Raw genomic sequence first — 56,209 nt, 5'->3', positions numbered from 1 at the left:
TGGGCTACCGCAGCGAGAAGCTGATCTCCGGGCGCATGATCCCGGTATGCAGCCGGGAGTTTATCCGCCTGCATGGCTATATTGAGACCCCGGCGCAGCTGGCGCAGATGCCGCTACTGCACGACGAAGAGCGTGCCACATGGACGCAGTGGTTTGGCGAGCAGCAGGTGAAACGCGTGCGTCGGGATGGGGCGATGTTTGAGGATGGGCTGCTGACGCTGGCTGCCGTACAGGCTGGGCTGGGCTGTGCCCTGATGCGTGAGCCAATGATCCTGCCCTATCTGCAAACCGGCGAGCTGGTGAAGATCTTCGATCTGCCCATAGACGACGGGCGCGACTACTACCTCTGCGTGCGCCAGGATGTGGAGATGACCCACGAGGGCAAGCTGCTCCAGCAGTGGCTGCGTGAGGAAGCCGGGAGATAGTGTGACTGATTCTCACTATTAATAATCAATAAATGCTCTGCGTATAATAGGGCTAATAAAGTATAAATAGAACTAGTGGGAATATAATACTGTCTTCTTAGAAAAAATTATTATTCGGAGACTTTTAGCGATTAAATAATTGATCTTGACTGCTTAATAAATCGCCCTTACATTTAACCACACAGAATGCATGGTTAAATGGACAGTTTATGGCGTTAAATGGAAAGATGCTTTTGAATGATGCTGATTACGCACCTTTCAATCTGTATGGTGTGGGCGTGTTTATGGCCTTCTCTGGTAATGGTATCTATCGTAATCATGCTAGTTGTAGAGCCGTTCCAAACAATGGCCCCATCCCTCCAGGAAAGTACTGGATAGTAGAACGTGGAGAAGGTGGTTTTTTGTCAAGAAAAATTGCAGGTGCTAAGGACGCATTTAATAAGACTTTTCACCATGCTAAATTTAGTCATTCTGAATGGTTCGCGTTATATAAGGATGATTGGGGTATCGATGATGGCGCTTGGGTAGATAGTGTTCACCGTGGATTGTTCAGACTTCACCCTGGCACCTTATCAAAAGGATGTATAACGATTGCCCACAACTCTGATTTTGCAATCATCCGTAATGCCCTATTACGTACACAGCCTATACAGGTCCCTTGTATGCGTTCCCTTATGGCCCGTGGTTGGATTGAGGTCGTTGCGAATGGCAATACCAATACTTGCCCATAAGATGCTTAAAAAACTGATCGGATGGATATCAAAAACTATACTTTTCCTGATATTTTTCTGTTTTTCAGCAAAAATTTTCGATGCTTCTAAATTTATAAGTTATGAAACATCGTCAAAGTTTTCAAAGTGGTTATACGGTTTTTCAAGTCAAGATAACTTCGATGATCTCTGGTTTTACACCGATGTTCTCGTATCAATTTTGATCGCTTTTTTATTGTGCTACTTAAGCATTAGGCTAATTAACAGCATTAGGAAAAAATAGTATTCCCATTCCTCCATATATGTGGCTCAAAGATGACGGCGGTGCAGATATTAAAGGATCTGTAGATGTTCAAGACCGTGAAGGTAGTGTAGAGATAATAGGATTAAGTCACGGTATTAATTTACCAGTAGATAATGCCAATGGTAAGATTACAGGGACTCGTCAGCATTCGTCAATGATGATTGAAAAGGAAGTCGATAGTTCCACCCCTTATCTTTATAAAGCTGTTGCTACAGGTCAGACGCTGAAAAGTGCGGAAGTAAAATTTTATCACATAAACGATGCTGGACAAGAGGTTTGTTATTATACCGTGTTAATGGAAAACGTAAAAATTACGGGTATTAACTGTAGTGTGCCTAATGTTAAATTATCAGGAAATGATAAAATGAATCACAATGAAAGTGTCAGTTTACAGTATGAAAAAATAACCTGGCGAATTGTGGATGGTAATATCCAATATACTGATGCCTGGAATGAACGAGCAACAGCCTAAGAACCCATAGCTAACAGCAGCAGCAGGAGCCTTTCTCTCCTACTGCTATTTTTACATTTCCCGTTCAATCGTCGGACCAGTTGATATTAGCAACTCTTGAATTTCTGTTAGGTTAGATAATAAGAGCAATAGAATTAGCTGTCTCATCTGACGGCCTTAAATACCCTGCCGTCGTCTTTAAGCCAAAAAGTGCTAAAAGTATTCAGTTCAGCGTGAGTCCAGACCTCTTTGCTATAATTAAGTCATATACTTCACTAAGGAGAGCGCTATGGCTTCAGGTTGGGCAAACGACGGTGCGGTACAGGATCAGATCGACAGCACCATTGACGATGCGGTAGCCCGCGCGCGCCGTGAACTGCCGAAGGGAGAGAGCCTGCACGAATGTGATGAGTGTGGAGCAACGATTCCCGAAGCGCGCCGCAAAGCGATCCCGGGCGTTCGGCTGTGCGTGGATTGCCAGCAGAAGAAAGATTTGAAAAATGCCTCGTTTTCAGGATATAACCGTAGAGGTTCGAAAGACAGCCAGCTTCGTTAACTGAATAGCGGCGACGGAGGCAGCGCAAGCGGTTGCGATTTGCATCACAAAAAAGCGTTGCTGAAGTGGCATTTCGTGCCGCTAAAACGGCGGCACGACATAAATCAGCCACACCATGAATAATTCCTGTTAAAAATCATTCTATTTCAATATATTAACGATCGTTCAAAATTTTAGATGAAGGTCGTCAATTCTATTCGATTTAATCTCTCGCAAAAAAACGTGATACTCATCACATCGACGGAACATCGTCCCCCATACAGAACAAACTGCGAGAATTGAACCATGAAAACCATCAAATATGCTGTTGCTGCTCTTGCACTGACGACTCTCTCTTTTGGCGCGTTTGCCGCCCAGGCAGTTACCGCTGAACAGGCCCAGAGCATGCATAAAATCGGCGTTGTTTCCGCGCAGGGCGCGACCACGCTGGATGGTCTGGAAGCACAGCTGGCTGAGAAAGCTGCAGCTGCAGGCGCAAAAGGCTATAGCATTACCTCTGCCAACGCCTACAACAAAATGAGCGGTACTGCGGTTATCTATCAGTAATCGCCTTACCGTGTCTGTCCCGTCGGCTCATCACCGGCGGGTTGTATTACCCCTCATTATTACTGCATTGACCCTGTTTGTTGTTACCCTTGTTGCCCGTCCGGTTCTGGACGGGCTTTTTTTTGCCCGGTGTTTATCAAAAATGCTGCGCCACGCGTGCCAGGCCCTGCTCCAGGGTCTCCACTTCACCCGTGCCGACAAAACAGCAGGCAATTTGCCGCTTCAACGATTCCGGCACCGGCTCGCTTCCCACCAGACAACGTTCCGTCCAGCGGGCGGTCACCTCTGGATCTTTACTGGCGGGCAGCACAGCCTGTTCCGCCGTTTCGTCCTGCCGCTCGCTCAGGACGCGCGCGCCCCGGGCATCAATCAACGTTAGCTGCGGGCAGCGTTGAGGATTGGCATACACCTCCCCCTCCGTACCGTGCATCAGCAGCCCGCGCCCGCCGATGTCGCTGAAGAACTTCGCGACTCGCGTGACGTACTCGGGATGAGAGACGCTGGAGAGACGCAGGGCGGCATCTTCCGCAAAAGGGGTCGCCAGCTTGGCCAGGGTATGGGCGCTATTACGCACCCCCATGCGCCAGCGCATATCCAGCTGCTTCTCCAGCGGCGGACAAAGCGCGCTAACGGGTACGTATACCGGATTGCGCCCCTCCAGCTTCGCCTGCGCCTGACCAGCGGTCAGAGTCGGCTCAATGCCGAGCAGGTTAAAAATGGTTTCCGAGATGACACGATCGCGATCTTCGCTCACGCCGTGCACCAGCACCGGAAAACCAAGCCGCTGGAGCAGCATCGCCAGCAGCGGAGTCAGGTTCGCCTGCCTGCGCGCACCGTTATAGGTAGGAATGACGATGGGCATTGGCTTCGCTACCGGCGGCGTCAGGCGCATGGTCTGGGCCTGCATCGCCTCGTAGAAGCCCAACATCTCCGCCTCACCCTCGCCTTTGATGCGCAGAGCGATCAGGATCCCGCCCATCTCCAGATCCGCCACCTCGCCGTTGAGCATGTGGGTGTATAACGCCCGTGCGGTATCAAAATCCAAATCGCGGGCGTGATTTTTACCGCGCCCAACCTCTTTGATGATTTTGCGGAAATCCATAGCTAACTCCTTGCGTCATAGGTGATGATCAGCGTCGCCGACGACGATTCTGTTTTGGTTTACTTTTTACTATAACGTCAGGCACGTCCGGTTGGGAAATAGGAAAAACAGGCAGCGCATCAAGCAGCCGTTTCCCGTAGCCTTTGGAGAGCAGCCGCCGATCGTAGATCACCACTTCCCCCCGACAGCTGTGGCTACGGATCAGCCGTCCTACCTGCTGGATAAGGTTAAAAGAGGCGCTCGGCAGGCTCTGGACTTCAAAGGGATAGCGGTTGAGGCTCTTCAGCCACTCGCCTTCGGTGATCACTACCGGGCTGTCGATAGGCGGAAAGGCAATCTTATGGATATGCACCTGAGTCAGGTAGTCCCCTTTGAGATCCAACCCTTCGGCAAACGACTGAAGCCCCACCAGCACGCTGCGCTCGCCCTCGTCGATGCGTTTGCGGTGCAGCTCCACCAGCCGGTAGCGCGGCTGATCCCCCTGCACCAGCAGCATCAGGCGCAGATCGGTGACGTAGGTCAGGAACAGCTGCATGGCGCGATTGCTGGCAAACAGCACCAGCATGCCGGGGTGCGCTTTTTTCTCAACCTGCTCGCGGAAGTAGGCCGCCATCTCGGCGATATGCTTCTCTTCGTGCTCCATCAGCGGCTCGTAGCGCATCTGCGGGATCACAAGCCTGCCCTGCTCAATGTGGTTAAAGGGCGAGTCGAGGGTCACGAAGCGATCCCCGGCTTTCTCCTTCAGGCCGCTCATCTCCTGCAAGCGAGAAAAGCTATTGAGGGAGCGTAAGGTGGCCGACGTCACGACAATATGCGGCACGCTGCGCCACAGCAGCTTCTCTAGCTGATCGCTGACGCGGATGCCAACGCAGTGGAAGAAGAGGTGCATCTGGCCGTCAACCAGTTCCCGGGTGGCCCATTTGGTCACCGGCGCACCCGACGCCTGGGCCATTGAGGCCAGCCGCCACAGCTTGCTCTGGCTCTCGAACATACCCAGGGCGCGGTTCATCTGCAAAATCACCCGGTGCAGGCGGACAATATCGTGCTGACCGGTCTTTTCACTGAGATCGTTTAAGAACAGCTCCGCCAGGCCGCGCAGCATCTCGGTCAGCTTCGCCAGCCGCAGGCAGATCTCCATCACCTCGTCAGGCAGCTCGCCCATGGCAAAGCGGTGCTCCGCTTCCGTACCGGCGGGCATATAAAGCCCGAGGATCGCATTTAGCGAGGCGATAAGTTCATACAGCTCTTCACAGTGGGCGTTGAGCCGCTCCGGCAGCGCCAGCGGCGGCGTAGTCTTCGGGCGGAACTGCTCCATGCAGGTCGCTACCAGCTTGCTGAAGAGATCGAGCTGGAGCCGATACCAGGGGGCGGTGATCTCGGCGCTCATCTCCAGCGCGTCGCGGGCGACGTCCGGCAGATGGTGACCCTCATCCAGCACCAGCAGCAGGTTTTTCGGCTCCGGTAGCACCGCCTCGGACTCCATTGCCGCCATGACTAAGGCGTGGTTGGCCACCACCACCTCGGCCTCCTGCACCTCCCGGCGGGCGACAAAAAACGGGCACTCGCGGTAGTAGTGACAGTTGCGGTTGAGACAGCTGGCTTTGTCGGTGCTGAGCCGCCGCCAGAGTCCATCTTCAATATTCTGATCGGTATGATCGCGCAGACCGTCCCAGCGGTAGCTGTCGAGGTCGGCCTTGAGTTTAGCGCAGCGCTGCTGCTCCTCTTTGCTGTTGGGCGTTAGCTCGTCGTCAAGAAAGGCCAGCAGATCCTGCTGGGTGGCCTCGCTGCTCGCAAGGGCCGTCAGGTTACGTGGACAGACGTAGCGTCCGCGGCCAAAGGCAGCGGTAAAGCGCAGATCGGGGATGATCTTCTTCAGCAGCGGGAGATCCTTGCTGAAGATTTGATCCTGCAACGCGACGTTGGCAGTGCTGATCACAAGGGTCTTCTGCTCTTCGCGCGCGATGGCGATGCCGGGAATGAGATAGGAGAGCGTCTTACCGACGCCGGTCGGCGCCTCAATGGCCAGATGCCGTCCCTCTTCCCCAGCCAGAGTTTTGGCGACGTCAGCGATCATCTGCCGCTGCGGTGCGCGCGGAATGAAGTCGGGGATCTGTTGCTGTAGCGCCTTATACCAGGCGGCAATCTGCGCTTTCAGCGCGGCGGAAAGAGCCATCGGGAGACCTGAAGTACTGTATAAACAGCCACTATTGTCTCACGATAGCTGGCATGCCGCAAAAGAAAAGCCCGGCTTTGCGGCCGGGCTTCAGGATTACTGCGATGCCGACGGTTTACGCGGACGGCGACGGCGCGCCTGCTCCCCGGCGGGTTTCGCATCGCCGCTGCGGCGAGGCTGGCTTGATTTTGGCGCGCCGCCTTCGCTGCGACCTTCGCTACGGCGCGGCTGCTGCTGACCGCGGCCGCCGCCCTGCCCGCGTCCACCGCCGCCGCCACGCTGCTGGCGACCGTTCTGGATCGGCTCGGCTTTGATCGACGGGTCCGGCTCGTAGCCCGCCAGCGCAATGCGCGGGATCTCTTTTTTCAGCAGACGCTCAATGTCACGCAGCAGTTTGTGCTCGTCGACGCAGACCAGCGACAGCGCTTCGCCGGTAGCCGCGGCACGGCCGGTACGCCCGATGCGGTGCACATAGTCTTCCGGCACGTTCGGCAGCTCGTAGTTGACTACGTGCGGCAATTCTTCGATATCGAGGCCACGGGCGGCAATGTCGGTTGCCACCAGCACACGGATATCACCGGTTTTAAAATCGGCCAGCGCCCGGGTACGGGCACCCTGGCTCTTGTTACCGTGGATGGCAGCGCTGCGGATGCCGTCTTTATTCAGCTGCTCCGCCAGGTGGTTCGCACCGTGTTTGGTGCGGGTAAAGACCAGCACCTGCTGCCAGTTGCCCTCGCCAATCATCTGCGACAGCAGCTCGCGCTTGCGTTTCTTATCAACAAAGTGAACATGCTGAGTGACCTGCTCGGACGCGGTATTGCGGCGCGCCACTTCGATCTCCAGCGGGTTGTGCAGCAGCTTCTCCGCCAGCGTTTTGATCTCATCCGAGAAGGTGGCGGAGAAGAGCAGGTTCTGACGCTTAGCCGGCAGCTTCGCCAGCACGCGGCGAATGTCGTGGATAAAGCCCATGTCCAGCATGCGATCAGCTTCGTCCAGCACCAGGATCTCAATCCCGTCCAGCTTCACGGCGTTCTGGTGCTCCAGATCCAGCAGACGGCCCGGGGTGGCGACCAGTACGTCAACGCCGCCGCGAAGCTTCATCATCTGTGGGTTAATGCTCACGCCGCCGAAAACCACCAGCGAACGTACGTTGAGGTACTGGCTGTACTCACGCACGTTCTCGCCTACCTGAGCCGCCAGCTCGCGGGTGGGAGTAAGGATCAGCGCACGTACCGGGCGACGCCCTTTGGCATGGGGTTCGCTGGTAATAAGACGCTGTAACAGCGGCAAGGTAAAGCCCGCAGTTTTACCGGTACCGGTCTGGGCGCTGGCCATCAGGTCACGCCCCTGCAGCACGGCGGGAATTGCCTGCTGTTGGATAGGGGTAGGTTCGCGGTAGCCCTGCTCGGCAACGGCGCGCAGGATCTCAGGGTTTAAACCCAGTGCTTCAAAAGACATAACAACTCCGAACCGCCCCGACCGTTTCAGGTGTAGTTTTCAGGGAGATAGGTAACGAAACAGATGACAAAAACCACAGTGTCATGAAGGGGCGGAGTGTAGCAGCTTTTGTGATTCGGCGCATAAAATATCCCACGTCCATTCATTAACAAAATAATTCTCCAGCCGCATAGACATGCTCAAAAAACAAGCATAATATTAATCAATCGATTGATTAATTTTAGCGACGCTATGAATACGATCCCGACAACGACGAAAGGTGAGCACGCTAAACGTCAGCTAATCGCCGCCGCGCTGGCTCAGTTTGGTGAATACGGCCTGCATGCCACTACCCGTGACATCGCCGCGCAGGCCGGGCAAAACATCGCGGCGATCCCCTACTACTTCGGCTCAAAGGAGGATCTTTACCTCGCCTGCGCTGACTGGATCGCCGACTTTATTGGTAGCCAGTTTCAGCCACTGGTGGAGGCCGCCGCCGCGCTGCTTAGCGCCCCTACGCCGGATCGGGAGGCTATTCGCCAGCTGATCCTTACCGCCTGCGGCAATATGATCCAGCTTCTGACTCAGGATGACACGCTAAGCCTGAGCAAATTTATCTCACGGGAACAGCTCTCCCCCACCGCGGCCTATCAACGGGTTCACGATCGGGTTATCTCCCCCATGCACACCTACCTGACCCAGCTTATTGCCGCCTACACCGGCCGCGATCCTGCTGATACGCAGACCATTTTGCATACCCATGCCCTGCTGGGCGAGGTGCTCGCCTTTCGTCTGGGCCGGGAAACCATCCTATTACGCACTGGCTGGACGCAGTTTGATGAAAATAACGTCGCGCAGATTAATGACGTTATCGCCTGCCACCTTGATCTGATCCTGCATGGACTAACGCAAAGGAGCCTGAAGCCATGAAAAAACCCGTCGTCGCCCTGCTGGCGGTGGTTGTTGTGCTCGCTGCCGCCGTCGGCGGCTGGCTGTGGTATCAAAGCCAGCAGGATCGCGCTCTGACCCTCTACGGCAACGTCGATATTCGTACGGTTAATATGAGCTTTCGCGTGGGTGGGCGCCTGGCATCCCTTGCCGTTGATGAAGGGGACGAGATAAAAGCCGGGCAAATAGTAGGCACGCTGGACAAAGCACCCTATGAAAATGCGTTGATGCAGGCCAGAGCGAGCGTTGCCGTCGCCCAGGCGCAGTATGACTTAATGCAGGCGGGCTACCGTGATGAAGAGATAGCCCAGACCGAGGCGGCGGTAAGGCAAGCCAAAGCGGCTTACGACTACGCGCAGAACTTCTATACCCGCCAGCAGGGGCTGTGGAAAAGCCGCACCATTTCCGCCAACGATCTGGAGAATGCCCGCTCGTCCCGGGATCAGGCTCGGGCGACGCTGAAATCCGCCGAGGATAAGCTGAGCCAATACCGCACCGGCAACCGGCCGCAGGATATCGCCCAGGCCAAGGCCAGCCTCGAACAGGCTCAGGCCCAGCTGGCGCAGGCGGAACTGGATCTGCATGATACCACCCTGGTGGCCCCCGCCGACGGCACGCTGATGACCCGCGCCGTAGAGCCGGGCAGCATGCTCAGCGCAGGCAGCACCGTGCTGACCCTGTCGCTGACTCGCCCGGTATGGGTGCGTGCCTATATAGATGAACCCAATCTGGGCCGGGCCAAACCCGGCAGCGAGCTGCTGCTCTACACCGATGGCCGCCCGGACAGGCCCTACCGCGGTAAAGTGGGCTTCGTCTCGCCCACCGCCGAATTTACGCCAAAAACCGTCGAAACGCCGGATCTGCGCACCGATCTAGTCTACCGCCTGCGGATTATCGTGACCGACGCGGATGACGCCCTGCGCCAGGGGATGCCGGTAACCGTCCGGTTTAACGATGGACAAGGCAATGAGTGACACAGCGATCCGGCTTAATGGCCTGGTAAAACGCTTTCCGGGCATGGAGAAGCCCGCCGTCGCGCCGCTCACCTGCACCATCCAGAGCGGGTACGTTACCGGGCTGGTAGGGCCAGACGGTGCGGGAAAAACCACCCTGATGCGCATGCTTGCCGGGCTGCTAAAGCCTGACGCAGGCAGCGCCAGCGTGCTGGGTCTCGATCCCATTCACGACGACCGCGCCCTGCATGCCTCGCTGGGCTATATGCCGCAGAAGTTCGGCCTGTATGAAGATCTCACGGTGATGGAGAACCTGAACCTGTATGCCGATCTGCGCAGCGTTGTCGGTGAAACGCGGCACAACACCTTTGCCCGGCTGCTGGAATTTACCGCCCTCGGTCCCTTCACCGATCGGCTGGCAGGCAAGCTTTCCGGCGGGATGAAGCAGAAGCTGGGCCTGGCCTGCACCCTGGTAGGCGAACCCAACGTCCTGCTGCTGGATGAACCTGGCGTCGGCGTGGATCCCATTTCACGTCGCGAGCTGTGGCAGATGGTGCACGAGCTGGCGGGCGAAGGGATGCTGATCCTCTGGAGCACCTCCTATCTTGATGAAGCCGAGCAGTGCCGCGACGTGTTGCTGCTCAACGAAGGTGAGCTACTGTATCAAGGCCAGCCCAGGACGTTAACCCAGAGCATGGCGGGACGCAGCTTTCTGCTGCACAGCCCTCAGGAGTCTAACCGCAGGCTGCTACGGCGGGTGCTGAGGCTGCCGCAGGTGAGCGACGGGATGATCCAGGGCCGCTCGGTGCGCCTGATCCTCACCAAAGAGTCCAGCGCGGAAGATATTCGTCGCGCGGAGGGGATACCAGAGATTGAAATAGCCGAGACCACGCCGCGCTTCGAAGATGCCTTTATCGACCTGCTTGGCGGGGCGGGAACCCAGGAGTCACCTCTCGGGGCGATCCTGCACACCGTGGAGGGGACGCCGGGAGAGACGGTGATTGAGGCAAAATCGCTGACAAAAAAATTCGGTGACTTTGCGGCGACGGACAACGTCGATTTTGCCGTTAAGCGCGGAGAGATCTTCGGCCTGCTGGGGCCAAACGGCGCGGGGAAGTCCACTACCTTTAAGATGATGTGCGGCCTGCTGGTGCCTACCTCTGGCAAAGCGCTGGTACTGGGGATGGATCTGAAGATCAGCTCCGGCAAGGCGCGCCAGCGTTTAGGCTATATGGCGCAGAAGTTCTCTCTCTACGGCAACCTCACCGTGGAGCAGAACCTGCGCTTCTTCTCCGGGGTCTACGGCCTGCGTGGCCGGGCGCAGAACGAGAAGATCGCCCGTATGAGCGAGGCCTTCAGCCTGACCAGCATCGCCTCGCACGCCACCGACGCCCTGCCGCTGGGCTTCAAGCAGCGGCTGGCACTGGCCTGCTCGCTGATGCACGAGCCGGATATCCTGTTTCTCGACGAACCGACCTCCGGCGTCGATCCCCTTACCCGCCGCGAGTTCTGGCTGCATATCAACAGCATGGTTGAGAAAGGCGTTACCGTGATGGTCACTACCCACTTTATGGATGAGGCGGAGTATTGCGACCGTATCGGGCTGGTCTATCGCGGAAAGCTGATCGCCCACGGCACGCCGGACGATCTGAAAGCCCAGGCCGCGGATGCGGAACAGGCGGACCCGACAATGGAGCAGGCGTTTATTCGGCTGATCAACGACTGGGATAAGGAGCATGCCGATGAGCCATAGCGCAGTGTCATGGCGGCGGGTACGCGCCCTCTGCGTCAAAGAGACGCGACAGATCGTGCGCGATCCCAGCAGTTGGCTGATTGCGGTGCTGATCCCTCTCCTGCTGCTGTTTATCTTCGGCTACGGGATTAATCTCGACTCCAGTCGCCTGCGGGTGGGGATCCTGCTGGAGCAGCGCAGCGAAGAGGCGCTGGACTTCGCCCACGCCATGACCGGCTCGCCCTATATCGATGCCACCATCAGCGACAGTCGTCAGGAGCTGATTGAAAAGATGCAGGCCGGGCGCATTCGCGGCATGGTGGTGATCCCGGTGGATTTTGCCGCCAATATGGCGCGCCCTGGCGTCGATGCCCCTATTCAGGTGATCACCGACGGCAGCGAGCCGAATACCGCCAACTTTGTGCAGGGTTACGCGGAGGGGATCTGGCAGCTATGGCAGATGCAGCGTGCAGAGGATCGGGGCGAAACGTTTGAGCCGCTGATCGACGTTCAGACCCGCTACTGGTTTAACCCGGCCGCCATCAGCCAGCACTTTATTATCCCCGGCGCGGTGACCATCATCATGACGGTGATCGGGGCCATCCTCACCTCGCTGGTGATCGCCCGCGAGTGGGAGCGCGGCACCATGGAGGCGTTACTCTCCACGGAGGTGACCCGCGTCGAACTGCTGCTCTGCAAGCTGATCCCCTACTACTTCCTCGGCATGCTGGCGATGCTGCTCTGTATGCTGGTCTCGGTGTTTATTCTCGGCGTGCCCTACCGTGGCTCGCTGATCCTGCTGTTTTTTATCAGCAGCCTGTTTTTGCTCAGCACCCTCGGGATGGGGCTGCTTATTTCCACCGTGACCCGCAACCAGTTTAACGCCGCGCAGGTGGCGCTCAACGCCGCGTTTCTGCCATCGATTATGCTGTCGGGCTTTATTTTCCAGATTGACAGCATGCCAGCCATTATCCGCGCGGTGACATGGATCATTCCGGCGCGCTATTTTGTCAGCACCCTGCAAAGCCTGTTCCTGGCGGGAAATATCCCGGTGGTGCTGATCGTGAATACGCTGTTTTTACTGGCGTCGGCGGTGATGTTTATCGGCCTGACATGGATGAAAACCAAACGGCGACTGGATTAAGGAGCGCATATGTTTCACCGCTTATGGACGCTGATCCGCAAAGAGCTGCAATCCCTGCTGCGGGAGCCGCAGACCCGCGCGATCCTGATTGTACCGGTACTGATCCAGGTGCTGCTGTTCCCTTTTGCCGCCACCCTCGAGGTGACCAACGCCACCATCGCCATTTATAACGAAGACAGCGGCAGGCACTCGGTGGAGCTGACCCAGCGCTTTGCCCGCGCCAAAGCCTTTACCCACGTCCTGCTGCTGAGAAGCCCGCAAGAGATTCAGCCCACCCTCGATACGCAAAAGGCGCTGCTGCTGGTGCGCTTCCCGGCGGATTTCTCGCGCAACCTCGATACTTTCCAGACCGCCCCGATGCAGCTGATCCTTGACGGACGCAACTCGAACAGCGCCCAGATCGCCGCCAACTATCTTCAGCAGGTGGTAAAGGATTATCAGCAGGAGTTGATGACAGGAAAAGCGAAGCCTAACAACAGCGAGCTGGTGGTCAGGAACTGGTACAACCCCAACCTCGACTATAAATGGTTCGTGGTGCCGTCGCTGATCGCCATGATCACCACCATCGGCGTGATGATTGTCACCTCGCTGTCGGTAGCCCGCGAGCGGGAACAGGGTACGCTCGATCAGCTGCTGGTCTCGCCTCTCGCCACCTGGCAGATTTTCGTCGGCAAAGCGGTTCCAGCATTGATTGTCGCCACCTTCCAGGCCAGCATCGTGCTGGGGATCGGCATCTGGGCCTATCAGATCCCCTTCGCCGGATCGCTGCTGCTGTTCTACTTTACGATGCTGATCTATGGGCTGTCGCTGGTGGGCTTTGGCCTGCTGATCTCCGCGCTCTGCGCCACGCAGCAGCAGGCGTTTATCGGCGTGTTTGTCTTTATGATGCCGGCGATCCTGCTTTCAGGCTACGTGTCGCCGGTGGAGAACATGCCGGTCTGGCTGCAACATCTGACATGGGTCAATCCGATTCGGCATTTCACCGATATCACCAAGCAGATCTATCTGAAGGATGCGAGTCTGGATATTGTCTGGGGAAGTCTGTGGCCGCTGCTGGCTATCGCGGCCACAACGGGATCAGTGGCCTATGCGATGTTCCGGCGGAATGTCGCGTAGTTTCTTATCTTTTGCCAGCAGCGACACAATCGCCGGGCCAGCAAGGATCGCCAGCCCTACCGGAGCCAGCAGCAGGTCGTTATGAACTACACGGGAGAGCAGCCAGAGCGCAATCAGGGAGGCGCCAAAGTACCAGGAGGTGGTCAGCTCCTCGAGGAAATCCCCTACTTCACGCCAGAGTCCGTCATGATGCCGCTGCAGAACCAGCATCAGCAATACCGTAATGCCGTAAACTACGCACAGGCTTAAGCCGACGCGCACCAGCGCCCCGCTCATCCAGCCCATTACCAGCGCCGCCACGACAATAAAATGCGACATAATCTGCCAGCAACCGAGGCCGGTTGCTACACGAATACGCTGTTGCCACTTCATGGATTCTCTCCTGAAGAATTTTATCTGTTGTTGAGATTACCGGACTTTACGGAAAAATCCGTAAGGCCGCATCTTTTTGTGACAGATACTACACTTTATTTCCATCAGGACAGTGTCACTGGCGGGATACAAGATGACAGAACAGAATCGGCCATTCTCTTTAAAAGTACTCACTATTAACACACATAAGGGATTCACCGCGTTTAACAAGCGCTTTATTTTACCGGAGTTACGCGACGCGGTTCGTACCGTCGGCGCGGATATTGTCTGCCTGCAGGAGGTGATGGGCGCGCACGAGGTGCATCCGCTGCACGTGGAAAACTGGCCCGACACGACACACTATGAATTTCTGGCCGATACGATGTGGAGCGACTTCGCTTACGGACGTAACGCCGTCTATCCTGAAGGGCATCATGGTAATGCGGTGCTCTCCCGCTATCCGATCGTCCACTATGAGAACCGCGACGTCTCCGTCGACGGCAGCGAGAAGCGCGGCCTGCTCTACTGCCGCATTGTACCGCCGCAGACTAACCGCCCGATCCACGTTATCTGCGTCCATCTCGGGTTACGCGAATCGCACCGCCAGGCCCAGCTTAACATGCTGGCCGAGTGGGTAAATTCTTTCCCGGAAGGCGAGCCGGTGCTGGTGGCGGGCGACTTTAACGACTGGCGGGTCAAAGCTAACTACCCGCTGAAAAAACAGGCGGGGCTGGAGGAGATCTTTACCCGGGCCAAGGGCCGCCCGGCGCGTACGTTTCCGGTCAGCCTGCCGCTGCTGCGTCTTGACCGTATTTACGTTAAGAACGCCAACGCCAGCGCCCCTACGGCCCTGCCGCTGCGTAACTGGCGTCATTTGTCCGATCATGCCCCACTGAGCGCGGAGATTCATTTATGAAATGCGGATGGCGAGAAGGAAACCGCATCCAGCTGCTGGAGAACGGTGACGAATACTACCCGGCTGTGTTTAAAGCTATCGAGCAGGCACAGCGTAAGGTGATCCTGGAAACCTTTATCTGGTTTGACGATGAGGTGGGCCGCAAGCTGCACGCCGTGCTGCTGCGTACCGCCCAGCGCGGAGTGAATATCGAAGTGCTGCTGGACGGCTACGGATCTCCCGATCTTAGCGATGAGTTTGTCGGCCAGCTTACTGCCGCTGGCGTGGTGTTCCGCTACTACGATCCGCGCCCGCCGCTGTTGGGTATGCGCACCAACGTTTTCCGCCGGATGCACCGCAAGATTGTGGTGATCGACAGCACCGTGGCCTTTGTCGGCGGGATTAACTACTCTGCTGAGCACATGAGCGACTATGGCCCGGAGGCCAAGCAGGATTACGCCGTGCGGGTCGAAGGTCCAGTGGTGGAAGATATCCTGCAGTTCGAGCTGGAGAACCTGCCGGAGCATGCCCAGACTCGCCGCTGGTGGCAGCAGCGCCGCCGTCATCAGGCACCGGAGAACCGCCAGCCCGGAGAGGCGCAGGCGCTGTTTGTCTGGCGCGATAATGACGATCACCGGGACGACATTGAGCGACACTATCTGAAGATGCTGGCGAATGCGAAACGTGAAGTGATCATCGCTAATGCCTACTTCTTCCCCGGCTACCGCCTGCTGCATGCGATGCGCAACGCTGCCCGTCGTGGCGTAACGGTAAAACTGATTGTTCAGGGCGAGCCGGATATGCCGATTGTTAAGGTGGGCGCGCGTCTGCTCTATAACTATCTGGTGAAAGGCGGCGTGCAGGTGTATGAGTACCGCCGCCGTCCGCTGCACGGCAAGGTGGCAGTGATGGACGATCATTGGGCCACCGTCGGCTCCAGCAACCTCGATCCTCTTAGCCTCTCCCTTAACCTGGAAGCTAACTTGATCATCCATGACCGCGGCTTTAACCAGACCCTGCGCGACAACCTGAACGGCATCCTGCAGAACGACTGCGTGCGGGTTGATGAGACCATGGTACCAAGACGTACCTGGTGGAACCTGGCAAAAAGCGTGGTGGTCTTCCACTTCCTGCGTAAATTCCCGGCCATGGTGGGCTGGCTGCCGGCCCATACGCCTAAGCTGTCACTCGTAAAGCCTCCGGTTCAGCCGGAGATGGAGACTCAGGATCGCGTCGATACGGAAAGCAGAGAGGTTAACTCCTGATGAGCAAATCACATCCTCGCTGGCGGCTGGCGAAAAAGATCCTGACCTGGGTCTTCTTTATTGCCGTGACGGTGCTGCTGGTGGTCTATGCCCGCACGGTGGACTGGGGCGACGTCTGGAACGTTATTCGTAACTACAACCGCACGCCGCTGGTGATCTCTGCCGCGCTGGTGGTGGTGAGCTATCTGCTTTATGGCTGTTACGATCTGCTGGCCCGTGCCTACTGCGGTCACAAGCTGGCGGCGCGGCAGGTGATGCTGGTCTCCTTTATCTGCTACGCCTTTAACCTGACGCTCAGTACCTGGGTCGGCGGGATTGGTATGCGCTACCGCCTCTACTCTCGCCTCGGCCTGCCCAGCAGCACCATCACCCGTATCTTCTCGTTAAGCATTACCACCAACTGGCTGGGGTATATTCTCCTCGGTGGGATCATCTTTACCTTTGGCATCGTTCAGCTGCCCTCGCACTGGTATATCGACGAAGGTACGCTGCGCATCGTTGGTGTAGTGCTGCTGCTGATGATCGCCGCCTACCTCTGGTTCTGCGCCTTTGCAAAACGCCGCCATATGACGGTGAAGGGCCAGAAGCTGGTGCTGCCGTCGTTTAAGTTTGCTCTGGCACAGATGGTGATCTCCAGCGCTAACTGGATGGCGATGGGCGCCATTATCTGGCTGCTGCTGGGCCAGGAGGTGAATTACTTCTTCGTGCTGGGTGTGCTGCTGGTGAGTAGTATCGCAGGGGTGATCGTCCATATTCCGGCAGGGATCGGCGTGCTGGAAGCGGTATTTATCGCCCTGCTGGCGGGTGAGCATGTTTCTCACGGTAAGATTATCGCCGCCCTCCTCGCCTATCGCGTGCTCTACTACTTCCTGCCGCTGATGCTGGCGCTGGTGTGCTATCTGGTGCTGGAGAGTCGGGCGAAGAAGCTGCGGGCGAAGAACGAGAGAGCAATGCAGAAATAGAAGAGGTTACAGGCCGGGCAGGCAACATGCCGCCCGGCTTTATGCTTATCTACGATTACCAAAAATCCGCAGCAGCATCAGGAACAGGTTGATAAAGTCCAGATAGAGCGTCAGCGCACCCAGGATAGCGTATTTACGCAGGTTACCCGTGTCGCTGACATCAATCTGCTCGCCGATGTTCTTCAGCTTTTGGGTGTCATAGGCCGTCAGACCAACAAAGACGATCACCCCGATATAGGTCACTATCCACATCAGCGTCTCGCTCTTCAGCCAGAAATTGACCAGCGAGGCCAGCACAATCCCTATCAGCGCCATAAACAGCATATTGCCGAAGCCGCTGAGATCGCGCTTAGTGGTGTAACCGTAGAGGCTCATGGCCCCGAACATGCCGCCAGTGACCACAAAAGTGCTGGCGATGGACGAGTAGGTGTAGACCACAAAGATACTGGCGAGGGTCAAACCGGTCAGCGCCGAGTAGAGCATAAACAGCGTGGTGGCCATCGCCGCGCTGAGCTTATGCACCAGCCCGGAGAGCACGAACACCAGCGCCAGTTGGGCAATGATCAGGCCAAAGAAGGTGATTTTGCTGGAGAAGACAAACATCATCACCGCGGGGGTATTGGCCGCGAACCAGGCGATAAACGCCGTCAGGAACAGCCCGCAGGTCATCCAACCGTAGACCTGAGCCATGTAGGTTTGCAGCCCGCCGCGGGCCTGGACAATTGAATCGGATCGTGGGAATCGGTCCATGATTAACTCCTGTTAAGTGAACACGCTTCTAAGGGTAACACATCCTCAGGAAAGCGGCTTACCAGCGCTTAGCCGCCTGCTGGTCGCTCTCCCGCGCCTCGACCCAACGATCGCCCTCCTCCGTCGCCTCTCGCTTCCAGAAGGGGGCACGGGTCTTCAGGTAGTCCATCATGTACTCTCCGGCGGCAAAGGCGCTACCGCGATGGACGCTGGTGACGCCAACGAAGACAATCTCATCCCCTGGCCATAGCTCGCCAATGCGATGGATCACCGTGACGCGGCCCAGTGGCCAGCGATCGCGGGCCTGCTGAACGATATCCGCCAGCGTTTTTTCGGTCATGCCAGGGTAGTGCTCCAGGGTCAGGGCGCGCACGCTGTCACCGAGATTATGATTGCGCACCTTGCCGGTGAAGGTCACTACCGCCCCGTCTTCGTCGCGTTCTGCCAGCCAGGTGTACTCATCACCGACGCTAAAGGGATCGAGGCCTACGCGAATGCGGGTATCGCTCATCTTAGCCTCCCGTGACCGGTGGGAAGAGTGCGACTTCGTCGCCGCTCACTACCGGATGGTCAAAGCTCACCAGGGTCTGGTTGACCGCCACCAGCAGGCGACCCTCCTCCAGCGCCAGCGCCCAGCGGTCGCCTCGGGCGGCCAGCTGCTGGCGCAGGGCTTCAACGCTTTGAAACTCACTCTCCAGCGTCAGGCTATCGCAGCCCACCAGCTCCCGTACCTGAGCAAAAAAAAGCACTTTAATCATCGTTACCCGCCCTGAAATCACCGGATTTGCCACCGCTCTTCGCCAGCAGGCGAACCGGGCCAATCACCATATCTTTCTGTACCGCTTTACACATGTCATAAATGGTCAGCGCCGCCACCGAGGCCGCGGTTAGCGCCTCCATCTCAACGCCGGTTTTGCCAGTCAGGCGGCAGAGTGACGTAATGCGCACCCGATTGTGTTCCGGCTGCGCCTCTAAATTCACTTCGACCTTGCTGAGCATCAGTGGGTGGCACAGGGGGATCAGCTCCCAGGTGCGCTTCGCTGCCTGGATACCGGCAATACGCGCGGTAGCGAAGACGTCGCCCTTGTGGTGGCTGCCGTCGATAATCATCGCCAGCGTCTCAGGGAGCATGGAGATAAAGGCTTCCGCCTGTGCCTCTCGCACCGTCTCTGCTTTTGCCGAGACGTCAACCATGTGCGCCTCACCGGCGGCGTTAATATGGGTCAGTTGAGACATAGCTTATTTCTTCAAATGGGGGTGAAAATTGCACGGACGGGTGCGCGCATCGAGCTGCGGCGCAATGATATTCTCCCATGCGGTACGACAGGCTTTGGTTGAGCCAGGCATAGCAAAAATCAGCGTGTTGTTGGCGATGCCGGCCACCGCGCGGGACTGGAGCGTAGCGGTGCCGATCTCCTCAAAGGAGAGCATGCGGAACACCTCGCCGAAACCTTCGACTTCGCGATCGAAAAGCGGCAGCAGCGCCTCCGGGGTCTGATCGCTGGCGGTAAAGCCCGTGCCGCCGTTGATCACAATAACCTGCACCTCATCACTGGCGATCCACGCCGAGACCTGGGCGCGAATGGCATAGCGATCCTCCTTGACGATGGCTTTCGCCACCACCTGATGACCGACGTCATGTGCTGCATCGCGCAGGAAGTGGCCGGAGGTATCCTCCTCTTCACCGCGACGGCTGGAAACGGTCAGCACGGCAATGCGTGCCGGGACAAACTCTGCGCTGGCCTGACTCATAAACTGTCTCCTTGTAAGGTTTATCCGCCAATATAGGAAAGATTTTGCGTGATGCCAGTATTGCCCTGATGCAGGAAGTGGGTCTGCTTCTTGTGCGTCAGCGCCTCAGCGATGCGTGCCTCCAGCGCTGCCTGCTGGGCGTCTTCCGCCAGCAGATCGCGCAGGCTTACGCCGCCGTCGCCAAACAGGCAGAGGTGCAGCTTGCCCACTGACGAGACGCGCAGGCGGTTACAGCTGGCGCAGAAGTCTTTCTCGTAGGGCATGATCAGGCCAATTTCACCGCTGTAGTCCGGGTGGCAGAAGACCTGCGCCGGGCCGTCGCTACGGCCGCGCAGCTTCTGGATCCAGCCGCGACGCAGCAGCTCATCGCGCAGTACCATGCCGGAGAGGTGGTGCTTGCGAAACAGATCGCTCCCCTCGCCGGTCTCCATCAGCTCGATAAAGCGCAGCTGAATGGGGCGGGACTGGATCCACGCCAGGAAGGTATCAAGCTGATGGTGGTTGACGTCGCGCATCAGCACGGTGTTGACCTTGACCTTCTCAAAGCCCGCGTCAAAGGCGGCATCAATGCCCTGCATCACCTGGTGGAACTTATCCTGCCCGGTGATGGCATGGAACTGGCGAGCATCAAGGCTATCAACGCTGACGTTGATGGCGGTCAGCCCGGCGTCGCGCCAGCCAGCCACGTCCCGCGCCAGGCGATAGCCGTTGGTGGTCACCGCCAGCTGGCGGATAGCGGCATTCTCCCGCACTGCGGCGATGATCTCGGTAAAGTCGCGACGCAGGGAGGGTTCTCCGCCGGTCAGCCGCACCTTCTCGGTGCCAAGCGCGGAAAACGCACGGGTCACCCGGCGGATCTCGTCGAGGGTCAGAAAGCTTTTGTTGGTGACCCCGCCCGGCTTGTAGCCATCGGGCAGGCAGTAGGTGCAACGAAAATTGCACACGTCGGTAATAGACAGACGCAGGTAATAGAACTTACGCGCGAATGCATCGGTAAGCTGTGAGGCCATGTACACCTTTCCAAATACGGGAGATGCAGTCATTTCTTCCTGCACCCTGGTGGCAACTGCCACGGCCAAAGCACCGTATCATCAAGACGTAGGCACAGAGGCTAGAGTGTGTTAACGCTATAGATAGCGATAGTAGCGCGATAAAGCGACTTTCGCCATCCCCACCCATCGCTATATAAACATGTATATAGCGGCTTAATCATGCATTTTCGTTACAGAATACGTGAAAATCAGCCTCTTGCCTTGATATGCATCATTTTCACCCGCATGGGGCATCGTCTTTAAGTGGTATTTAGGTTAACGTAGCGCAGTTTTTTAGCCATTAAGGAAGAGTTATGCGTAGTCGTACGCTTGCGGATCTTGACCGGGTTGTCGCCCTCGGCGGCGGACACGGGCTGGGTCGTGTTATGTCCTCGCTGGGATCGCTGGGTTCAAGGCTGACGGGGATCGTCACCACCACCGATAACGGCGGGTCAACCGGGCGTATTCGTCGCGCCGAGGGCGGCATCGCCTGGGGCGATATGCGTAACTGTTTAAACCAGTTAATTACCGAGCAGAGCGTCGCCTCAGCGATGTTTGAGTATCGTTTTACCGGTAATGGCGAGCTTTCAGGCCATAACCTCGGAAATTTGATGTTAAAGGCGCTGGACCACCTTAGCGTCAGGCCTCTGGAAGCGATCAATTTAATTCGCAACCTGCTGAAGGTTGATGCGTTTTTGATCCCAATGTCGGAGCAGCCGGTGGATCTGATGGCTATCGACAGTGATGGGCACACGGTCTACGGCGAGGTAAATATTGACGGGCTAACTACGTCCATTCAGGAGCTAATGCTCTTCCCCTCCGTACCCGCGACCCGCGAGGCGGTAGACGCGATTGCCGAAGCAGATCTGATCCTGATTGGTCCCGGCAGCTTTTATACCAGCCTGATGCCGCTGGTGCTGCTTAGCGATCTGGCTCAGGCGCTGCGCCGCACCCCGGCTCCGGTAGTCTATATCGACAACTTAGGTAAAGAGCTGAGCGCCGAGGCTGCACGGATGGATCTGGCCGCTAAGCTGGCCCTGATGGAGCAGCGCGTCGGCAAGCGGATCGTGGACGCTGTCGTGGTAGGGCCGGAGGCGGAGACGGCGGCGCTTAGCGACCGCCTCGTGGTCCAGGAGGTGCTTGAGGCCAGCGACGTTCCCCATCATCACGATCGTCATCTGCTGCGCGTCGCCCTGGAGCAGGCCGTTCAGCGGCTGGGCTAATTTTCGTACGCCCGCACTTTTCTGAAGAACTTAAGGTTCCCTTAACCCTCTTCTGTGAGCATACGCAACATACTCTTTTCTGGAAGTAATGTATGCGTATGTTCCCGTTCTACAGGCCTGCCCTAGGGCGCATGACCTTTACACTGCTGTTCGCATTTTATATTGCCGTCGCGCTGAACATGGTGTTCTATCACCAGGCCTTCACGCTGCTGCCGGTACACTCGGCGCGGACGCTGGCAGTATTTCTATCGATGCCGGTTGTCGCCTTCTGCGTGATCAATATTCTGATCGCCCTGGCCTCGTTTGTTTGGCTGGATCGGCTACTGATCGTTCTGTTTATTCTGCTCTGCGCCTCTACCCAGTACTTTATCTGGACCTACGGCGTCATTATCGACCGTACCATGATTGCCAATATTCTCGATACGACCCCCGCCGAGAGTTTTGCCCTGATTACGCCGCAGCTGCTGCTGACGATAGGACTCTCCGGGGTGCTGATGGCCATGCTGGCCTGCTGGCTGAGAATTAAAAAACACCCCTCCGGCTGGCGTAGCCTGCTGAGGCGAGGTGTAAATATCCTCGTGTCGGTTGCCGTGCTGCTGCTGATATCGCTCTTTTTCTATAAGGACTACGCCTCGCTGTTTCGTAATAATCGCGAGCTGGTAAAATCCCTCGGGCCGTCAAACAGCATTACCGCCATCTACTCTTACTATAAGCATCATCAGATGGATAACCTGCCGCTGGTGAAGCTGGGGGAAGACGCTAAGCTCGACCCGCAGATGCATCAGGGTACGAAGAAGAATTTAACCATCCTGGTGGTGGGAGAGACCTCGCGGGCAGAGGATTTTTCACTCTCCGGCTACGCGCGCGACACCAATCCGCGACTTAAGCAGGATAATGTGATCTACTTTCCGCAGACCAGCTCCTGCGGCACGGTGACGGCGGTCTCCGTTCCCTGCATGTTCTCTGGGATGGCGCGCAAAAACTACGACGAACAGTTGGCCCACCATCGGGAAGGCCTGCTGGATATTATCCAGCGCGCGGGTGTTCAGGTGCTGTGGAATGAGAATGACGGCGGCTGCAAAGGTGCCTGCGATCGGGTTCCCCACCAGGATGTTACCCAGCTTAACCTTGCCGACCTCTGTACCGCAGGGGAGTGCCATGACGATATTCTCTTCCACGGTCTGGCACAGTACATCGATAATCTACAGGGTGACGGTTTGATCGTGCTGCACACCATCGGCAGCCACGGCCCTACCTATTACGAACGCTATCCGCCGCAGTTCAGGAAGTTCACGCCAACCTGCGATACCAACGAAATTCAGACCTGTTCGCAACAGCAGCTAAAGAATACTTACGATAATACGGTACTGTACGTCGATTATGTCGTCGATAAAGCGATAAAATTGCTACAGTCGCAGCAGAACAAATTTACCACCAGCCTGGTTTATCTCTCGGATCACGGCGAGTCCTTAGGCGAAGACGGCGTCTATCTGCATGGCCTGCCCTACGCCATCGCCCCGGAGTCACAGAAACACGTGCCGATGCTGATCTGGCTGTCGCAGGATTTTCAGCAGCGTTACCGGGTGAGTGAAGCGTGCCTGCAAAAACGCGCTGCCAGCGAGGCTTTTTCGCAGGACAACCTGTTCTCAACCATGCTGGGCATCACGGGCGTGCAGACCCAGGTGTACCAGCCAGCCGATGATATTTTAGCCGCGTGCAGGGAGTCTTAATTAATGAAAATATTAATCGTAGAAGATGATGCGTTGCTGTTGCAGGGACTGGTCCTGGCAATGCAGTCAGAGGGGTACGCCTGCGACGGCGTGAGTACCAGCCGGGAGGCCATGCTGTGCCTGGGTTCAGGACACTATAGCCTGATTGTGCTGGACCTGGGCCTGCCGGACGAAGATGGCCTGCATTTGCTACAGCGACTGCGGCGGGAGAAAGTCTCCCTGCCGGTGCTGATCCTCACCGCCCGGGATACCGTAGAAGATCGTATCTGCGGGCTGGACGCGGGCGCGGATGACTATCTCATCAAGCCTTTTGCGCTGGAGGAGCTTAACGCCCGCATCCGGGCGCTGCTGCGTCGCCACAATAACCAGGGAGACAGCGAAATCGTCGTTGACGACCTGCGTCTGAACGTTAATACCCGCCAGGTATGGCTGGCCGGGCACTCTATGGATCTGACGCCAAAAGAGTACGCCCTGCTGTCACGCCTGATGCTCAAGGCGGGCAGCCCGGTACACCGGGAGATCCTCTATAATGACATCTATAACTGGGATAATGAGCCGGCCACCAATACCCTCGAGGTGCATATCCACAACCTGCGGGATAAGATTGGTAAAGATCGCATCCGCACGGTACGCGGTTTTGGCTACCAGCTGATTAAAACGGAGCAGACAACCTGACCCTATGCCAGAGAAGATAAAAAAGGGGCTTTCCCCTGCCCGCTGGACGCTGCGCGGACGTTTGCTGCTCACCATTGGATCGATTCTGGTTCTGTTTCAGCTTATCAGCGTCTTCTGGCTGTGGCACGAGAGCAAGGAGCAGATCCAGCTGCTGGTTGAGAGTGCAATCTACAAGCACAACAACCATGCCCATATTGAGCGCGAGGTGCACGAGGCGGTTGCCAGCCTGCTGGTGCCGAGCCTGTTTATCATCGGCATAGCGCTGCTGCTCTGCATGCAGGCGGTAAAGCTAATCACCCGTCCGCTGAGCGATCTGCAGCGCGAGCTGGAGCTACGCACCCCTGATAACCTCCAGCCGATTGTACTCAATAACCCCTCGGCTGAGGTAGAAGCGGTCAGCTCGGCCATTAACGGGCTGGTTGCGCGCCTGAACCTGACGCTCGACCGCGAGCGTCTTTTTACTGCCGACGTAGCTCACGAGCTGCGCACCCCGCTGGCAGGGCTGCGCCTGCATCTGGAGCTGCTGGCGAAAAGCCACCCTTCCGTTGACGTTAGCCGCCTGATTTTGCGCATCGACCAGATGACAGAGAGCGTCTCTCAGCTGCTGCAACTGGCGCGCATGGCGCAGTCGTTTTCAGCCGGCAGCTACCAGCAAGTGATGCTGATCCGCGACGTGATACTGCCGCTACAGGATGAGCTACAAACAATGCTGAGCGTCCGCCAGCAGAGTCTGGTGCTGCCCGCTCGTCAGGAGGACGTGGCGGTACGCGGGGACGCCGTTCAGCTCCGCGTGCTGCTGAGAAACCTGGTAGAGAACGCCCACCGCTACAGCCCGGAGAAAAGCGTTATTACCCTCAAGCTTGAGCAGACGCCAGCCCCGGTACTGGCGGTGGAAGATGAAGGCTCCGGCGTGGACGAGGCGAAAAGCAAAGAGCTGAGCAAAGCCTTTGTACGCATGGACAGCCGCTACGGCGGCATTGGGTTAGGGTTGAGCATCGTCAGCCGCATCGCCCAGCTGCACGACGGGCAGTTCTACCTGCATAACCGCACGCCGAAGCCCGGCGTACGGGCCTGGGTGCGGTTCCCGCCTGTTATTTAAGCGGATTGTTTCGGCAGATCAGGACGCCGCAATAAAGAGATCGCGCAGCTGATGTAGGCGGTCGCGCACCTGCGCCGCCTCTTCGAACTCGAGGTTCTGAGCGTGCTGTACCATAAGCGCCTCCAGCTCGTGGATCTTCTGCTGCAACGCCTTCGGCGTCAGCGCCAGCTCTGACTCGTCCACTACCACCGGCGAGCGAGATTTACCGCGCCCTTTCGCTTTGGTCTTGGCAATGTTCTCGCCCAGCGCCAGAATATCGACCACCTTCTTATTCAGGCCCTGCGGCGTGATGCCGTGCTCTTCGTTGTACTGCTGCTGCTTCGCCCGACGGCGCTCGGTTTCACCAATGGCTTTCGCCATCGACGGGGTGATCTTATCCCCGTACAGAATAGCCTTACCGTTGACGTTACGCGCCGCACGACCAATGGTCTGGATCAGCGAGCGTTCGGAACGCAGGAAGCCCTCTTTATCAGCGTCGAGGATCGCCACCAGCGACACCTCCGGCATGTCCAGCCCCTCTCGCAGCAGGTTGATGCCCACCAGCACGTTGAACTCGCCCAGGCGCAGGTCGCGAATGATCTCCATACGCTCCACGGTATCGATATCTGAGTGCAGGTAGCGCACCTTCTCGCCGTGCTCTTCCAGATACTCGGTCAGATCCTCGGCCATACGCTTGGTGAGCGTGGTAACCAGCACGCGTTCGTTAATGGCGACACGCTTGCGGATCTCCGACAGCAGATCGTCCACCTGCGTGCCCACCGGGCGAACTTCGATAATGGGATCAAGCAGACCTGTGGGACGCACCACCTGATCGACAATCTCTTCCCCGGATTTCTCCAGCTCGTAGTTGCCCGGCGTCGCCGAGACGTAGATGGTCTGCGGGGCCAATCCCTCGAACTCTTCAAACTTCATCGGGCGGTTGTCCAGCGCCGACGGCAGGCGGAAGCCGTACTCTACCAGCGTCTCTTTACGCGCCCGGTCGCCACGGTACATGCCGCCGATCTGCGGAATGGTGACGTGAGACTCGTCGATCACCAGCAGGCCGTCGGCTGGCAGGTAGTCGAACAGCGTTGGCGGCGCTTCACCCGGACCGCGCCCGGAGAGATAGCGCGAGTAGTTCTCGATGCCCGAGCAGTAGCCCAGCTCATTCATCATCTCGAGATCGAACTGGGTGCGCTGGGTAATACGTTGCTCTTCCAGCAGCTTATTGTTAGCCAGCAGCGTCTTGCGCCGGTCCGCCAGCTCTACCTTGATGTCTTCCATCGCCTGCACGATGCGCTCGCGCGGGGTGACATAGTGGGTTTTCGGGTAGACGGTGTAGCGCTGAATGGTGGATTCAACGTGGCCGGTCAGCGGATCGAACAGCGACAGACGCTCAACCTCTTCGTCAAACAGCTCAACGCGCAGGGCCACATCCTCTGACTCTGCCGGGAAGATATCAATAACTTCACCGCGCACGCGGAAGGTACCACGCTGGAAGGCCTGATCGTTACGCGTGTACTGCAGCTCCGACAGGCGGCGCAGGATATCACGCTGGTTAATGATCATGCCGATAGTCAGGTGCAGCATCATCTTCAGGTAGAGATCGGGGTCGCCGAGGCCGTAGATGGCCGACACCGAGGCCACTACCACTACATCGCGGCGCTCAAGCAGCGCTTTGGTTGCCGAGAGACGCATCTGCTCAATGTGCTCGTTCACCGATGCATCTTTTTCGATAAAAGTATCGGAGCTGGGCACATAGGCTTCCGGCTGGTAGTAGTCGTAGTAGGAGACGAAGTACTCCACGGCGTTGTCCGGGAAAAACTCTTTCATCTCGCCATACAGCTGTGCCGCCAGGGTTTTGTTCGGCGCGAGCACCATCGTTGGTCGCTGGAGGTCGGCGATCACGTTAGCTACGGTAAACGTCTTCCCTGAACCGGTTACCCCGAGCAGGGTCTGGTGCGCCAGTCCGTCCTCCAGCCCCTCTTTCAGGCGGCGAATGGCTTCTGGCTGATCGCCAGAGGGACGAAAAGCGGAATTCAGTTTGAATGGTTTACTCATGAATAGCTACCTGATGAAGGAATGAGCGGGCAGGTGAGTAATTTTACTCGCGACGGCGGATTTTGCCAATAATTTATACTGGATAAAAAGCCAGTGGCAAGCCAGAATATCTGTGTTACATAAGGCAATTTCAAGTGCCGTAAGGAAAATTTGCCCTTGGCACAGAATTAAAAACTAAAAAAAATATCTTATCCCCAGAACTTTTTGTGATTTAACATTTGTCAAGTCGGGTGGTGAAAGTTTTGTGTCAGTGGGTGACACTTTTCTTACATCCGTTGCTTTTATCTAACTTCTTGAATTTATTTTATTTATAGAAAAAGCCGCGTTTCGCATCAATTCATGCCCAGGCCGCGTGCTCTCTCGCTTTGCACGCGTTTTCTAACTCTAATGCACAAGGTTATCCACAGGAATAGTGGATAACTGTCGCCAGCCCATACCCTCTGCGACTCAGCGAAAGTCGGGTTTTGCGAAACGGTGCGCGGGTAAAAAAATTTTCCCACCAATTTTTATCGCATTCCAACGCGACTGCACCATGAAAAATCAGATTTGCCTGTCACTAGCACTGATAGCGTGCAGATGCAATCGGTCAGACTACCGGATTAGGCAAATTTAGCGATTTTTCTTCATCCTGCTCCGAAAAACAGAGAATAACACGCTTCTGGCAAGGCTTTTGCAACATATCTTTTACAGACCAGGCCAAGGAGATGAAATGATGTTGAGCTTACGCGCAGTGAATCACTATTACGGCGATCGGCATACGCTTTGGAATGTCGATCTCGATCTTATCCCGGGAACCTGCACCTGCGTAATGGGACTGCCAGGAATGGGGAAAACGACCCTGGTCAACTGTATCTCTGGCTATCTGCCGGTAGAGAGCGGGAGCATCATCTGGCAGGAGGCTGGCGCAGCTCCGCTCAACCTGTTACAGGTGCGGATGGAAGATCGCCCGGCGATGGGCATCGCCTGCGTGCCCCAGGACAGGCGGATCTTCTCTCAGCTGACGGTAGAGGAGAATTTACAAGTCGCCTGGCTGGCCATCGGCGAACCGGGCAGCGCAGTGACGCGGGATATCTACGATCTGTTTCCCGAGCTGTATGCCCTGCGCCAGGTTAAGGGCGCAGGTCTGTCCGAGGATAACCAGCATCAGCTGGCGCTGGCCCGGGCGCTGGTGACCCATCCGCGCCTGCTGATACTCGATGAGCCAACCCGGGGATTGGGTCAGGCCTTTATCCATAAGCTAGGCAACCTGCTGGTGCGTCTGAATCAGGATTTCGGCATGACTATCCTGCTGGCGGAGCAGCACCTGTCGTTTATACGCCGCGTCGCTGACCGCTTCTATCTTCTGCATCGGGGACGCAGCGTGGCTCAGGGGAGCGTTATGCAGCTGGACGATCCGCTGCTTTCCCAGTGGATGACGCCGCTCCTAAAACACTAAGATCGAGCCAGTGGCCGGTTTCACTCTCTGGCGAGGCGTTTTCCAGCCACGGGATCTCGCCAAGGAATGGGGCGGGCAGCATGCGCTTAAGCGTTGCCAGATACTCCGCGTGGCGGTTGCCCGGTGGCACCACATCGTTAGCGACCCAGCCCGCCAGCCGCAGTCCCGCCTGCTGTACCGCCTGAGCGGTCAGCATCGCATGGTTGATGCAGCCAAGCTTAACGCCTACCACTAAAATCACCGGTAGCTGCTCCTGAGTAGCCCAGTCGGCAAAGGTCAGGCTCTCTGAAAGCGGTGTAAACCACCCCCCTGCCCCCTCCACCAGCACCCACTCCGCCTGCGCCTCTAGCGTCCGCAGTCCGGCCGAGAGCGTGTCGGTCTCAATGGGCTGCCCGAGCGCGGCGCTGACGATGTGCGGCGAGGTTGGCTCAGCAAAGGTGTACGGATTGACAGCATCATAGCTCAGGGCCAGGGTACTGTTATGCTGTAGCGCCAGCGCATCGCTGTTGCGCAGCCCCTCCGGCGTCATCTCGCTGCCGGAGGCGACCGGTTTGTAGCCTGCGGTCTGCCATCCCGCCAGGGCGGCAGCCTGTAACAGGGCGCAGCTGGCCACGGTTTTACCGACTTCCGTATCCGTGCCGGTGACAAAATAGCGTTCAGTCACGTTCAATGACTCCCCAAAAAAGTGAATAGGTCAGCAAGCATCTGCCCTGCCGCTGCGGCCACGCCAGCTGCAGGTGCTGAAGCTGGCCGCGCGTCAAGGGCTGGTTGTGCCTGCCAGCGTGCAGATGCGTCGCGCCGATGCCCTTCAGCGAGCGCATAGCCGACAAGGCATCGTCAAAGTCGAGGGTGATACGCTCCACGCCCCACCGGCCTCGCCAGGCGCTAACGGTGTCGATCAGCGCCTCCTCCGCTAAAAACCGGTTCGCATGGGCGCGGTTGTCCACCGCCTGCCAGGCCTGATTTAGCTCCGGCAGCGATCCCCTCGCCAGGGTAGTAAAAGCGACCGCTCCGCCAGGGCGCACGACGCGATGCAACTCCCTCAGCGCCTGGCCTAAATCATTGCACCACTGCACCGCAAGGTTGCTCCAGGCGAGATCGCACCTGGCGTCGGCCAGGGGCAGCGCTTCGATGTCCGCCGCAACATAGTGCTGCGCGGCCTGCTGGCGCTGGGCCTGCATGAGCATCGACAGAGAGAGATCGAGGGCGGTCACCTCCGCGCCGGCGTCGCGCCAGTAGCGGCTCATGCTGCCCGGCCCGCAGCCCGCATCCAGCACGCTAGCCGGGCTGCGCTCGCCCAGTTTCGCCAGCAGCAGATCGGCACTCTGCCGCTGAAGCTGGGCATGGCTGTCATAGGTCTGTGCCGCCCGGCCAAAGGCCGCCGCCACCGCGCGCTTATTCACCAGGCTCATGCAGCACCTCCAGCAGACGATCGATATCCTCCGGCTGATGGGCCGCCGTCAGGGTCAGACGCAGGCGCGCGGTGCCTGCCGGAACGGTGGGCGGACGAATTGCCGTCACCCAGCATCCTTTTTGCCGCAGGCGCTCCGCCAGGCTCAGCGCCCGGACGTTATCACCGACAATCAGCGGCTGGATGGCGCTCTGTGAATCGGTAATGCGCACCGGCAGCGACTCGGCACCGTGGCGAAAACGCTGAATTAGCGCCGCGAGCGCCGCCCGGCGACGGTCGCCCTCCTCTCCCCGGATCACGCCCAGCGCGGCGCTGAGGGCTACGGCCTGAGCGGGAGGCATAGAGGTGCTGTAGATCAGGTGGCGGGCAAACTGCTCAAAATAGGTGGCAACCGCCTCGCTGCACAGCACCGCCGCGCCGCTGACGCCGAAGCCTTTGCCAAAGGTGACCACCAGCAGCTCGGGCTTTACGCCCTGCTGCTGGCAGCTGCCGCGCCCTTCGTGGCCGTTGACGGCGATACCGTGGGCATCATCCACCAGCAGCCAGGCTCCGGCGCTACGTGCTTGTTCAGCGATGGCTGCCAGCGGTGCGCTGTCGCCGTCCATGCTGAAGACCCCCTCGGTCACCACCAGCTGCTGGCCGTCGCAGGATTTATCCAGCAATGTGGCGAGCTGGTCCACCTCGTTATGGGCAAAGCGCCGCAGCTGGGCCGGGCTGAGGCTGGCGGCCTCCAGCAACGAGGCGTGGCTGAGCTTATCCGCCACGATGCGATCCTCTTTGCCGGTCAGGGCGGCAATCACCGCCTGGTTGGCGGCAAAGCCGGAGATAAACAGCAGCGCCCGAGGGTAGCCCAGCCAGTCGGCCAGTTCGCTCTCCAGCGCATGGTGCGCCCGGGTATAGCCGCTGACGTGCCCGGAGCCGCCGCTGCCCACGCCGTACTGCTCCGCGCCCTGCTGCCATGCGCGAACGATGGCCGGATGCTGGCTTAAGCCGAGATAGTCATTGCTGGAGAAGTTGCAGTAGCGGCTGTCATCTACCGTCAGCCAGCGCCCCGCACCCTGCTCAACCACCCGGCGCGTACGCAGGGCGTCGGCGGCCCGCCGGGTTGCTAACGCGGCATCGATGCGCTGCTGCCAGCTCATAGCGCCGCCGCGTTGTAGAACTGGTCGGTATCGGCGTTAAAGATCTGCTGCTCCAGCTTTTGCTGCTGCTCGTTATCCCCGGTCATGACGTCGGTCTGCTGCGGGTTCAGCCCCAGCTTGCGGAACAGCTGCACGTCTTTGTCCTCTTCCGGGTTCGGAGTGGTCAGCAGCTTGCAGCCGTAGAAGATGGAGTTGGCCCCGGCCATAAAGCACATTGCCTGAGTCTGCTCGTTCATCTGCTCGCGACCGGCAGAGAGACGCACAAAGGAGGTGGGCATCATGATGCGCGCCACTGCGATGGTGCGGATAAAATCGAAGGCGTCAACGTCGTCGTTGTCCGCCAGCGGAGTACCCTTCACCTTCACCAGCATGTTGATCGGCACGCTCTCCGGCGGCGTCGGCAGGTTCGCCAGCTGCAACAGCAGGCCCGCGCGATCTTTAACCGTTTCGCCAAGACCAACGATGCCGCCCGAGCAGACCTTGATGCCCGCGTCGCGCACTTTGTCCAGGGTGTCGAGACGCTCCTGGTAGGTACGAGTGGTGATGATATTGCCGTAGAACTCCGGGGAGGTGTCGAGGTTATGGTTGTAGTAGTCCAGCCCCGCCGACGCCAGCCGCTGAGCCTGAGTTTCGTCAAGGGTGCCGAGGGTCATGCAGGCTTCGAGGCCCATCGCTTTTACGCCCTGCACCATCTGCTCCAGATAGGGCATATCACGCTCGTGCGGGTTCTTCCACGCCGCGCCCATGCAGAAGCGGGTCGATCCGGCATTTTTAGCCTTGCGGGCCGAGTCCAGTACCTGCTCCACCTCCATCAGGCGCTCCGTCTCAAGTCCAGTTTTGTAGCGCGAGCTTTGCGGACAGTATTTGCAATCTTCCGGGCAGGCTCCGGTTTTGATCGACAGCAGGGTGCTGACCTGAACCTGGCGCGGGTCAAAGTGCTGACGATGAATGGTCTGTGCTTCAAACAGCAGATCGAGGAGCGGTTTTTCAAACAGCTCGGTAACGTGCGACATTGTCCAGCGTGCGTGGTGAGCCATGGGGGCTTCTCCAAAAGGTGTATTTAGTTCATGTTTGGGTTATGATCGTAAACCTAAATGTTTTTAATTTGGTTTACAAGTCGATTATGACCCAGGACGATCTCGCCTTTGACCGCCGCCATATCTGGCACCCCTACACCTCCATGACCGCCCCGCTGCCGGTTTATCCGGTGGACGCTGCCCATGGCTGCGAGCTTCAGCTTACCTCCGGCGAGAAGCTGGTTGACGGCATGTCGTCGTGGTGGGCGGCCATTCACGGCTATAACCACCCTCACCTCAACGCGGCGATGAAAACGCAGATCGATGCGATGTCACACGTGATGTTTGGCGGCATTACTCATGCGCCGGCGGTCGCGCTCTGCCGCAAGCTGGTGGCGATGACCCCCGAGTCGCTGGAGTGCGTCTTTCTGGCCGACTCCGGCTCGGTAGCGGTTGAGGTCTCGATGAAGATGGCCCTGCAATACTGGCAGGCGAAGGGCGAGCCGCGTCGCCGCTTTCTGACCTTCCGCCGGGGCTATCATGGCGATACCTTTGGTGCGATGTCGGCCTGCGATCCGGACAACTCCATGCACAGCCTGTGGGCAGGCTATCTGCCGGATAACCTCTTTGCGCCCGCACCGGAGAGCCGGTTCGACGGCGAGTGGGACGAGCGGGATATCGTGGGCTTCGCTCGTCTAATGGCCGCTCATCGCCACGAGATCGCCGCCGTCATCCTCGAGCCGATCGTTCAGGGCGCAGGCGGGATGCGCCTCTATCACCCGGAGGTGCTTAAGCGCATCCGCCGGATGTGCGACCGGGAGGGGATCCTGCTGATCGCCGACGAGATCGCCACCGGCTTTGGCCGCACCGGCAAACTCTTCGCCTGCGAGCATGCGGGCATTACGCCGGACATCCTTTGCCTCGGCAAAGCCCTGACCGGCGGGACGATGACCCTGTCAGCGACGCTTACCACCCGCGAGGTGGCTGAAACCATCAGCAACGGCGAAGCGGGCTGCTTTATGCACGGCCCAACATTTATGGGTAATCCGCTGGCCTGTGCGGTGGCGAACGCCAGCCTGGAGCTGCTGGCGCGCGGCGAGTGGCAGGTACAGGTTGCTGCCATTGAGGCGCAGCTGAAGCGCGAGCTGGCGCCGGCCAGGGCCGCAGAGACGGTGGCCGACGTGCGGGTGCTGGGGGCTATCGGCGTGATTGAAACTCATCAGCCGGTGAACATGGCCGCCCTGCAGCGTTTCTTCGTTGAGCAGGGCGTCTGGATCCGTCCCTTTGGCCGGCTGATCTACCTGATGCCGCCCTACGTGATCTCGCCTGAACAGCTCAGCAAGCTGACGAACGCGGTGCTGGCGGCGGTGGCCCATCCCGCACATTTTGCGCCCTGAGATCGAACGGACTATTCTAGCCTAAGGGTGACAACTCACAGAGGAGCCACGATGAGACTGATCAGCCAGGATATTCGCGAAGGCGAAAAGCTACACAATCGCCATGTTTTTAACGGCATGGGCTACGAGGGCGATAATATTTCGCCGCATCTGGCGTGGGATGAGGTGCCGCCGGGCTGCAAAAGCTTTGCCGTTACCTGCTACGATCCCGATGCGCCTACCGGCTCCGGCTGGTGGCACTGGGTGGTGGTGAACCTGCCAGCCGATACCCGCGTACTGCCGCAGGGATCTGGCTCGTCGCTGGTTCCCCTGCCCGAGGGCGCTTTTGAAACGCGTACCGATTTTGGCAAGGCCGGGTACGGTGGCGCGGCGCCGCCGAAGGGCAAGACCCATCGCTATATCTTCACCGTTCACGCCCTGGACGTAGAGAAGCTGGACGTTGACGAAGACGCCAGCGGAGCGATGGTCGGATTTAATATCCACTTCCACTCTCTCGATCGCGCATCAATTACCGCGCTTTTCAGCTAGCCATCAGGTTATTGAAGCCGATTTACACAATCGGCTTCCCGTTTCGCTCAACTTAGTATAAAAAAGCAGGCTTCAGAACCATTTAATTCACTATTACGCCTGGAGTACCTCTTGAACACATTTTCGGTTTCCCGCCTGACGCTGGCCCTGGCTTTTGGCGTGACGCTGACTGCCTGTAGCTCAACGCCGCCGGATCAGCTTCCCTCCACGCAGGCCGCCCCCGGTAATGCGGCGCGCCCGGTGCTGTCCGCCAACGAAGCGCAGAACTTTGTCACCGCCCATTACTTTGCATCGATGGATCAGAGTGCGGCTCCGTGGAGCCCGTCCGCTATTCGTCTGCCTGCACAGCCAAACTTCGTGGTTGGCCCGGCTGGCACGGCTGGCGTGACGCACACCTCTATCCAGGCGGCGGTAGATGCAGCCATCAACAAGCACACCAGCGAGCGTCAGTATATTGCCGTTCTGCCGGGCGAGTATGAAGGGACGGTGTTTGTTCCCGCTGCCCCGGGCAGCCTGACCCTTTACGGTACGGGCGACAAAGCGGCAGAGGTGAAGATTGGCCTGGCCGTGGACTCCGAAATGGATGGCAACAGCTGGCGTCGTCTGGTAAACCCAGGCGGGAAATATATGCCAGGCAAACCGGCGTGGTATATGTTCGACGCCTGCCAGCGTAAGGGCAGCGCCAATGTGGGCGTGATGTGTTCAGCAGTCTTCTGGTCACAGAATAACGGCCTACAATTGCAGAACCTGACCATCGAGAACAATTTGGGCGACAGCGTTGATGCCGGCAACCACCAGGCTGTGGCCCTGCGCAGCGATGGCGACAAGGTGCAGATTAACAACGTTAATATTCTGGGCCGCCAGAATACCTTCTTCGTCACCAACAGCGGCGTAGATAACACCCTGCGTAACGATCGCCAGACCCGTACCCTGGTGACCAACAGCTACGTTGAAGGCGATGTAGATATCGTCGCAGGCCGTGGCGCGGTAGTGTTTGATAACACCGATTTCCGCGTGGTGAACTCCCGCACCCAGCAGGAGGCCTACGTCTTCGCCCCGGCGACGCTCTCTAACATCTACTACGGTTTCCTCGCTACCAACAGCCGCTTTACCGCCTCCGGTGACGGCGTGGCCCAGCTCGGCCGTTCCATGGACGTAGATCAGGCGACCAACGGCCAGATGGTGATCCGCGACAGCGTGATCAACGAAGGCTTTAACATGGCCAAACCCTGGGGCGATGCCGCCGTCTCTAAACGCCCGTACTCCGGCAACACCGGCGCGGTGGATGACAAAGGTAACGTGACGCGTGAACTGAACGACGCCAGCTTCAACCGCATGTGGGAGTTCAACAACCGCGGCGTAGGCAGCCAGGTCGTCGCCGCTCCGAAGCAGTAACCCGCCTTAATGCCCGGCAGCGCGACATCTGCCGGGTTTCCAAAACGCCACATTTGCTATCGTTTTACCTGTTGGCTATGGTGATAGAGGATATCCCTTCGCAGGCGTGAGGCCAACCATGAGCTCAGCGTTTGAACACGATGTCGTCCGCAACCTAATCTGCCGCCAGGCGCGCTACCCTGATATTGCCACGCCCGAAGACTGGTACAGGGCACTCGCCTTTACCGTCCGGGACCGCATGCTGGCGCGCTGGACCGCCTCCCTGAAAAACTATGCTCATCATCAGGTGAAGGTGGTCTGCTACCTCTCCGCAGAATTTCTCATCGGTCCCCAGCTTGGCGCTAATCTGCTAAGCCTCGATTTAGAGGGCGAAGCGCGAGACGCCATGCGCACCCTGGGTCAGGATCTCGATACGCTGCTGGAGGTAGAAGAGGAGCCAGGGCTAGGCAACGGCGGACTTGGCCGTCTGGCGGCCTGCTATCTTGACTCCCTCGCCACGCTGGAGATCCCGGCCATTGGCTACGGTATCCGTTATGAGTTCGGCATTTTCGATCAGGAGATTGTTGATGGCTGGCAGGTCGAGCGTACCGACAAGTGGTTGCGGATGGGCACCCCGTGGGAGATAGCCCGCCCCGACGTCTGCTTCTGCGTTAACTTTGGTGGCACTACCCAGATGCAGACCGATGAGCGCGGACGCCTGCGGGTGCAGTGGACCCCGGCGCGACAGGTGAAAGGCGTGGCCTATGACGTCCCGGTTCAGGGCTACCGGGTTAACACCTGCAACGTGCTGCGGCTCTGGAAGAGCGAGGCGGTCGAGACCTTCGATCTCGACGATTTTAACGCCGGAGATTACTACCAGGCGGTGGAGGAGAAGGTGGTCTCCGAGACCCTCTCTAAGATCCTCTACCCTAACGATGAGCCAGAGGCGGGCAAACGCCTGCGTCTGGCCCAACAGTACTTCTTTGTCTCCTGCTCCCTACAGGACATGCTGCGCCTGATGGATGCCAGCCACACGCCGGTTCAGCGCTTTGCCGATCGCTTTGCTGCCCAGCTCAACGATACCCACCCCTCCATTGCCGTGGCGGAGCTGATGCGCCTGCTGGTGGATGAGCGCCTGCTGCCGTGGGAAGATGCCTGGACCATTACTCGCCGCACCTTCGCTTACACTAACCACACCCTGCTGCCCGAGGCGCTGGAGACCTGGGGTCTGCCGCTAATGCAGAGCATGCTCCCGCGGCTGGTAGAGATTATCTTTGAGATCAACAAGCGGCTGCTGGAGGATGTCCGGCGGGCCTACCCCGATGACGAGGCGCGGGTGGTGCGCATGTCGCTGATCGATGAGAACGGCAGCAAGCGCGTGCGCATGGCGAATCTCGCCACGGTGGGTAGCCACCGAATTAACGGCGTGGCAGCCCTGCACTCGGATCTGCTCCGGGAGACCATTCTTCGCGACTTTGCTGAGATGTTCCCGGAACGTTTTCTTAACGTCACTAACGGCATCACCCCCCGGCGCTTTTTAATGTTGAGCAATCCGAGCCTGGCGGAGCTGATTGATAAGACTATCGGCCTTGCCTGGCGCACGGATCTTACTGGCCTGGAGGCACTGACCCCCCATGCCGACGACCCAGCGTTCCGCAAGGCCTGGCGCACCATCAAGCGCGAGAACAAGGCGGTGCTGGCGGATCGTATCCAACAGCGACTCGGGATCGCGGTCTCACCGGATATGCTGTTTGATATTCAGGTTAAGCGCATCCACGAATACAAACGCCAGCACCTTAACGTGCTCTATATCATCAGCCTCTACCGTCGGCTGTGTCGGGATCCGTCCGTGAAGATCGCCCCGCGCTGCTTTATCTTTGGCGGCAAGGCCGCGCCCGGCTATACGATGGCGAAACTGATGATCCGCCTGATTACCGGCGTAGCGGAAGTGGTCAATCACGATCCGGCGATTAACCATCGGATTAAAATCGTGTTCTGGCCCGATTTTAACGTGCAGAATGCCCAGGCGATCTACCCGGCGGCGGATCTCTCTGAACAGATCTCGCTGGCAGGAAAAGAGGCCTCGGGCACCGGCAACATGAAGTTTATGATGAACGGCGCGCTGACTATCGGCACACTCGACGGAGCCAACGTTGAAATTCGTCAGCAGGCGGGAGAAGAAAACTTTTTCCTTTTTGGAATGAATGCTGAGCAGGCGGAGGCGCTGAGGAGCAAGGGCTATCAGCCTGCGGGTTATGCAGAGGAAAATGTGGATCTGCGCGACGCCCTGGAGCAGATCGACCAGGGAAGATTCTCACGCGGCGACAAAGAGATGTTTCGCCCTCTGCTCGACAACCTGCTGTATGACGATCCGTTCCTGGTGCTGGCAGATTTTGCCGACTATGCCGCCTGCCAGCAGCGAGTTAACGACGCCTGGCATGACGAAGCGCAGTGGACGCGGATGTCGATTCTTAACACTGCCCGTTCGGGGATGTTTTCTGCGGATCGGGCGGTTAAAGAGTATTGCGAGCAGATCTGGCAGGCGACCCCGGAGGATATCGACCTCACCGATTTTGAAGATGTGTAGGCCGGGCAAACGCAGTGCCGCCCGGCGTTACGCTGCCAACAAATTAGTGTGCGTGAACCACCACCCACATCGGCCCCTGGCCAACGGCATAGCGGCCCTTCTCTTCCAGCAGGCCCTGCTCGCCCTGGATCGCATACAGTGCGATATGGTGCGACTTCTGCCCTGCTGCAATCAGATATTTACCGCTGTGGTCGATATTGAAACCGCGCGGCTGGGTTTCGGTAGGCTGGAAGCCCTCTACGGCCAGTACGCTGCCATCTTCCGAGACGCTAAAGATAGTCACGATGCTGGCGGTACGGTCGCAGGTGTAGAGGTGACGCCCGTCCGGCGTAATATGAATGTCTGCCGCCCAGCGGGTATCGGCGAAATCAGCAGGCATCATATCCAGAGTCTGCACGCACTCTACCTGCCCGTGGGCGTTGCTGAGCTGCCATACGTCAACTGAGCCGTTAAGCTCGTTAACGCAGTAGGCGTACTGCTGGTTCGGATGGAATGCCATATGACGCGGACCAGCACCTTCAACGGTGGTCACTTCCGCCGGGGTTTTAGCAGTAAGCTGGCCGTCATTGCCAAGCGTAAACAGGCAGATGCGATCCTGCTTCAGCGCCGGCACCCACAGGGTGCTGTTGTCCGGAGAGATATTGGCCGAGTGGCACCCTTCCAGACCTTCCACCAGGGTAGTCACCTCACCCGGCAGGCCGTCGTTGAGCGGGGTAACGCTGACGCTGCCCGCATTATAGGAGGCAGTAAAAATAAAGCGGCCCTGGCGATCGGTGGAGATATGCGTCGGGCTGCCAGACAGCGGCGCTTCTGCAGTAAAGGTCAGGGCACCATCTTCCGGCGCGATGCGGTAGGCCAGCACGCGAAACTCCGGGCGCACGCCTACATAGAGAAAGCGTTTGTCTGGGCTAACCACCATCGGCTGCACCTGACCTGGCACGTCAACGACCTGCACCAGGGTCAGCGTACCTTCGTCATTCAGACGCCAGACGTGGATCTGCTGGCTCTCGGGGCTGGCGGTATAAACGGTTTGCTGCATAGATTCTCCTTGATCGCATAAGCAGTGAAATAGATAACCACGATAGTCTTTTTTAGCGGTGAATGCTGTATTTCTGCCCAACGTTTTGCCGGGCCATCATGCCGGTGTACCATGCGTAACGAGTTGAATTTCATCCTCTACCTGGAAAACGACATGACCTCGCGAGTTATTGCACTGGATTTAGACGGCACGCTGCTGACCCCCACAAAGACCCTGCTCCCCTCTTCGCTTCAGGCGCTGGCACGCGCCAGGGAAGCGGGCTTCACCCCAATCATTGTGACCGGCCGACATCATGTTGCCATCCATCCTTTTTATCAGGCACTGGCGCTCGATACACCTGCAATTTGCTGTAATGGCACCTATTTGTATGATTATCATGCAAAAAAGGTCTTAGAGGCGGATCCGCTCCCTGCTGCCCAGGCGCTGCAACTCATTGATATGCTAAATGAGCATCAGGTTCACGCTCTGATGTACGTTGATAATGAGATGGTGTACGAGACGCCGACCGGACATGTGCTGCGCACCCGTAACTGGGCGCAATCGCTGCCGCCGGAGCAGCGCCCGGTCTTTACTCAGGTCGATTCGCTGGCGCAGACCGCCCGCGAGGTGAACGCCATCTGGAAGTTTGCTCTTACCGATGAAGACAACACCAAACTCAACGCCTTCGCGCTTGAGGTGGAGCAGCAGCTTGGTCTGGAGTGCGAGCGCTCATGGCACGATCAGGTAGACATTGCTCGCCAGGGTAACAGCAAAGGCAAACGCCTGGCCCAGTGGGTAGCCTCGCAGGGGCTGTCGATGGAAGACGTCGTGGCCTTTGGCGATAATTTCAACGATATTAGCATGCTGCAGGCGGCAGGCATTGGCGTCGCAATGGGTAACGCGGCGGATGAGGTGAAAGCCCACGCCGACGTGGTGATTGGCGACAATACCACCGATACCATCGCCGAGTTTATCTACACCCGCCTGCTGTAATCAGGTGGTGATCGAGACGCTCTTGATCTGGGCGTAGAGCCACAGGCCAGGCTTGATGCCCAGCTCATCCCTGGCCCACGGGCTGATCCGCGCCCAGAGCGTGCGGCTGCCCACCTCAAGCTGGACCTCAACCTGGCCCTGATCGTCATAGCACTGGGCCACCTTCGCCCGCAGGATATTGCGGATGCTGCTGTGGACCGGCGGCTGCAATACCAGCGAGACGTCTGAGGCCTGAATGCGGATGCGCAGCGCGGTCTGTAGAGGGCTGTCGATTTTATTCACCCACAGATGCTGATCGCCCAGCGCCAGGGCGGTCATGGCATAGTGCGGATGGTGCTCCAGCACGCTCACCTTCAGCACGCTGCTCTGCTGCTCCGGCGGCAGCCACGGGTTCATTACCCGGCTGCCCCAGATCTCCTCCAGATTGCCAAAAGCCTTCACCTCCCCTGCCTCCAGCACCATCACCTTATCGGCAAGATGCAGGATCTCATCCAGCGAGTGGCTGACGTAGAGCATGGGGATGTTGATCTCCCGCGCTAGCCGTTGCAGATAGGGGAGCAGCTCACGCTTGCGGGGGATATCCAGCGAGGCCAGCGGCTCGTCGAGCAGCAGCAGCTCAGGCGCGGTAAGCAGCGCCCGGCCAATCGCCACCCGCTGCTTCTCGCCGCCGGAGAGGCTCCCCGGCAACCGATCGAGCAGCGGCTCGATCCCCAGCAGAGCCACCAGCCTGTCGAACTGCCCGGCCATGCTTTTTGCCATGCCGTAGCGCAGGTTGCCGCGCACCTTGTAGTGGGGAAAGAGGCGCGCATCCTGGAAGACGTAGCCAATCCGCCGTTTCTCCGGCGGCAGGCAGATGTTTTTTTCGGTATCGTTCAGCACCCGTTCGTTGAGCACGATACGCCCCTGCTGCGGGCGCGTCAGGCCGCCGACAGCGTTGATCAGCGAGGTTTTACCCGCTCCGGAAACGCCAAATATTGCGGTGATGCCGCTGGCAGGTAAAGTTGCCTCGACGCGCAGTCGGTGCGTGCCCAGCGTCTGGGTGAAATCGAGTTCCAGCATGGTCTACCTCCCCGTCCGCTCGCGGCTGATCCGTGCCAGCCACTCGGACACCAGCAGTGAAATCAGGGCCAGCACAATGGAGATCAGACACAGCCGCGCCGCCGCGCCTTCGCCGCCGGGGGTCTGGATCAGGGTGTACATCGCCGACGGGATGGTGCGCGTTTCGCCGGGTATGTTGGAAACAAAGGTGATGGTCGCGCCAAATTCGCCCAGCGAGCGGGCGAAGGCCAGCACCGTACCGACGATGATCCCCGGCAGGGTCAGCGGCAGTGTGATAGTCATAAAGACCCGCCAGCGTCCGGCGCCAAGGGTGCGCGCCGCCTGCTCCAGCTTCAGATCGACTCCCTCCAGCGCCAGGCGAATGGCCCGCACCATCAGCGGGAACGACATCACCGCCGCCGCCAGCACCGCGCCACGCCAGCTAAAGGCAAAGGTCAGGCCAAACCAGTCGTAGAGCCACTCGCCGATAAAGCCCCGGCGGCCCATCGCCACCAGCAGCAGGTAGCCCACCACTACCGGTGGGAGAACTAAGGGGAGGTGTAACAGGCTATCGAGCAGCGCTTTGCCGGGAAAGGTACAGCGTACCAGCAGCCACGCAAAGAAGATCCCAAAGGGCAAGCTGAAAAGGACAGCCAGGGAGGAGACTTTCAGGCTCAGCAATACCGCCTGCCATTCGGGATCGGTCAATATCATTCGTGCGTCGTAAATCCGTAACGTTTAAAGATCTCAGAAGCCTGCGGGCCTTTCAGATAGTCATAAAACGCGCTAACCGTGGCGTTTTTATGCCCGTCGATGATTGCCAGCGGGTATTCCACTTTTTTATGCGACTCTTCCGGGAAGGTGCCGACCACCTTCACCCCCTTACTGGCTACCGCATCGGAGCCGTAAACAATGCCCAGCGGGGCTTCATTGCGCTCTACCAGCGCCAGCGCGCCGCGGACGTCTTCCGCCGGGGCAAGCTTCGGTGCCAGGGTTTCCCATGCGCCCAGCTTCTGTAGCGCCTCTTTAGCATAGATGCCCGCCGGGACGTGCTCCGGATCGCCTACCGCCAGACGACCACCCTTCAGCAGGCTGGTCCAGTTAGTTTTATCATTGATGGCGATCTCACCCTGAGCGCTCGCTTTTGGCGCAACTACCACCAGGCTGTTGCCGAGCAGCGTTTCACGGCTGGGGGTATCAATCGCTTTTTTCTCTACCGCGTAGTCCATCCACTTCTGATCGGCGGAGATAAAGAGATCGGCAGGCGCACCGGCCTCAATCTGGCGAGCCAGGGTGGAGGAGGAGGCGAACGACGAGACGACCTTAACCTTTTTCTCTTTCGTATAAGCGGAAGCAATATCCTGCATGGCATTAGTCAGCGATGCAGCGGCAAAAACCGTGATCTTTCCCTCATCTGCCAGGGCATGGCCCGCGAGTGAGAGGGTTAATGTCGTACCTGCTAGAAAGCGTAATCCCGAACGTGCCATATCTGACTCCTGTGAGTAACGTTATATACTTAACAATATAACGATAACCCTCGGGTTTTTACAGGGTTAATTTGTACCGCTTTAGCAGTACTCCTGAGTAAAACAGATATCGGCAACGGGTAAAAAAGCTTGAATAGCAAAACGCCCGCAGAAGCGGGCGTTTTTAGAAACTAGCGGGACTCTCTGGACCGGTCTTTGTGGCCGATGCCGGAAAAAATATTGAATACTTCACCGAGGCCGTAGATTGCCCCCAGAATGATGGCCATCACCACGGGTACCATGATCACCGCGAATACCAGACTTTTCAATAACTCTAACATGGTCTACTCCAGATATAGTGAAGTTATCATTCTAACCTGGTCGCGCAGAATTACACGTCCCTTTTGTGCGATGCCTACTTGCAGCGGTGCGCAATTAGGTCACAATACCCCTTTTGCAAGGATTGACTATGCAGGCGGAAATCCTCCTTACCCTTAAGCTCCAGCAGCGGCTGTTTGCCGATCCCAGACGTATTACCCTCCTCAAACAGATAGAACAGACCGGATCCATCAGCCAGGGAGCGAAAAACGCCGGCATCAGCTATAAAAGCGCCTGGGACGCCATCAACGAGATGAACCAGCTGAGCGAGCATCCCCTGGTGGACCGCGCTACCGGCGGCAAGGGTGGCGGCGGCGCGCAGCTTACGCGCTACGGCCAGCGGCTGATCCAGCTCTACGAGCTGCTGGCGCAGATCCAGCAGAAAGCCTTCGACGTACTGAGCGACGACGATGCCCTGCCTCTCAACAGCCTGCTGGCGGCCATCTCCCGTTTCTCATTGCAAACCAGCGCCCGCAACCAGTGGTTCGGCACGGTTACTGGCCGGGATCATACCCAGGTTCAGCAGCACGTCGATATCCTGCTGGCGGATGGCATTACCCGTCTGAAGGTGGCCCTGACCGCCCACAGCGGCGAGCGCCTTAGGCTGGATGAAGGTAAAGAGGTGCTGGTGCTGTTAAAAGCCCCATGGGTGAATATTACCCAGGATAGCGCCGCTGCCGACGGGGCAGATAACCAGCTGGCGGGACGCATCAGCCATATTGAGCACGGCGAGGCGCAGAGTGAAGTGCTGATGACCCTCCCGGACGGGCAGACGCTGTGCGCCACCGTCGCACGGGAGCAGGCAGACCAGCTGGCTATTGAGAGTGAAGCCATCGCCTACTTCAACGCCGACCGGATCATCCTGGCTACCCTCTGCTAAGCTGCCGGGCGCGAAGCGCATTGACAATCGCGCCGTCAGCACGTATCTCTGTGCACTACTGCTGCAAAAAATGGGATACGTCATGTCGTTATTGCATATTTCGCAAGGCACGTTTCGTCTTAGCGATACACGCACGCTCGCTATCAGCGACCTTAGCCTGCGCGCCGGAGAAAGCTGGGCCTTTGTCGGCACCAACGGCAGCGGCAAATCGGCCCTCGCCAGAGCGTTGGCCGGTGAGCTTACCCTGCTGAAAGGCACGCGGGAGAGCACCTTCACCCGCGTCACCCGCCTCTCCTTTGAGCAGCTGCAGAAGCTGGTCAGCGACGAGTGGCAGCGGAATAACACCGATCTGCTCAGCCCTGGGGAAGAGGATACCGGCCGCACCACGGCGCAGATTATTCAGGATGAGGTGCAGGATCCGACACGTTGCGCCGAACTGGCCGCCCGCTTCGGCATTAGCGCCCTCCTCGATCGCCGCTTTAAGTACCTCTCTACCGGCGAGACGCGCAAGACCCTGCTCTGCCAGGCGCTGATGGCCGATCCCGAGCTACTGATTTTGGACGAGCCTTTTGACGGTCTGGACGTGGCCTCTCGCGGCCAGCTGGCGGATCTGCTGGGTCAGCTCAATGCCCAGGGTATCACCCTCGTGCTAGTGCTTAACCGCTTCGATGAGATCCCAGATTTTGTCGCCAACGCCGGAGTACTGGTGGACTGCGCCCTGAGCGAAACCGGCGCAAAGCAGGCTCTGCTGGCGCAGGCCCTGATTGCCCAGCTGGCCCACAGCGAGACGCTGGCGGAGATGGCCCTGCCGCAGCCGGATGAACCCCCTGCCCACCATTTGCTGGCAGCCGATGCGCCACGCATTGTGCTAAATGACGGCGTGGTCTCCTATAACGATCGGCCCATCATTAACCATCTGAGCTGGACCGTGAATGCCGGTGAGCACTGGCAGATTATCGGCCCTAACGGGGCGGGTAAATCGACGCTGCTTAACCTGATCACCGGCGATCACCCCCAGGGCTACAGTAACGACCTGACGCTGTTTGGCATCCGCCGGGGCAGCGGCGAGACCATCTGGGATATCAAAAAACATATCGGCTACGTTAGCAGCAGCCTGCATCTGGAATACCGGGTCAGCACCACAGTACGTAACGTGATCCTCTCCGGCTATTTTGATTCGATTGGCATCTACCAGGCGGTGTCGGATAAGCAGCAGAAGCTGGCCCAGCAGTGGCTGAATATTTTAGGCATTGACGATCGCACCGCCAATTCCCCTTTTCATAGCCTCTCCTGGGGGCAGCAGCGGCTGGCATTGATCGTCCGGGCACTGGTCAAGCACCCTACCCTACTGATCCTCGACGAGCCGCTACAGGGGCTGGATCCGCTCAACCGACAGCTGGTTCGCCGCTTTGTTGACGTGCTGATAGGCCAGGGCGAAACCCAGCTGCTGTTTGTTTCCCACCATGCTCAGGACGCTCCCGCCTGCATTACTCACCGGCTGTACTTTGTGCCTGAGGGTGACAGCTATAGCTACCGTATCGATCGTCTGGCCTAAGCCGTTTGGCTGAAGTTTTTCAGACCAGGCGCATAATAGCGCTTTAATTGCTTGATATTACAGGGCATTTAAAGCGCCTTTCCCGCTGCAATCTTTTAGTGTAAGCGATTCCACTAGTTTCGTTCATGTCACACTTTTTGCTTCTCTGTTATGCTATCGTTATTAGATAACATATGGTTAATGGAGCCAAATATGCGAGTTCTGGTTACAGGTGGTAGCGGTTACATTGGCAGTCATACCTGCGTGCAGCTGCTACAGAGCGGCCACGACGTCGTTATTCTCGACAACCTTTGCAACAGTAAGCAAAGCGTACTGCCGGTCATCGCCCAGCTGGGCGGTAGAGAAGCCACTTTTATCGAGGGCGATATTCGTAACGAAGCGCTGCTGACGGACGTGCTTCGCGAGCAGGCTATCGATACGGTGATCCACTTTGCTGGCCTGAAAGCGGTGGGCGAATCCGTCGCGAAGCCGCTGGAGTATTACGATAATAACGTCAACGGCACCCTGCGTCTGGTCGCTGCCATGCGCGCGGCTAACGTCAAAAACCTTATCTTTAGCTCATCGGCTACCGTCTACGGCGACCAGCCGAAGATCCCGTATGTTGAGAGCTTCCCGACCGGCACGCCGCAAAGTCCTTACGGCAAGAGCAAGCTGATGGTTGAGCAGATCCTTACCGACCTGCAAAAAGCCGATCCCGAGTGGAGCATTGCTCTGCTGCGCTACTTCAACCCGGTTGGTGCGCATCCGTCAGGTGACATGGGTGAAGATCCCCAGGGCATTCCTAATAATCTGATGCCCTATATCGCTCAGGTGGCGGTAGGCCGTCGCGAATCGCTGGCTATCTTTGGCAACGACTACCCGACCGAAGACGGGACCGGCGTGCGTGACTATATCCACGTCATGGATCTGGCCGACGGCCACGTTGCCGCCATGCAGACCCTGGCAGGTAAGGCCGGAGTGCATATCTATAACCTTGGCGCAGGGGTCGGCAATAGCGTGCTGGATGTGGTTAACGCTTTCAGCAAAGCCTGCGGCAAACCGATTAACTACCACTTTGCCCCGCGCCGCGAAGGCGATCTGCCCGCCTACTGGGCGGACGCTAGCCGCGCCGATAAAGAGCTGAACTGGCGCGTTACCCGCTCACTCGATGAGATGGCGCAGGATACCTGGCGCTGGCAGTCACGTCACCCGCAGGGCTATGCGGATTAAGGAGGATCCTATGACACAGTTTAACCCGGTCGATCACCCTCATCGCCGTTACAATCCGCTGACCGGTCAGTGGATCCTGGTTTCACCGCACCGTGCCAAGCGTCCGTGGCAGGGCGCGCAGGAGACGCCATCCCAGCAGACCCTGCCGGCGCACGAGCCAGACTGCTTCCTCTGCCCGGGTAATACCCGTGTCACCGGCGATAAAAACCCGGACTACACCGGCACCTTCGTGTTCACTAACGACTTTGCTGCCCTGATGAGCGACACGCCGGACGCACCGGAGAGCGACGATCCCCTGATGCGCTGCCAGAGCGCCCGCGGCGTTAGCCGGGTGATCTGCTTTTCGCCGGATCACAGCAAAACCCTGCCGGAGCTGAGCCTCCCGGCGCTGGAGGAGGTTGTGCAGACCTGGCAGGCGCAGACCGCCGAACTGGGTGAGACCTACCCGTGGGTGCAGGTGTTTGAGAATAAAGGGGCGGCGATGGGCTGCTCTAACCCGCATCCGCACGGCCAGGTATGGGCCAATAGCTTCCTGCCTAATGAGATTGAGCGCGAAGACCGCCTGCAGCGGGACTACTTTACTGCCAACGGGACGCCGATGCTGCTGGACTACGTGAAGCGCGAGCAGGCTGACGGCAGCCGTACCGTGGTCGAGACCGAGCACTGGCTGGCGGTAGTGCCCTACTGGGCGGCCTGGCCGTTTGAGACGCTGCTGCTGCCAAAAGCGCCGGTGCTGCGTATTACCGATCTCAGCGACGACCAGCGCAGCGACCTCGCCCTGGCCCTGAAAAAATTAACCAGCCGCTATGACAACCTGTTCCAGTGCTCCTTCCCCTACTCCATGGGCTGGCACGGGGCACCGTTTAACGGCGAAGAAAATTCACACTGGCAGCTGCACGCCCACTTCTATCCGCCGCTGCTGCGCTCCGCGACGGTACGCAAATTTATGGTCGGCTATGAGATGCTGGCGGAGACCCAGCGCGACCTGACGGCGGAACAGGCCGCCGAGCGCCTGCGGGCGGTCAGTGATATCCATTTTCGTGAATCAGGAGTTTAACCATGAGTCTGAAAGAAAAAACGCAATCTCTGTTTGCTGAGAAATTCGGCTATCCTGCCACGCATACGTTTCAGGCTCCGGGCCGTGTCAACCTGATCGGCGAGCATACCGACTACAACGACGGTTTCGTGCTGCCGTGCGCCATCGATTACCAGACGGTGATCAGCGCCGCGCCGCGTACGGATCGCACCGTGCGCGTCATCGCCGCCGACTATGATAACCAGACCGACGAATTTTCTCTGGATGCGCCGATCCTTGCCCATGATAGCCAGCAGTGGTCAAACTATGTTCGCGGCGTGGTGAAACATCTGCTCAACCGCGACAAAAGCTTTGGCGGGGCGGATCTGGTGATCAGCGGTAACGTGCCGCAGGGGGCAGGCTTAAGCTCGTCGGCCTCTTTGGAGGTCGCCGTGGGTACGGTCTTCCAGCAGCTCTATCATCTGCCGCTGGATGGGGCGCAGATCGCCCTCAACGGCCAGGAGGCGGAGAACCAGTTTGTTGGCTGTAACTGCGGCATCATGGACCAGCTGATCTCTGCCCTCGGCAAAAAGGATCATGCTCTGCTGCTCGACTGCCGCACGCTGGGCACCCGCGCGGTATCCATGCCGCAGGGCGTGGCGGTGATTATCATCAACAGCAACTTCAAACGCACCCTGGTGGGCAGCGAATACAACACCCGCCGCGAGCAGTGTGAAACCGGGGCGCGGTTCTTCCAGCAGCCGGCCCTACGCGACGTCTCCCTGGAGCAGTTCAATACCGTGGCTGATGAGCTGGATCCGCTGGTTGCCAAACGCGTGCGCCACGTTCTGACCGAAAACCAGCGTACCGTGGAAGCGGCCGACGCGCTGGAGAGAGGCGATCTACAGCGGATGGGTGAGCTGATGGCAGCGTCCCATGCTTCTATGCGCGATGATTTCGAGATCACCGTACCGCAGATCGACACGCTGGTGGAAATTGTTAAAGAGACCATTGGCGATAAAGGCGGCGTACGCATGACCGGCGGCGGCTTCGGCGGCTGTATCGTGGCGCTGGTGCCGGAAGATCTAGTCGCTCAGGTTCAGGAGGCGGTGGCGGCACAGTATGAAGCCAAAACCGGCATCAAAGAGACCTTCTATGTCTGTAAGGCATCAGAGGGGGCAGGACAATGCTAAATGAAACCCCTGCGCTGGCTCCGGACGGGCTGGCATACCGCCTGATCACCCTGCGCAACGGCGCGGGGATGGTGGTGACCCTGATGGACTGGGGCGCAACCCTGCTCTCCGCCCGTGTGCCAATGCCGGACGGCTCGGTACGTGAAACGCTGCTGGGCTGCAATACCCCCCAGCGCTACGTGGAGCAGACCGCCTATCTGGGCGCGTCGGTGGGCCGCTATGCTAACCGGATCGCTAAAAGCCGCTTTACCCTTGACGGGCAGAGCTACTCGCTGCTGCCGAGCCAGGGTGAAAACCAGCTTCATGGCGGGCCGGAAGGCTTTGATAAGCGCCGCTGGCGCATCGTGCGTAAAAACGACAGCGAAGCGCTGCTGAGCCTGAACTCCCCCGACGGCGACCAGGGTTATCCTGGCAACCTGAATGCCAGTGCCCTCTTCCGTCTGACGGAGGATAACCGCATCTCTATTGAGTATCGCGCTACCGTGGACAAACCCTGCCCGGTAAATCTGACCAATCACGCTTACTTTAACCTTAATGGTGTGCAGTCGGACGTGCGCGACCACCAGCTGCAGCTGCTGGCGGATGCATACCTGCCGGTGGACGAAGCTGGGATCCCTTATCAGGAGCTGAAGGCGGTTGAAGGCACCAGCTTTGACTTCCGTCAGCCGAAAATCATCGCCAATGATTTCCTTCAGGATGAGGATCAGCGGAAGGTGAAAGGCTACGATCACGCTTTCCTGCTCCAGGCGAAGGGTGATGCCAGCCAGCCAGCGGCGCATCTCTGGTCGGCGGACCGGAAGCTTCAAATGAGCGTCTACACAACCGCCCCGGCGCTGCAGTTCTATTCCGGTAACTATCTGGAGGGGACTCCTGCCCGCGAACAGGGTGAATACAGCGCGTATCAGGGGCTGGCTCTGGAGAGTGAGTTCCTGCCGGATAGCCCAAACCACCCGGAGTATCCGCAGCCTGACGTCATCCTCCGTCCCGGCGCAGAATACGTGAGCGTGACCGAGTATCAGTTTATTCCGCAATAACCGTACAGCCCCGTTTTAACGGGGCTTTTTTTGTCCATCCTGCTGAAATAAGCATCGTTTACGGACAAAATCCTAACCCCGATTTCACAAGTACCTTACACTGCGCCACTATTTTCGCTATGGTAATGGTTATGCGTTGCCGCTGGCGTCGTCACGGCAATATAATGAGAATTGTTATCATTCAATCAGGTTTATTAAGGAGAGAGTATGGCTGTTACTAAGCTCGTTCTGGTTCGTCATGGCGAAAGCCAGTGGAACAACGAAAACCGCTTCACCGGCTGGTACGATGTTGACCTGTCTGAGAAAGGCGTGAGCGAAGCAAAATCAGCAGGTAAGCTGCTGAAAGAAGAAGGCTTCAGCTTTGATTTTGCCTACACTTCCGTGCTGAAACGCGCCATCCACACCCTGTGGAATGTCCTTGATGAACTCGATCAGGCCTGGCTGCCGGTAGAGAAATCCTGGAAACTGAACGAGCGTCACTACGGTGCGCTGCAGGGTCTGAACAAAGCCGAAACCGCTGAGAAGTATGGTGATGAGCAGGTTAAGCAGTGGCGTCGCGGCTTCGCGGTCACCCCGCCGGCGCTGACCAAAGACGACGAGCGCTTCCCGGGTCACGATCCGCGTTACGCATCCCTGACTGAGCAGGAGCTGCCGCTGACCGAAAGCCTGGCGCTGACCATCGATCGTGTGATCCCTTACTGGAATGAAACTATTCTGCCGCGCCTGAAAAGCGGTGAGCGCGTGATCATTGCCGCACACGGTAACTCCCTGCGTGCGCTGGTGAAGTATCTCGACGATATGGGTGAAGATGAGATCCTTGAGCTGAACATCCCGACTGGCGTACCGTTGGTGTATGAGTTCGACGAAAACTTCAAGCCGATCAAACACTATTATCTGGGCAACGCTGACGAAATCGCTGCAAAAGCAGCGGCGGTAGCAAACCAGGGTAAAGCGAAGTAATTGTTAAATGCCCGGCGGCGCGCTGCTGCCGGGCACAATTATCAACCGCGACGCGCTTTCACCGCGTTGGCCAGCTGACGCAGAATCGCGTCGGTATCTTCCCAGCCGATGCAGGCATCCGTTACGCTCTTGCCATAGACCAGCGGCTCACCGCTCTCCAGGCTCTGATTACCCTCCACCAGATGGCTCTCAATCATCACGCCAATTACCGCCTTCTCACCGCCGGCAATCTGCTGACAGACGTCTTCACCCACGCTCATCTGCTTTTTAAACTGCTTGCTGGAGTTGGCATGGCTGAAATCGATCATCACCTGCGGTGACAGCCCGGCTTTTTCCAGGCCATGCTTAACTTCCGCAACGTGCTTCGCACTGTAGTTCGGCTCTTTGCCACCGCGCAGGATAATATGGCAGTCGCCGTTGCCGCTGGTGTTCACAATCGCCGAGTGGCCCCACTTGGTGACGGAGAGGAAGCAGTGCGGCGCGCCGGCGGCGTTAATAGCGTCAATAGCTACCTTGATGGTGCCATCGGTACCATTTTTAAAGCCTACCGGACAGGAAAGCCCGGATGCCAGCTCGCGGTGCACCTGAGACTCGGTTGTGCGCGCGCCAATTGCGCCCCAGCTCATCAGGTCAGCAACGTACTGCGGGGTGATCATATCGAGGAACTCCCCCGCCGCTGGCAGACCGCTGTCGTTAATCTCCAGCAGCAGCTTGCGGGCGATGCGCAGGCCGTCGTTGATCTGGAAGCTGTTATCCATATGCGGATCGTTAATTAGCCCCTTCCAGCCCACGGTGGTACGCGGCTTTTCAAAATAGACGCGCATGACGATCTCAAGCTCACCCTTCAGCTCTTCGCGCAGGGTCAACAGGCGGGCAGCATACTCTTTGGCCGCTGCCGGATCGTGAATCGAACAGGGTCCGATCACCACCAGCAGACGATCGTCACTGCCTTTGAGGATCTTATGGATCGCCTTACGGGCATGAGAAACCGTATTGGCTGCGGTCTCCGTCGCCGGGAATTTCTCCAGCAGCGCGACAGGGGGTAACAGTTCGTTAATCTCTTTAATGCGTAAATCGTCGTTCTGATAATTCATGTTCGTTCCAGCGTTGCCATACTTATGTCAGAGAGTGCAATCCCTCCAATCTAACGGCTCCGTCAGGAAGTGTAAACGGGCTTTTACACTCAATACGGAATATTCCTGAAAAGTGATAAAAAAGGGCGAGTCGCTAGCGAACGCTGGCAACCTGACTAAACTTTTTACCTGTAAACACTTTGTTTTTATTTTTTATCCAGATTCCATTCTGCCTTTTTGGCCAGATTTGGCATCTTTCACTACTGAGCGAATAATCCGTTTCGCATCTGCACTGTTGGATATCGCTATCCAATGTAATGACGAGAACAGGAGCACGATTATGAAAATGAATAAACTGGCCACACTTTTACTGACGACTACCCTGACTCTGGCTAGCGGCGCAGCACTCGCGGCAGCAAACAGTAACGGTGCAGCGAATGCCGCTGCAGACGCCGGGGCAGTAGCACCGGGCGCTAAAGAAAATCTGCCGCCGAACAATGTAGATAACAGCAACATCAATACTGGCAACACCAACGCAGCAACTGGCTCTACCGGTACTAACACTACGGGTACTACCGGCACTGCAACCGGTGGCGCTACCGGCACCTCTACCGGCGGCATGCTGCACTCCAACGGTGGGGCCTCTACCAGCGCCGACGGTCAGCATATGGACAAAGACGACATCCATAAAAACAGCATGTGTAAGGATGGTCGTTGCCCGGACGTGAATAAAAAAGTGGAAACCGGCGACGGTATGAATAACGATGTGGATACCAAAACCGACGGTACTTCCCAGTAATACCGTTGATGCGTAACATGAGGAGAGCTAAGGCTCTCCTTATTTTTTTGTGCCGAAGAAATAAAAATCTGCAATGATGTAAGTCGCTGAGAATACATTAAATGGAATGACACTCATGGCGCATCACCATTCACACGCTCCCTCTTCTGAACACCATGACGACAATGCCCGTCGATTGCTGTTAGCCTTTAGCGTTACCGCCCTGTTTATGGTGGTTGAAGTTATTGGTGGGCTGCTCTCCGGCTCGCTGGCCTTGCTGGCCGATGCCGGTCACATGCTTACCGATGCCGCCGCTCTGCTCTTCGCCCTGCTGGCCGTGCGCTTCGCCCGTCGGCCTCCGAGCGGGCAGCGCACCTTTGGCTGGCTACGGCTTACCACCCTGGCGGCGTTTGTGAACGCACTCGCACTGGTGGTCATCACCTTTATGATTGTCTGGGAAGCCGTTGTACGCTTCTATCACCCCCAGCCGGTCGCGGGGGTTGCCATGCTGGGCATCGCCGTAGCGGGCCTGGTGGCTAATCTGGTTTCATTCTGGATCCTGCATCGCGGCAGCGAAGAGAAGAACTTGAACGTACGGGCGGCGGCGCTGCACGTATTGGGCGATCTGCTCGGCTCCGTGGGCGCCATTGTCGCTGCGCTGGTGATCCTCTGGACCGGCTGGACACCGGTCGATCCGATACTCTCAGTGCTGGTTTCCTGTCTGGTGCTACGCAGTGCCTGGAAGCTGCTTAAAGAGAGTGTGAATGAACTGCTGGAGGGGGCGCCGATATCGCTGGATATTGCGGCGCTGCGTCGCCATCTGCGCCGGGATGTCCCGGAAGTGCGTGACGTGCACCATGTGCACGTCTGGACGGTGGGAGAGAAGTCGGTCATGACCCTACACGTGCAGGTTATTCCTCCGCACGATCACGATGCTCTGCTGGAACGCATCCAGCACTTTCTGGTTCATCACTATCAGATTTCACACGTCACGATTCAGATGGAGTACCGCCCATGCAGCGGGCCGGAGTGCAATTTGAATACCCTACCCTCCGGCCACGCTCACCACCATCACCATTAGCCCGCCAGCGCGCGCGAGCCTCGTTCCCGCGCGCTGTTAATCCACATCCGGCTGCCGTTCAGCGCAATAAAGGTCAGGATCAGGTACTCCAGCGACATGGCGTAGACGCCCTGCAGGGCAAAGATCACCACGCTAATCACGTTAACTACGACCCACAGCAGCCAGTTTTCGACATATTTACGGGTCATCAACACCATCGCCACAATCGACAGCACCATCAGGCAGGAGTCCCAGAAGGGGAAAGCATCAGGCTGTAGCGCTGGCATCGCTACGCTTAAACCCAGCGCCTGCATAATAGAGACCGCAATACGGGTCAGGAAGGTGAACACCGGATCGATAAACAGGGTCATCAGGCCAATCGCCAGGACGCAGATAACCAGCCAGGCAATCGCCTTACCGCGCGGCAGCCAGCGGATTTGCAGCGCGGCTTCGTTCTGCGTTGTTTGCCGCGACCAGGCATACCAGCCGTAGATGTTGGCTGCGAAGAAGAAGAGCTGCAGCAGCAGGCTAGCATAGAGCTGGATCTGGAAAAAGATCACCGCAAACAGCGTCACGTTGATGAGGCCGAAGGCGTAGTTGCTGATCTTCTCCAGGCTAGCGAGCCAGATGCATAGCAGTCCGGCAAGGGTGCCTACCGCTTCTATCCACGAGAGATCGTAGCCACCTGCCCCCAGCGGAATGTGAACCAAAATATTCTGCGTACTAAAAAAATCCATTTTTGCCCCGCGTATTGAAAAGTGAAATTGTCTTAACAATCATAGCCGTTATCGACACGTGCGTAATCAACGCAGCGTTGCGGCGAAATCCAGCATCCGATTAAGCGGCAGCAGTGCGCCTTCACGCAGTTTTGCGTCTACCTGGATCTCATGCATAGCCCCCCCCTTCTCCAGCCCCTCAGCAATGGCCTGAAGGCCGTTCATGGCCATCCATGGACAGTGCGCACAGCTACGGCAGGTTGCTCCCTCTCCGGCGGTAGGCGCTTCCAGCAGCTCTTTTTCCGGCACCGCTTGCTGCATCTTATAAAAGATCCCGCGATCGGTAGCGACAATAAGCTGCGGGTGCGGCAGCGTTTTGGCCGCATTGATCAACTGGCTGGTGGAGCCAACGGCATCCGCCATATCCACCACCGCCTGCGGCGACTCCGGGTGAACAAGAACGGCGGCGTTGGGATAGAGGGCTTTCATACGCGCCAGCGCCTGGGTTTTGAACTCGTCATGGACGATGCATGCCCCCTGCCAGCAGAGGATATCTGCCCCGGTCTGCTTCTGCACGTAGCTGCCGAGATGGCGATCCGGTGCCCAGATGATCTTCTCCCCGAGGCTATCCAGATGCTCAATCAGCTCGACGGCGATGCTGGAGGTGACGACCCAGTCCGCTCGGGCCTTAACGGCGGCGGAGGTATTGGCGTAGACCACGACGGTGCGATCCGGGTGGGCATCGCAGAAGGCGCTGAACTCTTCAATGGGGCAACCAAGATCGAGGGAGCACTCTGCATCCAGAGTAGGCATCAGAATGGTTTTTTCCGGACTAAGAATTTTAGCGGTCTCGCCCATAAAGCGCACCCCAGCAACTAATAGCGTGGAGGCAGGATGCTTTGCCCCGAAGCGCGCCATCTCCAGCGAATCGGAGATACATCCCCCGGTCTCTTCCGCCAGCTGCTGGATCTCCGGATCGGTATAGTAATGGGCCACCATGACCGCATCGCGTTCTTTGAGTAATTTTTTTATTTTTTCGCGATAAAACGCTTTTTCGTCGAGGCTCAGTGGACGCGGCTTAGGCGGGAAGGGGTAGATCGCGGTTTCAGGATCAAACATTACGCTCATCATGCTTTCTCGTTTTGCTGACTTAACAATAATGCCCATGCCTGCTGTGTCTGACCAAGGATAAGGCATTTGTGTTTTATATACTAAACAAGATAGCGGATCGCAGGATAAAAGTCACAATAAATAGGCGTCAGATGAGTATGTCGGGCAGCGACATATCGCAGATAGCAAAAAAGCGCCTTTAGGGCGCTTTTTTGCATTGGTGGGTCGTGCAGGATGACTCGGCTTTGCCTCGCCCTTTGGGCCGTTGCTAAAGCAACGTTATCCTTCACGTTCAACATCTATTCTTTATGTTGAAATTGGTGGGTCGTGCAGGATTCGAACCTGCGACCAATTGATTAAAAGTCAACTGCTCTACCAACTGAGCTAACGACCCTTCCGGGTGCTGCCTGAATATTTAATTGGTGGGTCGTGCAGGATTCGAACCTGCGACCAATTGATTAAAAGTCAACTGC

Annotated in this window: 55 protein-coding genes, 1 tRNA gene and 1 riboswitch (1 of these 57 cut by a window edge); of the genes, 32 read left to right on the top strand and 24 right to left on the bottom strand. The window is 57.9% G+C overall.

Features of this window, described 5'->3' with window-relative positions; all coding sequences use genetic code 11:
* The 5 genes from RTN40_RS13675 to ybiJ all read left to right on the top strand — a co-directional run.
* Positions 1-425, top strand: partial view of a LysR substrate-binding domain-containing protein gene (locus RTN40_RS13675; protein WP_312228934.1) — the 3' end only. The gene continues 484 nt to the left of window position 1, outside the view; 425 of the gene's 909 nt are visible here — the last part of the coding sequence; its start codon lies beyond the left edge, outside the window; its stop codon occupies positions 423-425.
* Positions 426-634: 209 nt separating this feature from the next.
* The gene (locus tag RTN40_RS13670) at positions 635-1,156 is read left to right on the top strand and encodes a DUF2778 domain-containing protein (RefSeq protein ID WP_312228933.1); all 522 of its coding nucleotides are present in this window, start codon (positions 635-637) and stop codon (positions 1,154-1,156) included.
* A 263-nt stretch (positions 1,157-1,419) separates the two neighbouring features.
* Entirely contained in the window at positions 1,420-1,911 is a 492-nt protein-coding gene (locus RTN40_RS13665; protein WP_312229164.1) for a type VI secretion system tube protein TssD, read from the top strand.
* Between the two features lie 268 nt (positions 1,912-2,179).
* Positions 2,180-2,446 (top strand): DksA/TraR family C4-type zinc finger protein, encoded by a 267-nt coding sequence (locus RTN40_RS13660; RefSeq protein ID WP_312228932.1) that lies wholly within the window; start codon positions 2,180-2,182, stop codon positions 2,444-2,446.
* 285 nt (positions 2,447-2,731) lie between these two features.
* The gene (gene ybiJ, locus RTN40_RS13655) at positions 2,732-2,992 is read left to right on the top strand and encodes a DUF1471 family protein YbiJ (protein ID WP_312228931.1); all 261 of its coding nucleotides are present in this window, start codon (positions 2,732-2,734) and stop codon (positions 2,990-2,992) included.
* Positions 2,993-3,128: 136 nt separating this feature from the next.
* On the opposite strand, the gene ybiB is transcribed toward ybiJ, so the two are convergent.
* The 3 genes from ybiB to rhlE all read right to left on the bottom strand — a co-directional run bounded on the left by ybiB (position 3,129) and on the right by rhlE (position 7,725).
* Positions 3,129-4,094 (bottom strand): DNA-binding protein YbiB, encoded by a 966-nt coding sequence (gene ybiB, locus RTN40_RS13650; RefSeq protein ID WP_312228930.1) that lies wholly within the window; start codon positions 4,092-4,094, stop codon positions 3,129-3,131.
* Between the two features lie 28 nt (positions 4,095-4,122).
* On the bottom strand, positions 4,123-6,267 hold the full coding sequence (dinG, locus tag RTN40_RS13645; protein WP_312228929.1) for an ATP-dependent DNA helicase DinG: 2,145 nt from the start codon (positions 6,265-6,267) through the stop codon (positions 4,123-4,125).
* Between the two features lie 96 nt (positions 6,268-6,363).
* Entirely contained in the window at positions 6,364-7,725 is a 1,362-nt protein-coding gene (rhlE, locus tag RTN40_RS13640; RefSeq protein WP_312228928.1) for an ATP-dependent RNA helicase RhlE, read from the bottom strand.
* Positions 7,726-7,956: 231 nt separating this feature from the next.
* On the opposite strand from rhlE, the gene cecR reads away from it, so the two are divergent.
* Genes cecR through RTN40_RS13615 form a run of 5 tightly spaced genes read left to right on the top strand, consistent with a single transcriptional unit; the run spans position 7,957 to position 13,597 of the window.
* On the top strand, positions 7,957-8,634 hold the full coding sequence (cecR, locus tag RTN40_RS13635) for a transcriptional regulator CecR (RefSeq protein WP_312228927.1): 678 nt from the start codon (positions 7,957-7,959) through the stop codon (positions 8,632-8,634).
* On the top strand, positions 8,631-9,626 hold the full coding sequence (gene hlyD, locus RTN40_RS13630) for a secretion protein HlyD (RefSeq protein ID WP_312228926.1): 996 nt from the start codon (positions 8,631-8,633) through the stop codon (positions 9,624-9,626). Before cecR ends, hlyD begins: the two co-directional genes overlap by 4 nt.
* Positions 9,619-11,358 (top strand): ATP-binding cassette domain-containing protein, encoded by a 1,740-nt coding sequence (locus RTN40_RS13625; protein ID WP_312228925.1) that lies wholly within the window; start codon positions 9,619-9,621, stop codon positions 11,356-11,358. The genes hlyD and RTN40_RS13625 overlap by 8 nt, the downstream gene beginning before the upstream one ends.
* Positions 11,348-12,481, top strand: coding sequence for an ABC transporter permease (locus tag RTN40_RS13620; RefSeq protein WP_312228924.1), 1,134 nt, complete (start codon positions 11,348-11,350; stop codon positions 12,479-12,481). Before RTN40_RS13625 ends, RTN40_RS13620 begins: the two co-directional genes overlap by 11 nt.
* Positions 12,482-12,490: 9 nt before the next feature.
* The gene (locus RTN40_RS13615; RefSeq protein ID WP_312228923.1) at positions 12,491-13,597 is read left to right on the top strand and encodes an ABC transporter permease; all 1,107 of its coding nucleotides are present in this window, start codon (positions 12,491-12,493) and stop codon (positions 13,595-13,597) included.
* Here RTN40_RS13615 and RTN40_RS13610 read toward each other — a convergent pair.
* Positions 13,559-13,969, bottom strand: coding sequence for a YbhQ family protein (locus RTN40_RS13610; RefSeq protein WP_312228922.1), 411 nt, complete (start codon positions 13,967-13,969; stop codon positions 13,559-13,561). The genes RTN40_RS13615 and RTN40_RS13610 overlap by 39 nt on opposite strands.
* Positions 13,970-14,102: 133 nt before the next feature.
* Between RTN40_RS13610 and RTN40_RS13605 the strand changes: the two genes are divergently transcribed.
* Genes RTN40_RS13605 through RTN40_RS13595 form a run of 3 tightly spaced genes read left to right on the top strand, consistent with a single transcriptional unit; the run spans position 14,103 to position 17,070 of the window.
* Entirely contained in the window at positions 14,103-14,864 is a 762-nt protein-coding gene (locus RTN40_RS13605; protein ID WP_312228921.1) for an endonuclease/exonuclease/phosphatase family protein, read from the top strand.
* The gene (clsB, locus tag RTN40_RS13600; protein WP_312228920.1) at positions 14,861-16,108 is read left to right on the top strand and encodes a cardiolipin synthase ClsB; all 1,248 of its coding nucleotides are present in this window, start codon (positions 14,861-14,863) and stop codon (positions 16,106-16,108) included. The genes RTN40_RS13605 and clsB overlap by 4 nt, the downstream gene beginning before the upstream one ends.
* Positions 16,108-17,070: a lysylphosphatidylglycerol synthase domain-containing protein gene (locus RTN40_RS13595; RefSeq protein ID WP_312228919.1), complete on the top strand. Its 963-nt coding sequence runs from the start codon at positions 16,108-16,110 to the stop codon at positions 17,068-17,070. Before clsB ends, RTN40_RS13595 begins: the two co-directional genes overlap by 1 nt.
* A gap of 45 nt (positions 17,071-17,115) precedes the next feature.
* Here RTN40_RS13595 and RTN40_RS13590 read toward each other — a convergent pair whose 3' ends face one another.
* From RTN40_RS13590 to moaA, 6 genes are all read right to left on the bottom strand, one after another.
* Positions 17,116-17,820, bottom strand: a complete 705-nt coding sequence (locus tag RTN40_RS13590; RefSeq protein ID WP_312210202.1) for a Bax inhibitor-1/YccA family protein — start codon at positions 17,818-17,820, stop codon at positions 17,116-17,118.
* Positions 17,821-17,878: 58 nt separating this feature from the next.
* The gene (gene moaE, locus RTN40_RS13585) at positions 17,879-18,331 is read right to left on the bottom strand and encodes a molybdopterin synthase catalytic subunit MoaE (RefSeq protein ID WP_312228918.1); all 453 of its coding nucleotides are present in this window, start codon (positions 18,329-18,331) and stop codon (positions 17,879-17,881) included.
* Position 18,332: 1 nt separating this feature from the next.
* A complete protein-coding gene (moaD, locus tag RTN40_RS13580; protein WP_312228917.1) occupies positions 18,333-18,578 on the bottom strand; it encodes a molybdopterin synthase sulfur carrier subunit in 246 nt (81 codons plus the stop codon).
* A complete protein-coding gene (gene moaC / locus RTN40_RS13575) occupies positions 18,571-19,056 on the bottom strand; it encodes a cyclic pyranopterin monophosphate synthase MoaC (RefSeq protein WP_312228916.1) in 486 nt (161 codons plus the stop codon). Before moaC ends, moaD begins: the two co-directional genes overlap by 8 nt.
* Before the next feature lie 3 nt (positions 19,057-19,059).
* Positions 19,060-19,572, bottom strand: a complete 513-nt coding sequence (gene moaB, locus RTN40_RS13570) for a molybdenum cofactor biosynthesis protein B (RefSeq protein WP_312228915.1) — start codon at positions 19,570-19,572, stop codon at positions 19,060-19,062.
* Positions 19,573-19,592: 20 nt separating this feature from the next.
* Positions 19,593-20,582, bottom strand: coding sequence for a GTP 3',8-cyclase MoaA (gene moaA, locus RTN40_RS13565; protein ID WP_312228914.1), 990 nt, complete (start codon positions 20,580-20,582; stop codon positions 19,593-19,595).
* A riboswitch (molybdenum cofactor riboswitch) is annotated at positions 20,570-20,703 on the bottom strand. Its footprint overlaps the gene before it by 13 nt.
* 214 nt (positions 20,704-20,917) lie before the next feature.
* On the opposite strand from moaA, the gene yvcK reads away from it, so the two are divergent.
* From yvcK to pmrB, 4 genes are all read left to right on the top strand, one after another.
* Complete coding sequence (gene yvcK / locus RTN40_RS13560; RefSeq protein WP_312228913.1) at positions 20,918-21,826, top strand: uridine diphosphate-N-acetylglucosamine-binding protein YvcK; 909 nt, start codon at positions 20,918-20,920, stop codon at positions 21,824-21,826.
* A 92-nt stretch (positions 21,827-21,918) separates the two neighbouring features.
* A complete protein-coding gene (gene eptA / locus RTN40_RS13555) occupies positions 21,919-23,556 on the top strand; it encodes a phosphoethanolamine transferase EptA (protein WP_312228912.1) in 1,638 nt (545 codons plus the stop codon).
* Between the two features lie 3 nt (positions 23,557-23,559).
* On the top strand, positions 23,560-24,231 hold the full coding sequence (gene pmrA / locus RTN40_RS13550; protein ID WP_312228911.1) for a two-component system response regulator PmrA: 672 nt from the start codon (positions 23,560-23,562) through the stop codon (positions 24,229-24,231).
* A gap of 4 nt (positions 24,232-24,235) precedes the next feature.
* Positions 24,236-25,330: a two-component system sensor histidine kinase PmrB gene (gene pmrB, locus RTN40_RS13545; RefSeq protein WP_312228910.1), complete on the top strand. Its 1,095-nt coding sequence runs from the start codon at positions 24,236-24,238 to the stop codon at positions 25,328-25,330.
* An 18-nt stretch (positions 25,331-25,348) separates the two neighbouring features.
* Here pmrB and uvrB read toward each other — a convergent pair whose 3' ends face one another.
* Positions 25,349-27,370, bottom strand: coding sequence for an excinuclease ABC subunit UvrB (gene uvrB / locus RTN40_RS13540; RefSeq protein WP_312228909.1), 2,022 nt, complete (start codon positions 27,368-27,370; stop codon positions 25,349-25,351).
* 712 nt (positions 27,371-28,082) lie between these two features.
* On the opposite strand from uvrB, the gene RTN40_RS13535 reads away from it, so the two are divergent.
* Positions 28,083-28,805 (top strand): ATP-binding cassette domain-containing protein, encoded by a 723-nt coding sequence (locus tag RTN40_RS13535; RefSeq protein WP_312229163.1) that lies wholly within the window; start codon positions 28,083-28,085, stop codon positions 28,803-28,805.
* Here RTN40_RS13535 and bioD read toward each other — a convergent pair.
* From bioD to bioB, 4 genes are read right to left on the bottom strand one after another with little or no spacing between them, the layout of a single operon-like run.
* On the bottom strand, positions 28,747-29,469 hold the full coding sequence (gene bioD / locus RTN40_RS13530; protein ID WP_312228908.1) for a dethiobiotin synthase: 723 nt from the start codon (positions 29,467-29,469) through the stop codon (positions 28,747-28,749). The two genes, RTN40_RS13535 and bioD, sit on opposite strands and share 59 nt — an antisense overlap.
* Complete coding sequence (gene bioC / locus RTN40_RS13525) at positions 29,462-30,217, bottom strand: malonyl-ACP O-methyltransferase BioC (protein ID WP_312228907.1); 756 nt, start codon at positions 30,215-30,217, stop codon at positions 29,462-29,464. The genes bioD and bioC overlap by 8 nt, the downstream gene beginning before the upstream one ends.
* Positions 30,201-31,358 carry an 8-amino-7-oxononanoate synthase gene (gene bioF / locus RTN40_RS13520; protein WP_312228906.1) on the bottom strand — a complete coding sequence of 386 codons (1,158 nt, stop codon included), beginning with the start codon at positions 31,356-31,358 and terminating at the stop codon, positions 30,201-30,203. The genes bioC and bioF overlap by 17 nt, the downstream gene beginning before the upstream one ends.
* Positions 31,355-32,395, bottom strand: a complete 1,041-nt coding sequence (gene bioB, locus RTN40_RS13515) for a biotin synthase BioB (RefSeq protein WP_312228905.1) — start codon at positions 32,393-32,395, stop codon at positions 31,355-31,357. The genes bioF and bioB overlap by 4 nt, the downstream gene beginning before the upstream one ends.
* An 86-nt stretch (positions 32,396-32,481) precedes the next feature.
* On the opposite strand from bioB, the gene bioA reads away from it, so the two are divergent.
* From bioA to RTN40_RS13495, 4 genes are all read left to right on the top strand, one after another.
* Positions 32,482-33,771 (top strand): adenosylmethionine--8-amino-7-oxononanoate transaminase, encoded by a 1,290-nt coding sequence (gene bioA / locus RTN40_RS13510; protein WP_409418531.1) that lies wholly within the window; start codon positions 32,482-32,484, stop codon positions 33,769-33,771.
* A 51-nt stretch (positions 33,772-33,822) separates the two neighbouring features.
* Complete coding sequence (locus RTN40_RS13505) at positions 33,823-34,299, top strand: kinase inhibitor (RefSeq protein WP_312228904.1); 477 nt, start codon at positions 33,823-33,825, stop codon at positions 34,297-34,299.
* A 111-nt stretch (positions 34,300-34,410) separates the two neighbouring features.
* Positions 34,411-35,694 (top strand): putative acyl-CoA thioester hydrolase, encoded by a 1,284-nt coding sequence (locus RTN40_RS13500; protein ID WP_312228903.1) that lies wholly within the window; start codon positions 34,411-34,413, stop codon positions 35,692-35,694.
* A 118-nt stretch (positions 35,695-35,812) separates the two neighbouring features.
* The gene (locus RTN40_RS13495; RefSeq protein ID WP_312228902.1) at positions 35,813-38,260 is read left to right on the top strand and encodes a glycogen/starch/alpha-glucan phosphorylase; all 2,448 of its coding nucleotides are present in this window, start codon (positions 35,813-35,815) and stop codon (positions 38,258-38,260) included.
* A gap of 43 nt (positions 38,261-38,303) precedes the next feature.
* Here the strand turns inward: RTN40_RS13495 and pgl are convergent, their stop codons facing one another.
* Positions 38,304-39,299: a 6-phosphogluconolactonase gene (gene pgl, locus RTN40_RS13490; protein ID WP_312228901.1), complete on the bottom strand. Its 996-nt coding sequence runs from the start codon at positions 39,297-39,299 to the stop codon at positions 38,304-38,306.
* 153 nt (positions 39,300-39,452) lie between these two features.
* Here pgl and RTN40_RS13485 point away from each other — a divergent pair, with 153 nt between their 5' ends.
* Positions 39,453-40,271, top strand: a complete 819-nt coding sequence (locus RTN40_RS13485; RefSeq protein WP_312229161.1) for a pyridoxal phosphatase — start codon at positions 39,453-39,455, stop codon at positions 40,269-40,271.
* Here RTN40_RS13485 and modC read toward each other — a convergent pair whose 3' ends face one another.
* The 4 genes from modC to RTN40_RS13465 all read right to left on the bottom strand — a co-directional run bounded on the left by modC (position 40,272) and on the right by RTN40_RS13465 (position 43,116).
* The gene (gene modC, locus RTN40_RS13480) at positions 40,272-41,330 is read right to left on the bottom strand and encodes a molybdenum ABC transporter ATP-binding protein ModC (protein ID WP_312228900.1); all 1,059 of its coding nucleotides are present in this window, start codon (positions 41,328-41,330) and stop codon (positions 40,272-40,274) included.
* A 3-nt stretch (positions 41,331-41,333) separates the two neighbouring features.
* A complete protein-coding gene (modB, locus tag RTN40_RS13475; protein ID WP_312228899.1) occupies positions 41,334-42,023 on the bottom strand; it encodes a molybdate ABC transporter permease subunit in 690 nt (229 codons plus the stop codon).
* A complete protein-coding gene (modA, locus tag RTN40_RS13470) occupies positions 42,020-42,796 on the bottom strand; it encodes a molybdate ABC transporter substrate-binding protein (RefSeq protein WP_312228898.1) in 777 nt (258 codons plus the stop codon). The genes modB and modA overlap by 4 nt, the downstream gene beginning before the upstream one ends.
* 170 nt (positions 42,797-42,966) lie before the next feature.
* Positions 42,967-43,116 carry an AcrZ family multidrug efflux pump-associated protein gene (locus RTN40_RS13465; protein ID WP_042392206.1) on the bottom strand — a complete coding sequence of 50 codons (150 nt, stop codon included), beginning with the start codon at positions 43,114-43,116 and terminating at the stop codon, positions 42,967-42,969.
* Between the two features lie 128 nt (positions 43,117-43,244).
* Here RTN40_RS13465 and modE point away from each other — a divergent pair, with 128 nt between their 5' ends.
* The 7 genes from modE to gpmA all read left to right on the top strand — a co-directional run bounded on the left by modE (position 43,245) and on the right by gpmA (position 50,999).
* Positions 43,245-44,033: a molybdenum-dependent transcriptional regulator gene (gene modE / locus RTN40_RS13460; RefSeq protein WP_312228897.1), complete on the top strand. Its 789-nt coding sequence runs from the start codon at positions 43,245-43,247 to the stop codon at positions 44,031-44,033.
* Between the two features lie 82 nt (positions 44,034-44,115).
* Positions 44,116-45,588 carry a molybdate ABC transporter ATP-binding protein ModF gene (modF, locus tag RTN40_RS13455; protein WP_312228896.1) on the top strand — a complete coding sequence of 491 codons (1,473 nt, stop codon included), beginning with the start codon at positions 44,116-44,118 and terminating at the stop codon, positions 45,586-45,588.
* 192 nt (positions 45,589-45,780) lie between these two features.
* Entirely contained in the window at positions 45,781-46,797 is a 1,017-nt protein-coding gene (gene galE, locus RTN40_RS13450; RefSeq protein ID WP_312228895.1) for a UDP-glucose 4-epimerase GalE, read from the top strand.
* Between the two features lie 10 nt (positions 46,798-46,807).
* Positions 46,808-47,854, top strand: a complete 1,047-nt coding sequence (galT, locus tag RTN40_RS13445) for a galactose-1-phosphate uridylyltransferase (protein WP_312228894.1) — start codon at positions 46,808-46,810, stop codon at positions 47,852-47,854.
* 2 nt (positions 47,855-47,856) lie between these two features.
* The gene (gene galK / locus RTN40_RS13440; RefSeq protein WP_312228893.1) at positions 47,857-49,005 is read left to right on the top strand and encodes a galactokinase; all 1,149 of its coding nucleotides are present in this window, start codon (positions 47,857-47,859) and stop codon (positions 49,003-49,005) included.
* Positions 48,999-50,039, top strand: coding sequence for a galactose-1-epimerase (gene galM, locus RTN40_RS13435; RefSeq protein ID WP_312228892.1), 1,041 nt, complete (start codon positions 48,999-49,001; stop codon positions 50,037-50,039). Before galK ends, galM begins: the two co-directional genes overlap by 7 nt.
* 207 nt (positions 50,040-50,246) lie before the next feature.
* On the top strand, positions 50,247-50,999 hold the full coding sequence (gpmA, locus tag RTN40_RS13430; protein ID WP_042392192.1) for a 2,3-diphosphoglycerate-dependent phosphoglycerate mutase: 753 nt from the start codon (positions 50,247-50,249) through the stop codon (positions 50,997-50,999).
* A gap of 41 nt (positions 51,000-51,040) precedes the next feature.
* On the opposite strand, the gene aroG is transcribed toward gpmA, so the two are convergent.
* Entirely contained in the window at positions 51,041-52,093 is a 1,053-nt protein-coding gene (aroG, locus tag RTN40_RS13425) for a 3-deoxy-7-phosphoheptulonate synthase AroG (RefSeq protein WP_312228891.1), read from the bottom strand.
* 319 nt (positions 52,094-52,412) lie between these two features.
* On the opposite strand from aroG, the gene RTN40_RS13420 reads away from it, so the two are divergent.
* Complete coding sequence (locus RTN40_RS13420; protein WP_312228890.1) at positions 52,413-52,871, top strand: protein YbgS; 459 nt, start codon at positions 52,413-52,415, stop codon at positions 52,869-52,871.
* A 115-nt stretch (positions 52,872-52,986) separates the two neighbouring features.
* The gene (gene zitB / locus RTN40_RS13415; protein WP_312228889.1) at positions 52,987-53,931 is read left to right on the top strand and encodes a CDF family zinc transporter ZitB; all 945 of its coding nucleotides are present in this window, start codon (positions 52,987-52,989) and stop codon (positions 53,929-53,931) included.
* On the opposite strand, the gene pnuC is transcribed toward zitB, so the two are convergent.
* From pnuC to RTN40_RS13400, 3 genes are all read right to left on the bottom strand, one after another.
* Positions 53,928-54,647, bottom strand: coding sequence for a nicotinamide riboside transporter PnuC (gene pnuC, locus RTN40_RS13410; protein WP_312228888.1), 720 nt, complete (start codon positions 54,645-54,647; stop codon positions 53,928-53,930). The genes zitB and pnuC overlap by 4 nt on opposite strands.
* Before the next feature lie 66 nt (positions 54,648-54,713).
* Positions 54,714-55,754 carry a quinolinate synthase NadA gene (gene nadA / locus RTN40_RS13405; protein ID WP_312229160.1) on the bottom strand — a complete coding sequence of 347 codons (1,041 nt, stop codon included), beginning with the start codon at positions 55,752-55,754 and terminating at the stop codon, positions 54,714-54,716.
* Positions 55,755-56,054: 300 nt separating this feature from the next.
* Positions 56,055-56,130: transfer RNA gene (locus RTN40_RS13400), tRNA-Lys, on the bottom strand.
* Positions 56,131-56,209 lie beyond the last annotated feature (79 nt).

This window comes from Pseudescherichia sp. (genome assembly GCF_031987975.1).
Lineage (GTDB): Bacteria > Pseudomonadota > Gammaproteobacteria > Enterobacterales > Enterobacteriaceae > Pseudescherichia.
The sequence above is the reverse complement of the archived record's forward strand: the minus strand, read 5'-3'. Positions and strand labels throughout refer to the sequence as shown.

What these genes read in the sequence shown, in the direction of transcription:
- bioA (WP_409418531.1), top strand. Translation starts at nt 32,482, where the DNA reads ATGACCCAGGACGATCTCGCCTTTGACCGCCGCCATATCTGGCACCCC.
- zitB (WP_312228889.1), top strand. Translation starts at nt 52,987, where the DNA reads ATGGCGCATCACCATTCACACGCTCCCTCTTCTGAACACCATGACGAC.
- modC (WP_312228900.1), bottom strand. Translation starts at nt 41,330, where the DNA reads ATGCTGGAACTCGATTTCACCCAGACGCTGGGCACGCACCGACTGCGC.
- gpmA (WP_042392192.1), top strand. Translation starts at nt 50,247, where the DNA reads ATGGCTGTTACTAAGCTCGTTCTGGTTCGTCATGGCGAAAGCCAGTGG.
- RTN40_RS13590 (WP_312210202.1), bottom strand. Translation starts at nt 17,820, where the DNA reads ATGGACCGATTCCCACGATCCGATTCAATTGTCCAGGCCCGCGGCGGG.
- RTN40_RS13605 (WP_312228921.1), top strand. Translation starts at nt 14,103, where the DNA reads ATGACAGAACAGAATCGGCCATTCTCTTTAAAAGTACTCACTATTAAC.
- pnuC (WP_312228888.1), bottom strand. Translation starts at nt 54,647, where the DNA reads ATGGATTTTTTTAGTACGCAGAATATTTTGGTTCACATTCCGCTGGGG.
- RTN40_RS13660 (WP_312228932.1), top strand. Translation starts at nt 2,180, where the DNA reads ATGGCTTCAGGTTGGGCAAACGACGGTGCGGTACAGGATCAGATCGAC.
- moaB (WP_312228915.1), bottom strand. Translation starts at nt 19,572, where the DNA reads ATGAGTCAGGCCAGCGCAGAGTTTGTCCCGGCACGCATTGCCGTGCTG.
- RTN40_RS13505 (WP_312228904.1), top strand. Translation starts at nt 33,823, where the DNA reads ATGAGACTGATCAGCCAGGATATTCGCGAAGGCGAAAAGCTACACAAT.
- aroG (WP_312228891.1), bottom strand. Translation starts at nt 52,093, where the DNA reads ATGAATTATCAGAACGACGATTTACGCATTAAAGAGATTAACGAACTG.
- RTN40_RS13625 (WP_312228925.1), top strand. Translation starts at nt 9,619, where the DNA reads ATGAGTGACACAGCGATCCGGCTTAATGGCCTGGTAAAACGCTTTCCG.
- galE (WP_312228895.1), top strand. Translation starts at nt 45,781, where the DNA reads ATGCGAGTTCTGGTTACAGGTGGTAGCGGTTACATTGGCAGTCATACC.
- RTN40_RS13595 (WP_312228919.1), top strand. Translation starts at nt 16,108, where the DNA reads ATGAGCAAATCACATCCTCGCTGGCGGCTGGCGAAAAAGATCCTGACC.
- galM (WP_312228892.1), top strand. Translation starts at nt 48,999, where the DNA reads ATGCTAAATGAAACCCCTGCGCTGGCTCCGGACGGGCTGGCATACCGC.
- bioC (WP_312228907.1), bottom strand. Translation starts at nt 30,217, where the DNA reads ATGAGCCTGGTGAATAAGCGCGCGGTGGCGGCGGCCTTTGGCCGGGCG.
- RTN40_RS13535 (WP_312229163.1), top strand. Translation starts at nt 28,083, where the DNA reads ATGTTGAGCTTACGCGCAGTGAATCACTATTACGGCGATCGGCATACG.
- moaA (WP_312228914.1), bottom strand. Translation starts at nt 20,582, where the DNA reads ATGGCCTCACAGCTTACCGATGCATTCGCGCGTAAGTTCTATTACCTG.
- modA (WP_312228898.1), bottom strand. Translation starts at nt 42,796, where the DNA reads ATGGCACGTTCGGGATTACGCTTTCTAGCAGGTACGACATTAACCCTC.
- pmrB (WP_312228910.1), top strand. Translation starts at nt 24,236, where the DNA reads ATGCCAGAGAAGATAAAAAAGGGGCTTTCCCCTGCCCGCTGGACGCTG.
- modE (WP_312228897.1), top strand. Translation starts at nt 43,245, where the DNA reads ATGCAGGCGGAAATCCTCCTTACCCTTAAGCTCCAGCAGCGGCTGTTT.
- RTN40_RS13465 (WP_042392206.1), bottom strand. Translation starts at nt 43,116, where the DNA reads ATGTTAGAGTTATTGAAAAGTCTGGTATTCGCGGTGATCATGGTACCC.
- eptA (WP_312228912.1), top strand. Translation starts at nt 21,919, where the DNA reads ATGCGTATGTTCCCGTTCTACAGGCCTGCCCTAGGGCGCATGACCTTT.
- uvrB (WP_312228909.1), bottom strand. Translation starts at nt 27,370, where the DNA reads ATGAGTAAACCATTCAAACTGAATTCCGCTTTTCGTCCCTCTGGCGAT.
- clsB (WP_312228920.1), top strand. Translation starts at nt 14,861, where the DNA reads ATGAAATGCGGATGGCGAGAAGGAAACCGCATCCAGCTGCTGGAGAAC.
- RTN40_RS13670 (WP_312228933.1), top strand. Translation starts at nt 635, where the DNA reads ATGGCGTTAAATGGAAAGATGCTTTTGAATGATGCTGATTACGCACCT.
- dinG (WP_312228929.1), bottom strand. Translation starts at nt 6,267, where the DNA reads ATGGCTCTTTCCGCCGCGCTGAAAGCGCAGATTGCCGCCTGGTATAAG.
- hlyD (WP_312228926.1), top strand. Translation starts at nt 8,631, where the DNA reads ATGAAAAAACCCGTCGTCGCCCTGCTGGCGGTGGTTGTTGTGCTCGCT.
- RTN40_RS13610 (WP_312228922.1), bottom strand. Translation starts at nt 13,969, where the DNA reads ATGAAGTGGCAACAGCGTATTCGTGTAGCAACCGGCCTCGGTTGCTGG.
- moaD (WP_312228917.1), bottom strand. Translation starts at nt 18,578, where the DNA reads ATGATTAAAGTGCTTTTTTTTGCTCAGGTACGGGAGCTGGTGGGCTGC.
- moaE (WP_312228918.1), bottom strand. Translation starts at nt 18,331, where the DNA reads ATGAGCGATACCCGCATTCGCGTAGGCCTCGATCCCTTTAGCGTCGGT.
- RTN40_RS13485 (WP_312229161.1), top strand. Translation starts at nt 39,453, where the DNA reads ATGACCTCGCGAGTTATTGCACTGGATTTAGACGGCACGCTGCTGACC.
- modB (WP_312228899.1), bottom strand. Translation starts at nt 42,023, where the DNA reads ATGATATTGACCGATCCCGAATGGCAGGCGGTATTGCTGAGCCTGAAA.
- bioF (WP_312228906.1), bottom strand. Translation starts at nt 31,358, where the DNA reads ATGAGCTGGCAGCAGCGCATCGATGCCGCGTTAGCAACCCGGCGGGCC.
- galT (WP_312228894.1), top strand. Translation starts at nt 46,808, where the DNA reads ATGACACAGTTTAACCCGGTCGATCACCCTCATCGCCGTTACAATCCG.
- RTN40_RS13420 (WP_312228890.1), top strand. Translation starts at nt 52,413, where the DNA reads ATGAAAATGAATAAACTGGCCACACTTTTACTGACGACTACCCTGACT.
- moaC (WP_312228916.1), bottom strand. Translation starts at nt 19,056, where the DNA reads ATGTCTCAACTGACCCATATTAACGCCGCCGGTGAGGCGCACATGGTT.
- pgl (WP_312228901.1), bottom strand. Translation starts at nt 39,299, where the DNA reads ATGCAGCAAACCGTTTATACCGCCAGCCCCGAGAGCCAGCAGATCCAC.
- RTN40_RS13615 (WP_312228923.1), top strand. Translation starts at nt 12,491, where the DNA reads ATGTTTCACCGCTTATGGACGCTGATCCGCAAAGAGCTGCAATCCCTG.
- RTN40_RS13620 (WP_312228924.1), top strand. Translation starts at nt 11,348, where the DNA reads ATGAGCCATAGCGCAGTGTCATGGCGGCGGGTACGCGCCCTCTGCGTC.
- nadA (WP_312229160.1), bottom strand. Translation starts at nt 55,754, where the DNA reads ATGAGCGTAATGTTTGATCCTGAAACCGCGATCTACCCCTTCCCGCCT.
- RTN40_RS13495 (WP_312228902.1), top strand. Translation starts at nt 35,813, where the DNA reads ATGAGCTCAGCGTTTGAACACGATGTCGTCCGCAACCTAATCTGCCGC.
- yvcK (WP_312228913.1), top strand. Translation starts at nt 20,918, where the DNA reads ATGCGTAGTCGTACGCTTGCGGATCTTGACCGGGTTGTCGCCCTCGGC.
- modF (WP_312228896.1), top strand. Translation starts at nt 44,116, where the DNA reads ATGTCGTTATTGCATATTTCGCAAGGCACGTTTCGTCTTAGCGATACA.
- ybiJ (WP_312228931.1), top strand. Translation starts at nt 2,732, where the DNA reads ATGAAAACCATCAAATATGCTGTTGCTGCTCTTGCACTGACGACTCTC.
- cecR (WP_312228927.1), top strand. Translation starts at nt 7,957, where the DNA reads ATGAATACGATCCCGACAACGACGAAAGGTGAGCACGCTAAACGTCAG.
- pmrA (WP_312228911.1), top strand. Translation starts at nt 23,560, where the DNA reads ATGAAAATATTAATCGTAGAAGATGATGCGTTGCTGTTGCAGGGACTG.
- rhlE (WP_312228928.1), bottom strand. Translation starts at nt 7,725, where the DNA reads ATGTCTTTTGAAGCACTGGGTTTAAACCCTGAGATCCTGCGCGCCGTT.
- bioB (WP_312228905.1), bottom strand. Translation starts at nt 32,395, where the DNA reads ATGGCTCACCACGCACGCTGGACAATGTCGCACGTTACCGAGCTGTTT.
- ybiB (WP_312228930.1), bottom strand. Translation starts at nt 4,094, where the DNA reads ATGGATTTCCGCAAAATCATCAAAGAGGTTGGGCGCGGTAAAAATCAC.
- galK (WP_312228893.1), top strand. Translation starts at nt 47,857, where the DNA reads ATGAGTCTGAAAGAAAAAACGCAATCTCTGTTTGCTGAGAAATTCGGC.